Genomic DNA, 56506 nt, shown 5'->3' on the forward strand with positions numbered 1-56506 from the left:
CGCCCCCGGCCGCCCCCCGCCCCTGGTCCAAAACCCCAATCACCCAACTAACATCTTCCATAATGTGGATTCCCCAACGTCCTCGGCCCGCGACGGCAGGAAGCGACCGGACACGCGTGGGGCTCGTGAGTGGCAAGGACGGTTCTAACCGTCCTTACCACTCACGAGGCGGGAGGGGCACCCGATGAGGTCCTTCGTCCCGGATCTGGTCAAGATCCTCGTCTTCGCGGTCGTGACCGTGCTGCTCACCGCGATCCTCGGCGCCACCATCGCGAACACCAACTTCGGTGAGACCTCGGGCTACACGGCCAAGTTCACCGACGCGTCCGGCCTCAAGGAGGGCGACGACGTCCGCATCGTCGGCGTGAAGGTCGGCCAGGTCGGCAAGATCGAGGTCGAGGAGGGCGAGAAGAACTTCGCCAAGGTCCACTTCGACGTCCAGACCTCGCACCGGTTGCCCGCGTCGGTGACCGCGACCATCAAGTACCGCAACCTCGTCGGGCAGCGTTATCTCTCGCTCGGCACGGACATCGGGGACGAGAAGTCGTTGCCCCGCGGCGGAATCATCCCGCCCGAGCGCACCAAACCGGCCCTGAACCTGACCGTGCTCTTCAACGGGTTCAAACCGCTCTTCCGCGCTCTGAACCCCGAGGACGTCAACAAACTGTCCTACGAGATCATCCAGGTCTTCCAGGGCGAGGGCGGCACGATCACCAGCCTGCTCGCGCACACCGCGTCGGTCACGTCGGCCATCGCGGGCAAGGACAAGATCATCGGCGAGGTCATCGCGAACCTCAACACCGTGCTGGGCACCGTCGAGCGACGCTCGCCGCAGCTGGGCGAGCTGATCGACCAGACCCAGCGGCTGGTCACCGGGCTCGCCGAGCAGCGGCAGCCGATCGGGGAGGCGGTCAAGGCACTCGGCGACCTCACCGTCGCCACGACCGGCCTGCTCGCCGACGCGCGGCCCGCGATCAAGGACGACGTCGCGCAGCTCGGCGCGCTGTCGCAGAACCTCGGCGACTCGGAACAGTTGCTCGACCACCTTCTGCAGGTGCTGCCGGGCAACCTGCAGAAGTTCACCAGGACGCTGAGCTACGGCAGCTGGTTCAACTACTACCTGTGCGGGATCTCCGGCAGCATCGGCATCAAGTCGCTCGACATCGAACTGCCGATCACGCCGCTGCCCGGCACGCAGCGACCGGAGAGGTGCGGGCCGTGAAGCCGCTCAAGGAACGCAACCAGGCCGTGGTCGGCGGCGTGACGCTGATCCTGATCGTGCTGGTCACGGCGACGACGTACTTTTCCGACCGGATCCCGTTGTTCGGCAGCGGGACGACGTACTCCGCGTACTTCGGCGAGTCGGCCGGGCTGGCGCCGGACAACGAGGTGCAGGTCGCCGGGGTCAAGGTCGGCCAGGTCAGCTCGGTGGAGCTGGCGGGCAAGAAGGTGCTGGTGAAGTTCCGCGTCAAGGACGTGCGGGTCGGCGACGCGACCGCCGCGTCGATCGAGATCAAGACGCTGCTGGGGGAGAAGTTCCTCGCGCTGACCCCGAAGGGCAAGGGGAACCAGGACCCGAACACCACCATCGGGCTCGACCGCACGCGGACGCCGTTCGAGCTGCAGGACGCGTTCCAGGAGCTTTCGGGCACGGTCGGCGACATCGACACCGCGCAGCTGGCGACGAGTTTCACCGTCCTCTCCGACGCGCTCAAGGACAGCCCGCAGTACCTCAAGGACGCACTCGGCGGCCTTTCCTCCTTGTCCAAGACGGTGTCCTCGCGCGACGGTGAGCTGAAGACGTTGCTGGCCAACACGAGCAAGGTGTCCAAGACGCTGTCCGACCGCAACGCCCAGCTGAAACGGATCCTCGACGACGGCAATCTCCTGCTCGCCGAACTGCAGAACCGGAAGGACGCGATCAGCGCCTTGCTCAAGGGCACGCAACAGGTTTCCGCGCAGCTGTCCGGTCTCGTCGCCGACAACCGGCAGCAGCTGAAGCCGACGCTGGAGAAACTCGGCAAGGTCACCGACATCCTGCAGCGCAACCAGGACAACCTCAGCCGCAGCCTCGCGCTGATGGCGCCGTTCGCCCGCGTCGGGGCCAACGCGACCGGCAACGGGCGCTGGTTCGAGGGTTACCTGTGCGGCCTGCTGCCACCGACGATCATCGCGGGCGCGTTCCAGGTGAACCCGGAGGGCTGCACCCCGCCGATCGCCGCGCCGAACCAGGGGGTGGGCGGACGATGAGCACCCGTACTCGCACGCTGTACAACTGGGTCGCGTTCGCCTGCGTGCTCGTGCTGCTCCTGACCGCCGGGCTGTGGCTGGTGTTCAAGGAGCCGGGCGGGACCAGGATCAGCGCCTACTTCGGCCAGACCGTCGGGCTCTACGCGGGTTCGTCGGTCCGGGTGCTCGGGGTGAAGGTCGGCGAGATCACCGGCGTGACCCCGCAGGGCGAGGCGGTCCGGGTCGACATGCGGATCGACGGCGACACCCCGATCCCGGCCGACGCGGGCGCCGTCGTCGTGGCGCCGAGCCTGGTCAGCGACCGCTATGTCCAGCTGACCCCGGCCTACGAGAGCGGCCCCGAAATGGCCACGGGCACGGTGATCGCCAAGGAGAAGACGGCGACCCCCGCCGAGCTCGACGACCTCTACACCAGTCTCGACAAGCTCTCGACCAGCCTCGGCCCCAACGGCGCCAACAAGGACGGCGCGCTGTCCGACGTGCTCGACACCGCGGCGGCGAACCTCGCCGGCAACGGGAAGAACCTCAACACCACGGTCACGCGGCTGTCCGAACTGGCCAAGACCCTGGACAGCTCCAAAGGAGACCTGTTCACCACGATCCAGAACCTGAACTCCTTCACCGGCGCGCTGGCCGAAAGCGACAAGCAGCTCAACGAGTTCTATCGCCGGGCGGCGGACGTGAGCGGGTTCCTCGCCGCGGACTCCGCGGACGTGGGCGCCGCGCTGAGCTCCCTGGCGACGGCGATGGGCGACGTCGAGAAGTTCGTCGCGGAGAACAAGGATCTGCTCTCGTCCAATGTGGACAAACTGGCGGGGCTGACGAAGGTGCTCGTGGACCAGCGGGCCTCGCTCGCCGAGGTGATCGACATCGCGCCGACCGGGGCGACCAACTTCATCAACTCCTACGACGCCGCCTCCGGCACGATCGCGGTGCGCGACAACCTGAACGAGCTGACCCACCCCCCGATCCTGACCGTGTGCCGCCTGATCAGCGCCAGCACGCCGAAACCGATCCCGGACGCGCTGGGCAACATCTGCAAACAGCTCGCGCCCGTCCTCGACGGCACGCTGAAACTCCCGTCGGTCCCGCAGGTGCTGGCCTCGCTGCAGAGCGGTGAACTGCCGCCGTTGCCGCTCCCGCTGATCGATGTGATGACCAAAGGAATCCCCAAATGAGGCGGCAGCGGCAGAAGATCGCCGGGGTGATGGCGGGCGTCCTCGTGCTCGCCGGATGCAGTGACGGCGGGTTTTCGGGGCTGTACAACACCCCGTTGCCGGGTGGCGCGGATCTCGGCGACCATCCGTACCGGCTCTCCGCGCAGTTTTCCGACGTCCTGGACCTCGTGCCGCAGGCGAGCGTGAAGGTCAACGACGTCCCGGTGGGCCGCGTCGAGAAGATCGACCTGGCGCCGGACACGCGTTCGGCGTGGGTGAGCATGGTGGTCAACGGCGACATCGCGCTGCCCGCGAACGCGCGTGCCGAGCTGCGGCAGTCGAGCCTGCTGGGGGAGAAGTTCGTCGACCTGCACGCCCCGGAGAAACCCGAGGGATCACTGGCCGAGGGCGCGAAGATCCCGCTGGACCGCACGAACCGCAACCCCGAGGTCGAAGAGGTCCTCGGCGCGCTTTCCCTGCTGCTCAACGGCGGCGGGGTCGAGCAGATCCAGAAGATCAGCCACGAACTCAACGAGGCGCTCACCGGCAACGAGGCCGAGGTCCGCTCCCTGCTGTCCCAAGTGGACAAACTCGCCACCGAACTCGACGGACACAAGGGCGAGATCCTGCGTGCCATAGACGGTCTCGACAAACTGTCCAAAACCCTCGTCGGCGAGACACAGAACATCACGAACGCCCTCGACAACCTCTCGCCGGGGCTCAAGGTCGTGACCGAGCAACGGGATCAGCTCGTCGGCATGCTGCGGTCGCTGAACACCCTCGCCGGGGTCGCGACCGAGACGATCAACGCGAGCAAGGACACGCTGGTCGCGAACCTGCGCGCGTTGCAGCCCACGCTGAAGAAGCTGACCGAGGCAGGCCAGGATCTGCCGACGGCGCTGCGGATCCTGCTCACGTATCCGTTCCCGGACTACGCGGGCAACGTGATCAAGGGCGACTACGCGAACGTCGAAGCCAAGATCGACCTGAAGCTGGACACGTTCCTGGAGAACATGAACAACTCGTCGCAGCCGATCATCCAGCTGCCCGGCACCCAGGGCACCGGCGCTCCCGGCGCGATCCCGTTCAACAACGGCGCCGCGCCGCCGGTGCTGCCGCTGCCCGCCGGTGATCTCCCGCAGGCTCCGCCGTCGGCTCAAGGGGACGTGCTGGGCGGCGTGCTCGGCGGGATCCTCGGGCCGCTGCTGGGAGGTGGCAAGTGATCACGCGCAAGATCAGGATCCAGCTGGCGGTGTTCGTGGTCATCGCGGTGGTTTCGGTCGTCTACGCGGGCGGCAACTACGCCGGGCTGGACCGGCTCTTCGGCACCCGCGGCTACCTCGTCACCGCGCAGCTGGTGGACTCCGGCGGGATCTTCGTCAACGCCGAGGTGTCCTACCGCGGTGTCGCGGTCGGCAAGGTCGCGTCGATGACACTCACCGAACACGGAATCGACCTCGGTCTCGACATCGATTCGGACGCGCCGAAGATCCCCGCGGACACCAAGGCCGCGGTCGCGAACCGGTCGGCGGTGGGGGAGCAGTACGTCGATCTGCTGCCCATGCACGAGAACGGGCCGTATCTCACCGAGGGATCGGTCATCAAACGCGACAAGACCTCGATCCCGCTCGCCCCGGACACCGTGCTGTCCAATTTGGACAAACTGGTGTCGAGTGTGAAGCCGGAATCGTTGCGGACCGTCGTCGACGAGACCTACGAGGCGTTCGCGAACGCCGGCCCGGATCTGCGGCAGCTGCTGAACAGCACCGGTTCGCTCACCGCGACCGCGACGCAGTACCTGCCCGACACCCAGGGCCTGCTCGCCAACTCGCGGACCGTGCTGGACACCCAGCGGCGGCAGGCCGACAACATCACCCAGTTCTCCAGCGGACTCAAGACGATCGCCGCGCAGCTGAAGACGTCCGACCCGGATCTGCGGCGCGTGATCGACGAGGCACCGAAGCTGAGCCGCCAGATCAGCGACGTGCTCGCGGTGTCCGGGACCGACCTCGGGGTGCTGTTCGCGAACACGCTCACGACCGCCCAGATCACGTCCGCCCGCACCGACGCCATCGAGGAGCTCCTGGTCGCGTACCCGATCATCTCGGCGTTCTCGCGTTCGACGTCGCCGGACGGCACCGGTCACCTCGGCGTCGTGTTCAACTTCTTCGACCCGGTCTCGTGCACGAAGGGCTACGAGGGTACGAAGCAGCGTCCCGCCAACGACACGACCGAAGCGCCGGTGAACACCCAGGCCTACTGCGCCGAGCCGCCGGGAAGCCCCACGGGCGTGCGAGGCTCGCAGAACGCCCCGTACGCCGGGAAGCCACCCGCGGTCCCGGCGCGGCCGAAGCAGACCCCGCAGGCGGCGGAATCCGCCCAGCTGCCGGGCGTGCTGAGCCTGCTCTCCGGATCCGCCCCCGGCGGGCTCGGCGCGCTGCTGGGCGGGAAGTGATGCTCACCCGCGCCCTCACCGTCGTGGCCGCGCTGGCGGTGCTCGCGGCCGCCTGGTCCGGGTGGTCGTGGTGGCGCGCCGCGGGCGACGACGGCCTGGCCAGGGGCCGCGAGCGTGAGGCCGTCCTCGCCGCCGCGTCCGGCCAGCTGGAGGTGCTCAACACGATCGACTACCGCAGCGGCGCGAAGGACGTCGACCGCTGGCTCGGCGTCACCACCGGACGGCTCGGCAAGGACCTCACCGGCGACCGGCAGATCCAGATCGACCGGGCGAACGCGAGCAAGACCGTCGCCACGGCGAAGCTCAAGCAGGCCGCGGTCACCGAGCTCGACGCGGTGGCCGGGACGGCGCGCCTGATGGCCGTGCTGGACGTGCGGATCAGCACCGGCGGCGGGTCGGCCGCACCGAAGGTGAGCAGGCTGACCGTGGACTACCAGCGCGTCGAGGGCGGCTGGAAGGTCAGCGCGGTACAGGCGGCGGGCTCATGACCGGGCGCGTCCCGCGGATCCTGGTCGCGATCATCGTGGTGGCCGCCGGCTGCGCGGTGTGGTTCGGCCTCCAGGCGTCCTCGCTGGGTTCGGACGGCAACGCGGCGCTGGTGGACCAGTCCGCCACGGCCGAGGTCGCGGACCAGGTCGGCGCCGGGGTGAAGGCGGTGTTCTCCTACGACTACAGCAACCTCGCGCGCACCGAGCGGGCCGCCGCCGACGTGCTGACCGGCGAGGCGACCGGCCAGTACCGCGACCAGTTCGCGTCGGCGCGGAAGCGGGCCGAAGAAGAGAAGCTGGTACGCACGACGACGGTGCGGTCACTCGGCGTGCGGTCCCTGCGCGGCGACCAGGCCGAGGTGCTGCTGTTCCTCGACCAGCAGACGATGACCGCCGGTGGCGGCGCGCCGCAGTCGACGGTCTCGCAGCTTTCGGTCACCGCGCAGCGCGTCGACGGCCGGTGGAAGATCTCCCAGCTCATCCCGCTGTGATCACGAGAGGCGTTTCATGTCCGCGCCGGTGATCACGCCGCCGGAAACGGTGTAGGAACCGGAAAAAGTACGCAGTGAACCATCGGTCTGCCGGGCCGAAAGATCGACGTACACGGTGTCCCCGCTCACGCTCCGCACGGTGAGGGCGGTCCACGAAGTCGTCGCGTATCCACTGGACCAGGAGGCATAAGTGCCGCCTTTCGCCAGCCGTCGCCCACCGAGATTCCAGGCGGTGGGGAAATCACGCCGGTTGATCGCGTCGTAGAAGGCGATCACCGTTTGCGCCACGGGAACCGAGGGCACGGGATACACCGTCTGCGTCGTGGGCGGTGCGACGTAAACCGTCTGCGGCGGGGCGGCGACCGCGGGTGGCTGGATCACGATCGTGTTCGGCGCGACGGCGGGCATCGCCGTTCCCTGATTCGGTACCGCGCACGCGGCCAGCGTGCCCGCCGCCATCAGCGTCGCCGCCGCCCGCTTCTTCGCTCCCATTTTTTCTCCCCTTTTCCTCGTACTTTCGAGAATGCGGGAACGGCGGCGGGATCAATAGGGGATTTGGCCTCGTTACGATTGCTGAAAAACGCGCCGGAACCGTTATCGGATCTTGTGCGAGCGGGGCCAGGGCCACCCTCGTCTCACGCCGGATCGCCGCCGGGTTTAGCGTTAGGCATGACCACTGCACCTGTCGATGTCGAGAGCGCCCGCCGCGACTACGCGGCCCTCGTCGACCGTGGCCTCTCCCTGGACATCACCCGCGGCAAGCCGTCCCCTCGCCAGCTCGACCTCGCCGACGGGCTGCTCGCCCTCCCCGGAGACGTGCGCAAGGCCGAGGACGGCACGGACGTCCGCAACTACGGCGGCCTCAAGGGCCTGCCCGAGCTCCGCCGCATCTTCGCCGGGCCGCTGCAGGTCCCGGCCGAGCAGCTGCTGGCCGCGGGCAACTCCAGCCTGGAGCTCATGCACGACTCGATCGTGCAGGCCTTCCTCAGCAAGCTCCCCGGCGCCGAGCGCCGCTGGGCCGACGAGCCGAGCGTCAAGTTCCTGTGCCCCGTGCCGGGCTACGACCGGCACTTCGCGCTGGCGGAGCGCTTCGGGATCGAGCTGATCCAGGTGCCGCTCACCGAGACCGGCCCGAACATGGGCTTCGTCGAGCGTCTCGTCGCCGAGGACGCCGCGATCAAGGGCATCTGGTGCGTGCCGAAGTACAGCAACCCGACCGGCGTCACCTACAGCGACGACACCGTGCGCCGCCTGGCGACGATGGTCACGGCCGCCCCGGACTTCCGGATCTTCTGGGACAACGCCTACGCCGTGCACCACCTCACCGACGAAGAGGCGCACCTGGCGGACCTGCTCGCGCTGGCCACCGAGGCGGGCAACGCCGACCGCGTGTTCGTCTTCGGCTCCACCTCGAAGGTCACCTACGCGGGTGGCGGCGTCGGCTTCTTCGGCGCGTCCGAGGCGAACCTGGCCTGGTGGACCGGCCTCATCGGCAAGCGGACCATCGGCCCGGACAAGGTCAACCAGCTCCGCCACGCGCAGTTCCTGCGCGACGAGGACGGCGTCCGCGAGCATATGCGCAAGCACGCCGAGCTCATCGGGCCGAAGTTCGCGGCCGTCGACGAGATCCTCACCAAGGAACTGGGCGAATCGGGCCTCGCGTCCTGGACCAAGCCGACCGGCGGGTACTTCATCTCGCTGACCGTGCCGTCCGGGACCGCCAAGGAGGTCGTGCGGCTGGCCAAGGAGGCGGGTATCGCACTGACCCCGGCCGGCGCGACCCACCCGTACGGCGACGACCCCGAGGACGCCGTCATCCGCATCGCGCCGACGTACCCCGAGCTGGCCGAGGTGGAAGAGGCCATCCGCGGTCTCGCCGTCTGCATCCGCCTCGCCGCGGCGACGAAGAAGTAGGTCCGAGATCCAGACCGAGGGTTACGGGCGGTAGGCGAACGTGTCATTCGCGGGCGGCAGACCGTCCGCGAGGGGCACCGAGGCTCGCCCGATGCCCGATTTGTGCGCTTTGCGCCGGGGTCGTGAGTGGTAATGATCGTTCTAACGCTCTTTATCACTCACGACCCCATAAAGCGGGCGTTCAATCGAGGTGAACCGTCCCTTGTGGACACTTCGACTTGCCTCCCGATGATTCCGGGATCTTTTCCAATCCGGGCCACGAGTGGTTCCGAACGTCCGAGTGGGTGGGTGTGCACCGCAAAGACGAGAGGAACCACTCGTGTTCGGAAAGCCCTTCGTTCGTACCCTGATCTCCCGCAGCGCCGAGAACCGGACGGATCGCCGCCGGTTCCTGAAGGCCGCAGGCGCGGCGGGGCTCGGTGTCGTCGGCGCGACCTACCTCGGGGTTCAGGCCACTTCGTCCGCTTCGGCGACCGGCGAGGCCGCGGCCGAGGCGGGTGCCCCCAGCGACGCCGCCGTGCTCAACTTCGCGCTCAACCTGGAATACCTCGAAGCCGAGTTCTACTCCTTCGCCGTCCACGGCCGCGGGCTGCCGGACGACCTCACCGGTGGCGCCGGCACCCAGGGCGGCGTCACCGGCGGCAAGAAGGTGATGTTCCACGACAAGGCGCTGCACCAGTTCGCGAAGGAGATCGCGGGCGACGAGGTCGCGCACGTCAAATTCCTGCGCGGCGCGCTGGGCGAGGCCGCGGTGTCGCGGCCCGAGATCGACCTCGAGGACAGCTTCACCGCCGCCGCTCGCGCGGCCGGGCTGATCAGCGAGTACCAGCAGTTCGACCCCTTCGCCAACGAGAAGAACTTCCTGCTCGCGGCGTTCCTGTTCGAAGACGTCGGCGTGACGGCCTACAAGGGCGCGGCCCCGCTGATCACCAACAAGACGTTCCTCGACGCGGCCGCCGGCATCCTGGCCGCCGAGGCCTACCACGCCGCCACCATCCGGACCGCGCTGTTCGACCGGGAACTCGGCGACGCGGCCGCCAAGATCTCCAACGCGCGCGACGCCCTCGACGGTCCCGGCGACGACGACCAGGGCATCCTGCTCGGCAACCAGGCCAACATGGTGCCGGCCGACCACAACGGCATCTGCTTCGGCCGCGGCGCCGACCGGGTGCTGAACGTCGTCTACCTGAACCCGGGCGCGGTGAAGGAGGGCGGGTTCTTCCCCAAGGGCGTCAACGGCGACATCGTCGCCAGCGGCGGCGCGTAGACACCTCTGCCGTGTCGCCGTTTCCCGGTACGGTCGGGTGACGGCGACACGGACAGGGGGTTCGCGGTGAAGGCGGTGATCATCGGCGGCGGTATCTCCGGCACGGTGACCGCGATGGCGTTGCGACGGGCCGGGATCGAGGCGAGCGTCCACGAGGCGTATCCGTCCGGCGGCGAGGACGCGGGCGCGTTCCTGACGATCATGCACAACGGCATGGACGCCCTGCGTGCCATCGACGCCGACGGGCCGGTGATCGACAACTCCTTCGGCGCGGTGGGTCTGGAACTCGTGACGCCGGACGGGAAGACCGTCGAACGGCGTTCCTTCGACATCGACGGCCTCGCCGGACCACGCACGATGACGCGAGCGTCGCTTTATCGCGCGCTGCAGGAGGAGGCGATCTCGCGCGGGATCACCTTCGAACGCGGGAAACGGCTGGTTTCCGCGTCGCCCGGTGTCGCCCGCTTCGAGGACGGTTCCGTGGCCGAAGGCGACATCCTGATCGGCGCAGACGGCCTGCACTCGGTCGTCCGGACGATCATCGACCCGGACTGCCCGCCGCCGCGTTCGACCGGCCTCGACGTCGTCTACGGCTATACGACCGACCAGGACATCCCGCGGGCACCGTCCCTCTATCGGATGATCCAGAGCCTGCACGCCTTCTTCGGCTACACGAGCACTCCCGACGGCGCGACGTACTGGTTCGCGCGGCTCCCCACGGCCGAGGGGGTGCGCTCCGGCCTGACCCCGGCCGAATGGCGCGCGGCCGCTTTCGCAGCTTTCGACGGGGAACCGTTGCCCGCCGCGGAAATCATCCAGTCCACCGGAGACGACGTCTTCGGCGGCCACTCCTACGACGTTCCTTCGACGCCGGTGTGGTGGAACGCGTCGATGGTGCTCGTGGGCGACGCCGCGCACGCGCCCTCGCCCGCCGCGGGGCAGGGCGCGTCGATGGCGCTGGAGGACAGTGTCGTGCTGGCCCGGTGCTTGCGGGATCTTCCCGACGCGCCAACGGCTTTCGCGGCCTACGAGCGGCTGCGGCGGGCGCGGGTGGAGGAACTGGTGGCGCGCAGCGCGGCGGTGCCCTCGGGGACGAACTCCGACCAGGACCGGAACTGGCTCTACCGGCACCACATCGAATGGGACGCGCGCATCACCAGGGAATGAAGCGCAGGCCCCCTGCGACGCACGTGTGACTGCCCAGCCACGCACGTCCCAGCATCCTCGGTCTCACTGACTCACCGAGGAGGTTGGCATGCACAAGCAATGCGGTCACGAGGGGACTTGCGGCTGCCCCGCGCCAGGTGGCCAGAACCAGGCGTTCGCTCCCCACCCCTACCCCGTTCAGGGGACACCGCCCGAGCCGCCCGCGTGGGCGGCGCCGGTGCGCAAGCCCAAACGCGGCCGACGCGTCCTAGTGGTCACTTCCGCCTTCGTGGCCGCGATCGCCATCGCGGTCGCGACCGCGTTCGTCACCGCCTCCGTGACCGGCGACGACGCGCCGGCACCGGTGCTCGCCGGCCAGGCCGAACAGGCGCCGCGGCCGCAGGAGCCCGCTCCGCAGCCCGAGGCACCGGCGGCGAACGGGGTCAACACCGGCCCGCGTTCGCTCGGCGCGGGGAACCTGCGGGAGGGCGCGGTCTTCCTGCAGTCGAACGACGAGACCGCCAACGAGGTCGCCGCGTTCGCCCGCAAGGCCGACGGCACCCTGCGTGAGGTCGGCCGATACCCGACCGGCGGAGTGGGCACCGGCAGTTTCGAGGACAGCGCGGGGGGCATCGTGCTCGGGACCGCGTCCGGGGAAGCGGCGCCCATCCAGAACATCGACAAGGCGGAACTGCTGTTCGTCACCAACGCCGGCAGCGGCACGATCTCCGTTTTCCGGGTGCTGGAAAGCGGGCTCGAACTGGTCGGCCAGACGCCGTCCGGCGGTAAGCGGCCGGTGAGCGTGACGGTCAACAACGGCCTGCTCTACGTGCTCAACAGCGGCGAGGAGGACCGGCGGCTGCTCCTGGGACCGACCACGGCACTGGAGAACTGCAGCCACGGCGGTATCCCGACGGTGACCGGCTTCCGGGTCACCCCGGATGGCGCGCTCCAGCCGATCGAGGGCTCGACCCGTGAACTGAGCGGGCGTGGGCGGTCCGGCTGCTCGCAGGTCTCCTTCACACCGGACGGGCACACCCTCGTCGTCAGCGAGCGCATCGCCTCGCTGCCGGGAGCGAGCAAGGAGAACAAGGGTTCGCTGACCACGTTCGACGTCCACTACGACGGCACGCTCGGCCGCAAGCAGCTCAACGACCCCAGCGGTACGGGTCCCTTCGGGTTCAACTTCACGAGGGACGGCAAGCTGATCGTCAGTGAGCAGAACGGCGCACTGGCGAACCCCGGCGGCGGCCACGCCGCGGCGTACCAGTTCGACGGTGACGCCAAACTGAAGGCCGTCAACGGTTCGGTGCCGAACAAGCAGACCGACAGCTGCTGGGTCGTGGTCACCGACGACCAGAAGACCGTGTTCGTCTCCAGCCCGTTCGACGACGGCATCGTCTCCTCCTACAGCCTCGGCGCCGACGGGGCGCTGACCCTGCTGCAGCCGGTCGCGACCGCCGCGGACGGGAAGGACTCGAAGAACGACAACCTCCCCATGGGCGCCACGGACATGAGCCTGAGCCGGGATTCCCAGTTCCTTTACCAGCTCAACTCGTTCACCGGTTCCCTGTACGTGTTCAAGGTCGCCGGCAACGGGTTGCTCACCTTCGTCGAGAAGCACGACGTCTTCCAGCTCGCGGAGTTCGGCAAGGGCGGCGAAGCGGCGCCGTTCGGTCTCGCCGCGTACTGACCACGCGTATCCGAAATGAAAGCGGGGAAATCAATGAGGTACGGAATCATCGGCACAGGCTCCTATCTGCCCCGATCCGTGGTGACCAACGAGATGCTCGCACCGCGAACCGGGGTGACGGCCGAGTGGATCGCGGAGCGGACGGGGATCAGCGAGCGCCGCTTCGCCGCTTCCGGACAGGCGACCAGCGATCTGGCGGCCGAGGCGGCGAAACGCGCGCTGGAGGCGGCCGACCTTCCCGCCGAGCTGCTCGACTTCGTCGTGGTGGGAACGTCCACACCGGACTTCCCGCAGCCCGCGACCGCCGTCGTGGTGCAGTCCGCGGTGGGTGCGGACCGGGCCGCGGCCTTCGACGTCAACTCGGTGTGCACCAGTTTCGTCTACGCGCTCGACACGGCGCGCGGTCTGCTCACCGCCGACCCGAACGCCAGGTACGCGCTGGTCATCGGCGCGGACATCTACTCGCGGCAACTGGATTTCGGGGATCACCGCTCCGCGGTGCTGTTCGGGGACGGTGCGGGCGCCGTGGTGCTGGGCCCCACCGGCGAGGAGCACGGGATGCTCGCCTCGCGCCTGGTTTCCGACGGGCGGCTGCAGGGTCTCGTGAAGATCGAGGGCGGGGGCAGCCGGAACCCGCTGACGCCGGCGTCGCTCGCCGCGGGCGAAGGACTGTTCACCATGCGGGGCCGCGCGGTCCGTGAGTACGTCGAGACCGTGGTGCCCGATCTGCTGGGCACGCTGCTCAAGGAATCCGATCTCGGCATCGACGACATCGACCTCGTGGTACCGCATCAGGCGAACGCCGTGCTGCTGCGGAACACCTTCACCGCGGCGGGGCTGCCGCCGGACAAACTGCATCTGACCTGCCAGGTCTACGGCAATACCGCGGCGGCGTCGATCCCGGTCACGCTCGACGACGCGATCAGGACGCGCGGCATCGAACGTGACGCGCTGATCGTGCTGCTCGGGATCGGTGGCGGGATGAGCGCCGGGGCGTCCCTGCATCGCTGGGCCGGCAGCGGAACCAGGTTCGGTGCGCCGTGACGGGAACGCATCTGCTGTATCCGAAGCTGGCCGAAGACTACCCGGTCGCCGTACGCGCCAAGGGAAGCTACGTCTACGACGAGACCGGGAAGTCCTATTTGGATGGTTGCTCCGGGGCGATCGTGGTGAACATCGGGCACGGTGTTCCCGAGATCGCCGACGCCATCCGCGCGCAGCTCGAGGAAATCACCTTCGTGACCCGGCTCCAGTTCACGAATCCGCGAGCGGAGCGGCTCGCGGCGGAACTCACCCAGCTCGCGCCGGGTGATCTGGACCATGCCTTCTTCACCAACAGCGGTTCGGAGGCGATCGAGGCCGCGGTCCGGCTGGCCCTGCAGTACTGGCAGGAGGTCGGTGAGCCGCGGCGCACGGTGATGATCTCGCGGGACGGGAGTTACCACGGCGCCACCCTCGGTGCGATCGGGTTGTCCGGGCATCCGCAGCGGCGGCGCCCGGTGCGGGCCGTACTGCCCGACTGGCCGAAAGCGACCGCGGCGAACTGCGGCGCCTGTCCCTTCGGACTGACCAGGTCCACCTGCGCGCTCGACTGCGCGCGGTCCATCGAGGACGCGATCCTCGAGGCGGGCGCCGACCGGGTGGCCGCGGTGTTCGTCGAACCGGTGGTCGGCGCGTCGGGAGGGGCGGTGCCCAGCCCGGCGGGCTACCTCCGCGAAGTGGCGGAAATCTGCCGCCGGCACAACGTGTTGCTGGTGGCGGACGAGGTGATCACCGGTCTCGGCCGGACCGGGCACTGGTTCGGATGTGACGAAGAGGACGTGGAGCCCGACCTGCTGGTGCTCGGCAAAGGGGTCAGCGCCGGTTACGCGCCACTGGGGGCGGTACTGCTGAGCGACCGGATCCACGAAGCGATCCGGGCCGGAAGCGGGCAATTCCTCCTCGGTCACACCTACGCGGCGAATCCGCTGTCGGCCGCGGTGGGCCTCGCCGTGCTCGGCTACGTCCGCGAACACGATCTTCCCCGCAGGGCGAGGGAACTGGGGCCGGCGCTGGCCGAAGGACTGCGAGAAGCGTTACGCGCCAGAGGAATCGCCGCCGAGGTCCGCGGCAGGGGCCTGCTGCTCGCCGTGGACTTCTCCGAACCGGGAAAACCGCCGCTGATCACCGCCGCGGCGATCGTGCGGGCGGCGCGTGACGCCGGGCTGCTGCTCTATCCGGCGGGAACGACGCCGGTGCCCCAGGCGGTGGTGGTCGCGCCGCCGCTGACGATCACGCTCGGCGAACTGGACCGGCTCGTCGAACTGTTCTCCACCGCGCTCGACACCGTCGCCGGGTGCGAAACCACCCTCTTGGAAGGAGCTTCGCGATGAAGATGGGCTGGACTCTGTCGCAGCGCGCGCTGGCCGACCACTACGAGCAACTCGCCAGGGAGCACGTCGCCCCACGCTCCGAGTGGCATTACGAACGGGAACAGCTCGACCGGAGGGCGTGGCGGGCGCTGGCCGACGACGGGCTGTGGCGGATACCGGTCCCGGAGGAGCTCGGCGGTCATGGTCTGACCTGGTGGGATTTCTGCGCCGCGCTGGAGGGGATCGCGAGAGGCGGCAAGGATCTCGGCTTCTGCCTGTCCCTGATCGCGCACGCCGGTTTCCTGCGTTCGCTGGTGAACTTCGGCGGTGAATACCACCACACGGTCGCGCTGCCCCGGATGATGAGCGGCTCGGTCGGCTCGACCGCGCTGACCGAGATGCGCGGCGGCTCCGACGTCGGCCGTGTCTCCGCGACCGCCTATCCCACCGAACACGGCTACAAACTGGTCGGCAGCAAGGCGCACATCACGAACGCGCCCGTCGCGGACATGTTCTGGGTACTCGGCCGGATCGACAAGCTGCCTGCCAAACGGGACATCTCGGTGTTCGTCGTGGAACGCGGCCCCGCGATGCGCACCGGGGACCACGAGCACATGTTCGGCAACCGGACCAGCCCGACCGGTCCGATCTCGTTCTTCGGCCTGCCCATCACCGCGGGCCAGGTGCTCGGGAAACCCGGCGACGGACTCCGCTTGACCTACAACACGATCACGCTCGACAGGCTTCTCTACGGCGTGGTCGGCGCCGCGTATCTGGAAGGTCTCCTGCAGGACGCGATGGACTTTTCCGAGACACGTGAGGCGTTCGGGCATCCGATCGCGGACTACCAGTACGTCCAGCGGCGGATCACCAATGTCAAACTCGCCATCGAGTCCACCCGATGGGTGTCCTACGCCGCGCTCGCCAGCCTGCTCGACGAGCAGGACGAGGCCGTGCTGCTGTCGTCGACCGCCAAGCTGATCGGCTCGGAGGGGATGGCGGCGGCCGCGCTGGACGTCATGCAGATCTTCGGTCACGCGGGCTATGAGCTGAGCAGGCACTCGCGCAATGTCCAGGACGCGCTGGGCACGCTGATCGCCGGCGGAACCTCCGACATCCAGCGCAAGAACATCTTCACCCAGCTCGTGAAACTGCAGAAGGCCAAGAACATCCCCGTCGCCACCAAGACCGCTGCCTGAAAACCCCATCCGGAAAGGGAAAAAGTCATGCCCAAGGTGATCGTGGCCAATGTGGACAGTGATTCGATGTGCGGCAACGACATGCCGCCCGAGATCCACGCGCTCAGCTCGATGTGCTGCTGCCGCCTGCTCGTCATGGCCGAAGACGAAGACCTCGTGATCCTGCCGCATTCGGTCTCCGACGAGTTCATCGACTATGTGGCCGGCCTTCTCGATCGCAACCTCACGCGGAACAACGTCGTGGTGCCGCGTGACGGCGACTCCCGCCAGCTGATTCTCAACGACGCGTCGCTGAACGACGGTTTCGTCGCGGAGCAGATCCGGTCCAGGGCCGGCGACCTCGCCGACTGGCGGATGGAGGCGTACTTCCTCGACCGCCCGGTGATGGCGCTGGCCGACGAGCTCGGCCTGCCCTTGTTCGGCATCGACGAGGGAACGGATCTGGCCTGCCGGGACTTCCTGCGCTGCGGGGGAGCGGAGACGTTCAACAGCAAGGTGTTGTTCCGCCAGCTCGCCGGCACGGTCGACGCTCCGGTGCCCTCCGGCCGGGTGGCGAGCACCGAGCACGAGCTCGGCGTGGCCATCCGGACCCTGCTCGGCGAAACCGGGCGGGTGATCATCAAACAGGAGATGAACTCCGGCAGCGCGGGCAACACCGTCGTCACCGTGCACGACGAGACCCGGCTGACCGGTGCCTCGCGGGTCGTGCCGGTGCCGTCGGAGGGCTGCGACTTCGCCGTGCTGGCCGCGGAACTGTGGCCACTGGTGGCGCTGCAGCGCAACACCCGCGTCGTCGTCGAGGCATACCACCAGGCGGCGCAGGTCTACTACAGCGAGCTGTGGGTCCCCGGCCCCACGGAGGCGCCGAAGCTGCTCAATTTCGGTGAGATGCGGATGGAACCGACCTTCATCGGTTTCGAGATCCCCGGCCAGCGCATGCTGGCGGCGGACCTCGGCGACATGACCGCGCACAGCATGAACCTCGCCCGTGAGGCGGGTCGCCGCGGTTTCGTCGGCTACCTGAACATCGACTCGATCACGACCGTCGACGGGAAGCTGTTCTTCAACGAGGTCAACGGCCGGATGGGCTGCTGCACCAACATCGACTACCTGGCCAGGGTCCTCGTCGGCGAGAACTACACCCGGGAACGGGTCGTGCTGACCTACAACTGGGTCGAAGCGAGGGATTTCACCGCGGTGCTCAAGGCACTCGACGCGGGCGGGCTCTCGTTCGACAAGACCACCCGCACCGGCGTGATCGTCGCCATCGAGGACGTGGCCCGGTGCGGCGTCCTGGACTACATGGTCGTCGGTGAGGACCTCGCCCACGCCCACGACCTCGAGCAGCGCGCGCTGGCGGCCTTCGAAGCGGCCTGAACTCCCTTGGCACTGAAGAAAATGAGGTGATAGGAATGATGGACCAGACTGTGTTCGAACGCCATGAGTCGAAGGTGCGCAGCTACTGCCGCAGCTTTCCGGCCGTGTTCGAACGCGCGAGCGGCCACTACCTCTGGGACACCGAAGGTCGCCGGTACGTCGATCTGCTGTCCGGCGCGGGATCGCTCAACTACGGGCACAACCCGGCCAGGATCGTCGAGCGGGTGACCGAGTATCTCGCCGGCGGCGGTCCGGTGCAGTCGCTCGATCTGCACACCACCGCGAAAGCGGAGTTCCTGCGGCGATTCTCCGCGGAGGTGCTGGCGCCCAAGGGGTTCGGGGACTACGTGATGCAGTTCCCCGGCCCGGCGGGAACCCTCGCGGTCGAGGCCGCGCTGAAGCTGGCCAGGAAGGTGACCGGACGGGCGAACGTGATCGCGTTCAGGGGCGGTTTCCACGGCGCCTCACTGGGTTCGCTGGCGGCGACCACGTCGCCCCTGCTGCGCAGGGCGGCGGGGACGATCCTGCCGAGCGTGACACTCGTCGACTACGACAACGGGCCGGGCCATCCGGACACGGCCGCGGAGTTGCTGCATATGCTGCGGCCGACGTCGCGGGTGGCCCCACCGGCCGCGATCCTGCTGGAGACGGTGCAGGGTGAGGGCGGGCTCAACGTGGCGTCGAGGGCCTGGCTGGCCGGGATCCGCCGGGTCGCGGACGCCGTCGGCGCGCTCGTCATCGTCGACGACATCCAGGCGGGCTGCGGACGTACGGGGACCTTCTTCAGCTTCGAGCATGTCCCGGAGCTCCGGCCGGATCTGGTCTGTCTGTCGAAATCCTTGAGCGGGATGGGTTTGCCGATGGCGATGCTGTTGGTCAGGCGCGACCGAGACCAGTGGGAACCCGGCGAGCACAACGGCACCTTCCGTGGTCAGAACCTCGCGTTCGTGGCCGGGACGGCGGCACTCGACTACTGGGCCGATCCGGCCTTCGTCGCGCACGTGCCGGAACTGGGCGTCGCGATCAGGGAGTCGCTGCGCGACCTGGTCGCGCGACTGCCGGAGGGGATGGCGACGACGGCGGGCCGGGGCACGATGAGCGGCCTGCGGTTCGCCAGCGCCCAGCTGGCCGAGCAGGTGCGGGCCGCGTTGTTCCGGGCGTCGATCATCGCGGAGACCTCCGGGGACGGCCGGGTGCTCAAACTGCTGCCGCCGCTCACGATGTCGTTGTCCGAATGGGCCGAGACGGCCGGACGGATCTCCGACACCGTGGTCGAAACCGCGCTGGTCGGGATGGCGGCATGACCGCCCGGGAGCCCTTGGCCGCCACCCCGGCGGGCTTGGAGACCTTGCGTGAACTGACCGAAGTCACGCTGACCGCGCTCGGCGAGGGACGGCGGCGGCGCGGCGGGCCGGTGCCGCCGGGCGGTCCGGCGCGGGTCGAAGCGGCGGTGCGCGCACGGGTGTCGTCGATCCTGCCCCGAGAGGGGGTCGGCGCCACCCGCGCGCTCTCGACGATCGTGCGCGCGGTCGCCGCCGGCGCGGCGGATCCGGCCGATCCGTTGTGTGCCGCGCATCTGCACGGCGCGCCACTGGCGGTCGCCGCGGCCGCGGACCTCGCCGCGAGCGTGCTCAATCCGTCGCTGGACTCCTGGGATCAGGCACCGGCCGCCGCCGAGATCGAACGGTTGGTGACCGACGAGATCGCCGGATTGGTCTATCCCGGCCACGGTGACGCCGACGCGGTGGTCACCACGGGTGCGACGGAGTCGAACCTCGTCGCGCTGCTGCTGGCCAGGGAGGAGCTCGGACGGGTGCGGGTGGTGTGTTCGGCCGAGGCACATCACAGCGTCGGCAGGGCGGCGTGGATGCTGGGACTTCCGCCGGCGATCCCGGTTCCGGCCATCGAGGGGCGGCTCAGCCTCGATGCGCTCGAATCGGTGCTGTCGGAGGTCCCCGGCCCGCATTTCGTGGTGGCGACGGCGGGGACGACCGATCGCGGCGTGATCGACTCGATCGGGCCGATGGCGGACATCACCGAACGGCACCAGGGCCATCTCCACGTCGACGCCGCTTACGGCGGCGGCCTGCTGTTCAGCTCGCGCAGGGACCGGCTGGCCGGCCTCGAACGGGCCGGTTCGGTGGCTTTGGACCTGCACAAGTTCGGCTGGCAGCCGCTGCCGGCCGGATTGCTCGCGGTGCGTTCGAAGCAGCAGCTTTCCCCGCTCTCGCTGGTCGCCGACTACCTGAACGCGAACGACGACCAGGAAGCCGGTTTCCCGGACCTCCTCGGCCGGTCGATCCGGACGTCGCGCCGTCCGGACGCGCTCAAGCTCGCCGTGACCTTCCAGGCGCTGGGCTGGGAGGGGCTGGCGGCGCTGACCGATCGGTGCTGTGACGCGGCCGCGTCACTGGCCGGGCTGATCTCGGCCAGGCCGGGGCTCCGCCTTCAGGCATGGCCGGAGATCAGCACCGTCCTGTTCCGTCCGGTCGCCGCCGACACGTTGCCGGTGGCCGAAGGCAACGACCTGGTCGCGGGCATCCGCCGGGAGCTGCTCATCGCGGGTACCGCGGTACTCGGCCGGGCCACCGTGGACGGCCTGGTCTGGCTGAAACTGACCCTTCTCAATCCCGAAGTCACCGAACACCACCTCGGCCATCTGCTGGACCTGGTCGAGACCACCACCGCCGTGCCCGCGGCGGCCTGACCCTTCGCAAAGGACGGATCCCATGAAGCCCCTTCCCGACACCGTGCGCGCCGACTACCGCCACGAGGTCACCGACCAGGACACCGCCGACCGCTGGCGCAACGACCTTCCCGTGCTCGCGACCCCCGTTCTGCTGTGGCTGGGGGAGATCACCGCCATGCGGGCGCTCGAGGGCTATCTCGAGGACGACGAAATGACCGTCGGCCTCAGCCACGACTCCAGCCATCTCGCCCCCACCCCGGCTGGCCGCGAGGTCCAGCTCACCGCGGTCCTGCGCGAGCGCACCGGCAGCAAGCTCGTCTTCGACGTCTACGGCCGTGACGACCGGGAGGAGATCCTGAGCGGTACCCACACCCGGGCGGTCGTGCGCCGGTCGCGGTTCCTCGCCCGGCTCGCGGGGAAGGACCACGCGTCACCCACCTGACCGTGACGGCACAAAGGAAATCCCCGCCGGACCTATCCGGCGGGGATTTCCTTGTGCCCTCACGGCCAGGTGTTCCTGTGGCCGCGGGTCTGTGTCCGTGTCGGTCCGGACGACACACGTGATCAGGAGGACGACACACGTGATCAGGAGGACGACACACGTGATCAGGAGGACGACACCGAGTCCTGTCCTCCTGGTCACGCGTGTCGTCCGTCTGATCACGCGTGTCGTCCGTTCCGGCACGTGAGCTCGGGGGTCGTGAGTGGTAAGGGTCGTTCTATTGAGAGGTAAGTCAAACGTGGCGTGGCGTGATGAAGTTGGTGGCGAGAGCATGCTCACCACTGAGACCTGGCGCGCTCTTGACTGTTCACAAGGGACACATTCAGCGGCAAAATGCCCGATTTGGCCACTTTGCGTGGGGGTCGTGAGTGATTTGGGTGGTTCTAACCCTCATTATCACTCACGACCCCGTCCAGAAACGGACATAAAGGTATCAATCGGGTGCCCGATCGACGCGATATGTCCCTTGTGGACACTCACGACCCGGTGCCCCGCGCGCTCTCGAGCGGGGCCACCCCGAAGCCGGCGGAGAACCGCTTGCACCAGATCACGACCGACCGGACCGAGGCGAGATCGGTGCCGGCGGCGACCGGGTAGACGTGATCGCCCCGGTTGCCTTTCAGCTTGCCCAGGCTGGTGAAGCCGGTGCCGAACGCCGCCTCCTCGGACGACGCCGGCTTGTCGGAAAGGTAGACGTGGAGATCCGGGCCGTCACTGGTGTCCAGGCCAACGAACTGGACGAGATGGCCACCGTCCGGCAGCCGCACCAACTGCGCGCGACCGGAGGACTCGTGTTCCAGCGACCGGAAACCGCCCGCGGCGACGAGCACGGCCGGGGCCGCCTCCCGCGCGGCCGGTCCGGCGGTCGCGGTGACGAGCCGGTCGGAGACCGTGGTCGAGGTGACCACCCGCCACGGCTGGAACAGATACAGGCCGGTGGCCAGCACCACGGCGCCGGTCAGCGCGCCGGGAACGAGGAAATACCGTTTCTTCATGGCGAATCCTTCGAGGTAGCAGGGAAACGAAAAGGCAGTGCCTGCCAGGACTCGGGGTCGACTGGCAGGCACTGGTTCATCCGGGCACTTCGACCCGCTGCCGGATATCCGGTTCCAGCGGTTCCTGGCCGCTCCACCGGGACCGCCTGCGCACCAGGGTGAGCAGTGGTCCGGTCAACGCCGTGGTGATCAGCGCCATGAGCACCATCAGCGAATACAGCCTGGTGTCGAGCACCCCGAGCTGGAGTCCCACTTGCAGTACGACGAGCTCGGTCACGCCGCGGGCGTTCATCAGCGACGCGACGGACGCCGCTTCGCCGGGACGCAGCCCGCAAAGCCGCGCGCCGGCGTACGCCCCGCCCACCTTGCCCCCGATCGCGACCAGGAGGATCAGGCCCAGTTCCCCGAGGCCGTCGAGGTGCAAACCGGAGACGTCGACGTCGAGCGCCGCCGTGACGAAGAAGATCGGCAGCAGGAACGTCCGGCAGAGCCTGCCGATCTCCTCCACCCGCCGCTTCACCGCGGGTTCTTCCTTGTGCGGCAGGGCCGCGCCGAACAGGAAGGCGCCGAAGACGAAGTGCATGCCCAGCCACTCGGTCGCCGCCGCGGACAGGAACAGCACGGCGAGGATCGAGCCGAACCCGCCGCGTCCGGTGAACCGCGACAACGCCCGCGCGAGCACCGGCCGTACCGCGAACACCAGGATCAGCACGTAGGGCACCACCAGCAGCATCTGCCACGGTGAACTCCCGCCACCGATCGCGACGATGACGGCCAGCATCACCCACGCGACGACGTCGACCATCGCCGCGCACGCCACCGCGAGCCCGCCGACCGTCGAGCCGCTGAGCCCGCGATCGGTGACGATCCTGGCCAGCACGGGTAACGCGGTGATCGACATCGCGGTGCCGAGGAAGAGCACGAACATCAACGGTTCGGCGGACTGGTGCGTCTTCGCCAGCCAGACGGCGAGCCCGGCGCCGAGGGCGAAGGGCAGCAGGGTCGAACCCAGCGCGATGCCCACCGCCGCCCGGCCCTTGTTCCGCAGCAGCCGGTGATTCCATTCGTGGCCGATGGTGAACATGAACAGCACGAGCCCGACCGTCGCGATCGCGTGCAGGGCGTCCTTCACCTCGCCGGGTAACACCACGTCGGCCACGTCGCCGCCGCGCAGGACGGCGGCGAGCACCACGCCCGCGGCGATCTCGCCGACGACCGCGGGCTGGCCGATCCGGCCCATCAGCCGTCCGGCGAGTTTCGCGGCGAGCACGATGACGGCGATGTCGATCAGCATCATCAGACTGGTCATGAGTCACAGCCGGTGTTGTAGGCCAGCATTCCGGCGGCATGGTCGAGTTTGCGTCTCAGGTCGCCCGCGTAGGACTGGGCCTGCTGGAGATGCGCGGTCACGGTCGGCCGGTCCGCGAGCAGGAACCGCAGCTGCTCGACGTACCGGCTGACCTTGCCCGTCAGCACCGACAGATCGGTCAGGCTGAGAACCAGGTCGCCACAGTCGGGTGTGGGCACCGTCGGCGGTGCCGTCAGGTGGGCAACCCCACGGCTGACCTGACGGCCGGACGCTCCGTTCATCGGAATCACCTCATGACTTGCGATAGGTGTCGTATCGGAACTGCCGTCCGCCGACGGCGACAACGGCGCCGGGCCGCAGCACGCTGCGCACCCCGCTGGGCAAGCGGACCCAGGTACCCGTCCCGGGGGCACGCAGGTACGTACCGTTCACCGAATCGACGTCGGTGACGCCGACTTCCCAGCCGTCGAGGCTGATCCGCGCGTGCACGTCACAGACGGCCGGATCGTGCAGCTTCAGCGCGGTCGCCGTCCCGCTGCGCACCTCCTCGGCCTGTTCCGGTGCGCGACCGAGGAGAAACTCCTTGTCCAGGGCGAAGGACGTCCCGTCGTCGAGCATCAGCACACCCAGCGACGGCCGTTCGCTGTGGGCGGGTGCCTTACCCGCCTGGGTGAGGCCGATCCCGCAGATCCCGCAGTAACTCAAGGACGGGTCGTTGAAATGGCCCTTCCGGCATCGCACCCCGGAGACTCCCGGCGGTCCGGGAGGCGTTTCCTCCGCCACCGCCGGTTCCTCGGCGGAAGGTTCCGCCACGGTCGGGCCGCCGACCCAGAACGCGTCCGCGCGCACGACCCCGGTGCCGAGTGCGGACCAGGTGTCGGCGTCCGCGCCGGCCTCGCCCAGAACGGCCTGGAGGGAGGAAACCGGGTCCGGAACCACCTTGTCCACCAGCGTCACCGCGTCCCGGCCGTCGAGGCGCATCTCGTCCGCTTCCGTCCGGATCGTGAGGGTGGCCGGACCGTGCACGAGCACGGCCACCCCACCCTCCACCGAACCGTAGGCACAGAGACCGGGCAGTTTCCCCTCGGCGGTGGCGAGCAGCCGGATCAGCGATTCCCCCAGCCGCCGTCCGGGCTGGTCCTGCTCCGCCGCCGTACCCGCCGCGGCGAGCAATTCGGCGGTCAGTTCGTCGTCGGTCACGTCGAAAAGCAGCACCAAACCGGGGTAACGGACCAGGATTCCGTTGCCCGGAGCGAGTTTCATGGCTTGCTCGTTCATCACATCAACCTCCCGCCGCGAAAGCGCCACCGGATGAAAGGAACCCGCATCGGGCCGTTCGCGACCAGCCACACGCCGAGCCAGACGACCACGAAATGGAGGACGAAGGCGTTCAGGGGCACCGGCCCCGGCAGCCAGGGCAACACGCCGCTCACGGCGAGAAAACCGACCAGCAGCCCTTCCGGAACCAGCGTGAGCAGACCGAACATCGTCGGCCAATCCTTCTCCCAGCGCCATTGCATGAGGAGGTGGTAGAGCAGTTCCCAGCCGATCCCGAGCACCGCGACCGCGGCCAGTACGACGAAGGCGGACTGGTAGACCTCGGGACGAGGGGCGTCGACCGGGAGCACGGGCACGAGCAGCGCGGTGAGCACGCCGCCGACCAGTGCCAGCAGGAATAGTCGCGTCTGGATGCGACCGCAGAGCGTCGGTACCACGAGCTTTCCCCTTCCGAGTCAGATTTCGCGGCCGGTCGCCCAGCGCAGCCAGCCGGAGAACGAGGAGATCGGGCCCATCCGGCGGCAATGGCCGCGCCGTGCCACGTCGTCGACGACCTCTTGGGCGGCGATCTGCAGCCCGAGGAAGGTGTCCACACCGGGGAACGGCCCACCCAGCGTCGCGGCGCCGGTCGCGTAGAGCTTGCCCATCCCGCTGTCCGCACCGCGCACCGCGAAGGCCCGGTCGACATCGAGCCTGCCGAGGCCGTTCATCCGCGCCCCGCCGCGCTGCAGGAGATCACCCAGTACCTGGTGTTCGGTCACGTCGGCGTTCAGCCCCGTGCAGTCGATGACGAAGTCCGCGCGGATCGAAAGCCCGCCGTCCGCCACCCGGAGCCGTGCTTCGAGTCCGTCCCCGTCCGGTTTCAGGTCCTCGAAGGTGCCGTTGAGCACCCGGTACCAGCCCTGCGAACGCGCGAGGCGCATCTGCCGCTGCCATTCCCGCCGCCAAGCCGTCGTGGTCCCCCCGATCTCCCGGTAGACCTCGGAACGGGCGTCGGCGTCGAGCCGCCTCATCTCGGCCTTGAGCTGCCCGCCCCAGACCGACTTCGGGTAGTTGAATCCCTGATAGGCGAAGCCGTCCTGGCCGCGGCGCCGGGCCCAAGCGTGCTTCCCGTGCTTGCCCGCGACGTAAGTCCGGAGGACGTGCACGATCTGCGTCCGCGTACCGTGTTCGACGCGCTCCCGGATGAGCCGCTCCACGACCCGCGAGGCGACGATCCCTCCGCCGCGGACGAGGACGGTCCGCGGCTTCAGCCGCAAGGCCTGATAAACGTGTTCGTGGTCTTCGTAGGCGTTGACGACGTGGTGGAAGTCGTTCATCCGCTCGCGGAACTCCTGCAGTTCCGGGAGGAACTGCAGACCGGTGTAACCGACGGCGAGATGGACGTCCCGGCACCGCACCGCGCGGAAAACGGGTTCGGCGGCCCGCCGGTCGGCGTGTACGACGAAATACCCTCCGCCCACGCGCCGCCGGACCAGCTCGACGTCACCGCGTTCGAGCATGTCCCAGTACCGGATACGACGTGCCTCCCGGTCGATCGACTCGAGTACCGCGCGCAGCCGCGGGGTGTAGAAGTCGGCGAAAACCGGCTCCACCAGAACCTGCATCAGCGGTTTGATCGTGCGTTTGCGGATCGCTTCGGAAACCGCGTAGGACGGGAATCCCCAGATGTTGTCCGGACGGGACGCCGCGTCGGACCGGATCCTGTTGTCCAGCGCGATCTGGGACGCCGTGGCCAGATGTTCGTAGGTCTGCCACGGATGGCTCAGATTGGACACCACCTGGATGTCCGAGGTCGGCAGGCCACCCGCGATACGCAGGTAGTCGGTCATGACGAAGGAGCCGATTCCGCCGCCGACGGTCACAAAAGGCTTGTCCTGCAGAGGAATGCCCGCATCCGTCACCATGCTGTCCGTCCACTGGTCGCTGGAGTGCAGCAGCGGTGGCAGGCCAACGGTTCCCTTCGGTCCTTGAGGGACATCGATTACTTCTGTCACGTCGCTCACCGTCCTGGTCGTTCGTCGTGGAGCGCCGGTACTCACCGGCAAAGGCCGCACGTTCACGATCGGGTATCGGGCGTCGCGCCACCGTTGTCCCAACGTGACACCGGGCCGCGTCTGCCGACGCGGCCCGGTGCCGGGGGAGGGGCGGATTCCGCCTCAGGCGGCCTCTTGCCAGAGAAGCCTGCCGAGTGCCTCGGGCGGTTCCAGGCCGAGCTCGTCACGAAGGATCAGCCGGTAGTCACGGTAATGACTCATCGCGTCGTGGCGGTTGCCTTGCGCGAGATAGACCCGGATGAGCGCTTCGTGTGCGCTGTCGCGCAACGAATCGGCTTGGATGACGGCCAGTGCCGCCTGGATGGCGGCACCGTGCATTTCACGGCAGACGAGCAGAGCGGACAGCCGCTCCAACGCGTCCAGCCGCAGACGGCGATAGCTGAGCTGATGATCGGCGAGCCACTCGTCGTCCCAGCCCGGCAGCATGTCCTCGGCGAAATTCGTCCACTGCAGCCGGTCGAGAAGCGCCGATTCCTCACCTGGACGGGTGTTGAGCAAAGAGATCGCCATCGCACGTGTGCTTTCGACGTCCACCCGCAGCGTCGGTGACAGCCGCAGATCGGTTTTCGTCGACAGCACCAGATCCGGCCAGGCCCGCTGGAGCCGGTACAAGGTGGTACGCAGATTCGCGTGTGCGCGTGCGGTGGGGCTGTCCGGCCAAAGCGCGTGCGCGATCGTGGTCCGGGCGGCCTGCTTGCCAAGGCAGACCAGCACGGCCAGCAGCCGCTGCGCACTGGGCCCCACCGTCACTCGCTCACCGTGCACCACGAGCCGGAAGTCGCCGAGAAGGTTGAGTTCGCACTGCGCCGTCATCGCAGGTTTGGCCGCGGTGAGGTGAACCACCCTCGCGGTTTTCAGGTCGGTGCCCCGCGGTGAATCGCGAAGCCAGGTCGGATCGGTCAAGACGCGGACAGGTACTCGATCGGAATTGGTCAACATTTCTGTACCCCCAACAGGCAAGTTGGCTGCCGATTCGGTAAACGTGCACCACTGACTGTGTCGATGGACTCGGCTCCCCACGGGCCCCGTGCATCACACCTCGCCGGTCACACTCCGGCGGGGGTCTTCGACATCTTCGCCTCGGCGATGCCACCGATCACGGTGGCCGCCGCCGCGATCCCGACGCAGACGAGCAGCGCGCCCCGGATCCCCGCCGGCTCGAGCAGCGAGGCCACCGCGAGTCCGGCGACACCGAATCCGACGCCGCCGGCCGCGTACAGGCCGGAGAACCCGGTCGCCCAGACCCGTTCCGGCAGCAGCGCCTGCATCCCGGCCGCCCGTGCGGTGAGCGCGGGCGTGCCCGCCAGACCGGAGACGATCATGAGGCCGATGATCAGCGCGGCCGTCGGCGACACCACCGCCGCCGCGACGATCGCGGTCACGGCGAGCACCAGCACGAAGCTCTGGGTGCGGTAGGCGCCCGGCCATTTGCGGCTGCCGTAGACGATGCCGCCGACCAGACCGGCGCCGGCGAACACCGCGAGGACCGGACCGGCGATCCCGGCGTGGGTGCCGACATGTTCGAGCAGCGAAGGAAGCCCGGTGTAGGCGGCACCGACACAGAGCATCACGGCACCCTCCTGCAGCAAGGCGGGCCAGCTGAGCCGCCAGACCCGGACGTCGGCGGGTTTGGCCTCGTCCCCGGACTTCACCACCGGGCCCGGATCCTGCAAAGTACCGGCGCCGAGCACGCCGACCAGCGCGATCGCCGCGATCACCACGATCGGCCACACCTGGCCCGCCGCCAGCGCGACCAGGCCGACCACGGCCGGGCCGATCGCCCACAACAGCGTCGTCAGCGTGGCTTCCAGGCTGAGCGCGGCGTGGTGCGCGACCGGATCGACCTTGCGTACCAGCAAGGCGCGCAGCCCGCCGTGCGCGCCGGAGGCCACGCCGCCGGCGATCGCGGCGAGCGCGATCATGACCGCGGCGGGCAGGAGCCCGGGGTTGGCCAGTGCCGGTATCCCGAGCAGGAGCAGCGCCGCGGCCTGGATACCGAGCACCAGGCGTACTTCGGGCCCCGCCGGGCGCCGGTCGAAGCGCCGTCCCATCACCCCCGCGGCCACGGCCTCCGCGAACGCGAACGCGCCCGCCATCAAGGCGCCGACGGCATACGAACCACTCGCCAGATGCCCGAGATACACCAGCGCGAGCGGTGACATCGCGATCGGCAGCCGCTGGCACAGCACGACGAAGAGCCAACCGCGCATGCCGGGAGTCTTCGCCACCTTCAGGTACGCGCGGAAACCAGCGTCTTCGGCCGGTTCGCGGGTGGGTGCTTCTTCTGCGGTCGTCATCGAGCTCCCCTTTCGATTCCGCCTCGAGGGCGGCACAACTTCGAGCTTGCGAAGTTTCAGAGGGGGCGAGACCGCTATCCGTTACAAGTACTTTCGGGGCAATTATCCAACACGTTCAGCTAGCGCCAGTCACTTCGGGTGACAGGTAGCGTTCCAGCGTCGCCCGGACGCGACTGCGTGCTCGGTGCAGGATCACCCGTTGGTGGCCCGCGTCCACGCTCAGCAGCTCGCAGACCTCGTCACTGGTCCAGCCTTCGACGTCGCGCAGGGTGATGACGACCCGCTGGTTGTCGGACAGACCCTCGATGGCACGGGCGACGACGTCCTGCAGTTCCCCGGCGAGCAGCGTGTGTTCGGGGATGGTCGACCAGTCGTGGAGCGGACTGGCCCAATGGCCGACGTACGGACCGGACCGCAGGAAGCGTTCCGGCTCCACCGCCGGGGCGTCCGGGCCGTCGGAGCCGTCGGCGACGCTCGAAAACGGGAGAGACCGGTTCTCCGCGGCTGATCTCCGGCGCGCGACGTTGATCAGGATCCGGCAGATCCAGGTGCGCAAGGTGGACCTGCCCTCGAAGCCGTCGAGCGCGCGGAGTACCGCGATCCACGTCTCCTGCACGGCTTCTTCCGCGACCTCCCGCGACGGGGAATACAGGAGGGCAAGCCGGAGCAAAGTGGGATGGTAGGCGTTCACGAGTTCCAGGAAGGCCATGTCGTCGCCACGTCGCAGCGCCTCGAGGTCCACTTCGATCACTGATTGTCTCGTTCGGCAAGCCACTTCCGGTAAATGTCGACTAGACCAGCCTCAGCCTCCTTGCTCAGTCCCTCGCTCGGCAGGCTGCCCGAAACCCGGATCGACGCCTTGATCTGAGCAAGATAGTTTTCACAGCTCTCGCAGACCATCAGGTGATTGTTCAACCGCGCCATGTCTTCCGGGTCGAGTGCCTCTTCGAGGTAATCGGTGACCCGTTCGACCAGTTCCGCGCATGACATCTCGTCCACGCCGACAGTCTGGCAGATCGGCCGTCCCGGCGAGCGCGGTCGGCCGCGTGGCCGACCGGGTACGAGGGGTGGGGGCCCGTGCTGATCCCGGGTGAGCGAATTGATCATTCCGCTGTGAAGTCCCATCATCCCCCCGTACGGATGCGTGCCCCGAGCGGTGCTCTCAGCGAGAGCATGGGAAGCCGCACGGAACGTATCCCCCTCATCCTTCAGCGAACACTACTAGAGAGTTCGCGTGCCTCCAAGCCTGACGGCGAAACTGCCGCAGGCCTGCTTTAACACGGGATTGCGCCGCATTTCAACGGCCGACCGGGGCAATTTGACCGAAAGAATTAACCGATGTCGAATCCCTGGCGAATGCACGAGCATCGTGCGATACCGCCCGGTCGCACCCGCGTTGCCGTCGATTCACCATTCCGCGGGCAGGACCCGATATCCCGGCGGACGCCAAGGCGATCGAAAACACGGCGCCGGGAATCATTTCCGGGGAATCCGGATCGTGAGACGGCGATCGTTTCGCCACCTGCCGGGAAGCGCGGGCTGACCGAATCCGTGAGAAACCGAAGGCCCCTTCCTTTCGCTCGACGCGAGAAAGGAAGGGGCCTTCGGGTACCGAGGGGCTACTTCTTGTACAGGGCCTCGATGTCGGTCGCGTAGTTCTTGTTCACGATGTTGCGCTTCAGCTTCAGGCTCGGTGTGATCTCCCCGCCCGCCTCGGTGAAGTCCTTCGCGAGGATCGTGAACTTCTTGATCGCCTCGGCCTGCGACACCGCGCTGTTGGCCTGATCGACGGCCGTCTGGATCTCGGCGCGCAGTTCGGCGTCGTCGGCCAGATCGGACACGGAGGCGCCGGCGGGCTTGCCGTGCTGCGACTTCCACGACGGGAAGTACTCCTCGTCGATGGTGATCAGCGCGCCGATGAACGGCCGCTGGTCGCCGACGACCATCGCCTGGCTGACCAGCGGGCTGGCCTTGATGGTGTCTTCGAGCCCGGACGGGGCGACGTTCTTGCCGCCCGCCGTGACGATGATCTCCTTCTTGCGCCCGGTGATCTTGAGGAACCCGTCGTCGTCCAGTTCGCCGAGGTCGCCGGTGTGGAACCAGCCGTCCTCCAAGGCTTCGGCGGTCGCTTCGGCGTTGTTGAAGTAGCCGCCGAACACGACGTCACCCTTCAGCAGGATCTCGCCGTCGTCGGCGATCCGGACCGAAGTGCCGGCGACCGGGCGGCCCACCGTGCCGACGCGGAAGCCGGTCTGGGTGCCGACACAGGCTGCGGCGGAGGTCTCGGTCAGGCCGTAGCCCTCGAACACCGGGACGCCGATGCCGCGGAAGAAATGCGCCAGCCGCACGCCGAGCGGGGCACCGCCGGACACCGCGGCGACGCACCGGCCGCCGAGTGCCGCGCGGAGCTTGCTGAACACGAGCTTGTCGAACAGCGCGTGCTTGATCTTCAGGCCCAGCCCGGCGCCGCCGGTGTCCTGTGCCTGGCTGTACGCGACCGCGGTGGCTTCGGCGGCGTCGAAGATCTTGCCCTTGCCGTCGCCGTGCGCCTTCTGCTTCGCGCCGTTGTAGACCTTCTCGAACACGCGCGGCACGGCGACGACGAAGGTCGGCCGGAAGGTGCCGAGGTCGGCGACGAGGTTCTTGACGTCCGACGTGTGCCCGAGCGTCACCCGCGCGCTGAGCGCGGTCACCGCGATGGCGCGGGCGAGGACGTGCGCGAGCGGCAGGAACACCAGCAGCGAGTTGCCCTGCTCCATCAGCTGCGGGAACGCGGCGATGTCGGCGCGGATCTCGGCGAGGAGGTTCCGGTGGGTCAGCTCGACCCCCTTGGGGCGGCCGGTGGTGCCCGAGGTGTACACGATCGTGGCCAGGTCGCCCGCCTTCACCGTGCGGCGGCGCTCGTGCAGGTCGTCGTCGCTCAGGTCGGCACCCTGCGTGGTGAGCTGGTCGACGGCGCCGGCCTCGATCTGCCAGGTGTGCTCCAGCGCGTCGAGACGGCCCTTGACGGTTTCCAGCGTCGCGACGTGGTCGTCGGTCTCGACGAAGACGGCCTTCGCGGCCGAGTCCGAGAGGATCCAGTGGACCTGCTCGGCCGACGACGTGTCGTAGATCGGGACGGTGACCGCGCCGGCGGCCCAGATCGCGAAGTCGATCAGGGTCCATTCGTAGCGGGTCTTGGACATGAGCCCGACCCGGTCGCCCGGAGCGATGCCCGCCTTGGCCATTCCCTTGGCCACGGCCAGAACCTGGGCGGCGAAGTCTTTGGCGGTGACGTCCAACCAGGTACCGTCGACCTGGCGGCGGAAACTCACCACATCGGAGAACCGCTCGGCGTTCGCCCAGACGACGTCGGCGAGATTCTCGTCGTCGGTCACCGGATTGGCGGCGGGGGCGCTGTATTCGCGCACGAGGAACCTCCGTGTTCGCGTGCAAGTGGTGTGACCGGTGTTACCCGCCAGTCAACTTAGCGTGCCGTGCACCTTAAGACCATGCTGACGAATCGGCCATACCCAGGGCATGACATTCTGCCGCTGTGAACCAGGCGCCGCCAGCTCTCGACATCGTCGACGAGACCTTCCTCGTGGTCCCGCCCTCCACCGTGGCCGCCGCTTTCGCCGATCCGCGATCTTGGTCACGTTATTGGCCGGACCTCGTCCTGGAGGTCTACACCGACCGCGGGGACCAAGGATTGCGCTGGACCGTGCGCGGTGCCTTGATCGGTACGATGGAGGTCTGGCTCGAGCCGGTGCTCGACGGCACCTTGCTGCACTACTTCCTGCGCGCCACCCCCGCCGGTCCCGACGGGGAGCCGATCGGCCTGGCACCGCGGGAACTGCGCCGCGAGTTCGACCGCCGCGCCCGCGCCGCCAAGGCGATCGCGCTCGGGCTGAAAGAGGTCCTGGAGGACGGGCGCGAGCCCGGGGTCGGTCCCCGGGCCGAGTAGGGGAGAGCATGCGGGTTCACGTGGTGTCGGACGTGCACGGCAACGCCGACGCGCTCAAACGCGCGGGCGACGGCGCCGACGCGTTGATCGTCCTCGGCGACCTGCTGGACTTCGTCGACTACCGCGAGCACGACAAGGGCATCATGGGCGCGCTGTTCGGCGCCGAGAAGGTCGGCGAGTTCGCGCGCCTGCGGCGTGAAGGCACTCGTGACGAGACCGTTGCCTTCTCGCGATCGTTGTGGGCCACTTTGGCCGATCCCGCCGCCGCCGTCGGCGAGGCGATCCACGACCAGTACGGCGTCTTGTTCGGCGCGCTGACCGCGCCGACGTTCGCGACCCCCGGCAACGTCGACGACCCCTCGCTGTGGCCCGAGTTCGCCGGCGACGGCATCACCGTCCTCGACGGCGGGGTCGCCGAGTTCGGCGGCCTGCGGTTCGGGTTCATCGGCGGCGCGCTCCTCCCGCCGAACGTGGTCCCGCGCCGCAACGGCTTCTGGCGGCCGTACCTGCGCACCCGCGAGGAGTACGACGCCGCGGTCGCCGGCCTGGAGAACGTCGACGTCCTGTGCACCCACATCCCGCCCGCCGTCCCGGAACTCACCTACGACGTGATCGCGCGGCGGTCCGAGATCGGCTCGGCGGCGCTGGTGGACCTCATCCGCGAGCAGCGGCCGCGCTGGTCGGTCTTCGGGCACGTCCACCAGCCGCTGACCCCCAGGACGAGGCTCGGCAGGACCGAATGCCGTAACGTCGGTCACTTCAAGGAGACCGCGCAGCCGTACGTGCTTCGCTGGTGACGCTCGGCTCCGGCTAGGCTGCGTTCATGGCCGAGCAGTCCACGCAATCCATCGAGGTCGACGCCGAGCCCGAGCGGGTCATGGCCGTCATCGCCGACTTCCCCGCGTACCCGGAATGGGCCAAGGCCGTCCGGGAGACCGAGGTGCTCGGCGAGGACGCCGACGGCCGCGCCAAGCAGGTGAAACTCACCCTCGACGCCGGACCCATCAAGGACGTCTACACCCTCGAGTACGACTGGGACGCCGACGGCAACGGAGTCAGCTGGCACCTGGTCAAGGGGCAGATGCAGAAGGCCCAGAACGGCCGCTACGCGCTCGAAGCGCTGGGCACCGGACGCACCAAGGTGACGTATACGCTGTCCGTCGAGCTGGCGCTGCCGATGATCGGGCTGCTGCGCCGCAAGGCCGAGAAGATGGTCATGGACACCGCGCTCAAGGAGCTCAAGAAGCGCGCTGAAGCATCCTGAGTCGAAGGGTAGGCATGCGGATCCTGCTGTTCACCGGCAAAGGGGGTGTCGGCAAGACCACGCTGGCCGCGGCGACGGCGGCGGCACTGGCCGGGCGGGGCAGGAAGACGCTCGTGGTCTCGACCGACCCGGCGCATTCCCTCGGTGACGCCTTCGGCCGCCCGCTCGCCGGCGAACCGTCCGAAGTGGACACGCTCTTGCACGCCGCCCAGATCGACACCCGCGGCCTCGTCGACAGCACCTGGCGCGAGCTCCGGCGGGAACTGCAGACCGCGCTCGCGGGCGTGGGCCTCGACTCGCTCGACGCCGAAGAACTCACCGTGGTGCCCGGCGTCGACGAACTCCTCGCCCTCACCGAGGTCCAGCGCCTCGCCGAGCACGGGCCCTGGGAGACGGTCGTCGTCGACTGTGGACCGACCGCGGAAACGCTGCGCCTGCTGGCCTTGCCCGAAGCCGTCTCCGGCTACCTGTCGAGGATGTTCAAACCCGGTGCGCGGCGGACGGCGGCCGCGGTGCGGCGGCTCGGCGCGCATCTGGAGTCGCTGCGCACGCTGCTGACCGACCCGGCCACCACCACCGTGCGGCTCGTGCTGACGCCGGAGCGCGTCGTCGTCGCCGAAGCCCGCCGCACGCTCAGTTCCCTTGCCCTGCGCGGAATCCTGGTCGACGGCCTGATCGTCAACCGGCTGATGCCCGCGCCCGGGTTCTGGCGCGGCGCCGCTGCCACGTGGCTGCGGACCCGGCGCACCCAGCAGAACGCCGTCCTCGCCGAACTCGCCGACGCGGGTTTCGGGCCGGGACAGGTGAAGCCCGTCGAGCACCGCGCTGTCGAGCCGGTGGGGCTCGAGGCGCTGCAGGAAATCGCGTACGAGCTCTATCAAGGGCTGGATCCCTTGGCAGGGAACGAAAAAGGTGTCACCCCGCTGCTGCAGGTGTCCGAATCGGACGGTGGCTACGAGCTGCGTGTCGCGGTGCCGCTGCACCGCGATTCCGAAGTGGACCTGGCCAGAGTGGACGATGATCTCGCCGTCACCGTGGACGGTTTCCGGCGGCTGATCGCGCTGCCGGAGATGCTGCGACCGTGCCGGATCACCGGTGCGGAATCCGACGCGCACGGCCTGGTCGTGAGCCTGGCCGGGAACCGGGGACCCGGGTGAGCGAGAACAACGAATACACCGGATCGAAGCCGCTCGAACTGGCCGAAGAGATCCGCCTCCTGGTCGAATTGGTCGTCGAGCACGCCGCGCCGTGGCTGGAGGGCCTGATCTCCGCCGGGCACGGCTGCACCGACCACGACGCCGACGGGTGGTGCCCGCTCTGCGCGATCGTCGGGATCTTCCGAGGGGAACGGCCCGAGTTCGTGGCCCGCCTGATGGAGCAGGCCGCGCAGCTCGTCGCGTTGCTGCGGGCGGTGCTCGCCGACCGGTGGGAGCCCGAGGCGGGTGTCCACATGCCGGGGTTCCAGCCTGCGCGGAAGGAGCCCGCGGCCGAAGATGTGCCGATGGGAGCTTCGCGGGTCCAGCACATCACGGTGACCAGGCGCGACGCTTGGCAGCCGGACCGGGAGAACTGAGTTGCTGACGGTAGGGGTGGACGTCGGGGGCACGAGCGTGCGCGCCGGCGTGGTGGACGAGCACGGCTCGCTGATGGACACGGCCAGGGTCGGGACGCCCAGCGGGGAGGACGCGCTCGAAGACGCCATCGCCGGGGTCGTCGAAGACCTCCGCAACCGGCACGACGTGTCCGGTGTCGGGCTCGCGGTCGCCGGGTTCGTCGCGAAGGACCGGCGGACGGTGATGTTCGCGCCGCATCTGTCCTGGCGGGCCGCGCCGGTCGCCGAACGCATCGAAAAGCGGGTCGGCCTCCCGGTGACCCTGGAGCACGACGTCAACGCCGCCGCGGTCGGCGAATACCGCTTCGGGGCCGCCCGAGGCGCTCATGTCGCCGCGCTGATCGCCCTCGGTACCGGGATCGGCGCGGGACTGCTGCTCGACGGCAAGATCTACCGGGGCGCGTACGGCGTCGCGCCGGAACTCGGGCACCTCACCGTCGTCCCCGGCGGCAGGCCCTGCCCGTGCGGGAAATACGGCTGCTGGGAGCGGTACTGCAGCGGGACGGCGCTGGCCGCGACGGCGGTGGAACTGCTCGCGCGGCATCCCGGCCGCTCGACCGTGCTGGCGCGCGAGACCAGGGGAGACCCCGGCTCGGTCACCGGCCGCCGCGTCGCCGGGGCCGCCCGCGACGGCGACCCGATCGCCCAGCGCGCGATGACCGAGCTGGCGAAGTGGCTGGCCGAGGGGCTGGCGCTGGTCGCCGACGTCTTCGACCCCGAGCTGATCGTGATCGGCGGCGGCGTGTCCGAATCGGCTCCGCTGTTCCTCGACGAGGCCCGTGAACACTACGCGGACAAGATCACCGGAGCCGGGCACCGTCCGCTGGCGCGGATCAGGGCCGCGCATCACGGCGACGATTCCGCGATCGTCGGCGCCGCCGCGCTCGCCGTCGACGCGGCGAAGGCTCCCGGTGCCGAGATCGGTGTGACACGCTGAAGCGGTGACCCGGCAGGACGGCAACGGCTTCGTGAAGTGCGACTTCGGGCATCTTCACTGGGGTTTGCACGGCGCGGCCGGGTTGCTGCTGTCCGATCCCGCGCGCGGTGTCCTGCTGCAGCGGCGGGCCTGGTGGGTCCACCATGGACGCACGTGGGCGCTGCCCGGGGGCGCCGTCGAGGCGGGGGAGAGCCCGCGTGAGGCCGCCACCCGTGAGGCGCACGAGGAGGCCGACATCCCGCCCGCGCGGGTCCGCGCGCTGGCCGCGTCGCACGTCGGCCACGGGAACTGGCGCTACACCACGGTCCTGGCCGTGCCGATCGGCCCGCTTTCGGCCAGGGTGAAGAGCGCGGAGAGCGCGGAACTGCGATGGGTACGCGCGGGCGAGGTCGCGGACTTCCGGTTGCATCGCGACTTCGCGGCAGCGTGGCCGGGATTGAGGGAACACGTGGATCGCGGGCTGGTACTGGTGGTCGACGGCGCGAACGTCGTCGGATCGCGGCCGGACGGCTGGTGGCGGGACCGGCGCGGCGCCGCGGAACGGTTGCGGGACAAGCTCGCGACCCTGTCCGAGACCGGGCTCGCCGATCCGGCACTGCCCGGTGGCGGCGGATGGTCCTGGTGGCCGAAGGTCGTCCTGGTCGTCGAGGGCAAGGCGCGGGGAGTCGCGGCGGTGCCGGGTGTCGAGGTCGTCGAGGCCGAGTCCGACGGGGACTCCCAGATCGTGGCTGTCGCACGGGAGGCCCGGGAGGCCGGTCCGGAGGACCACGTCGTCGTGGTGACCGCCGATCGGGAGCTGCGTTCCCGCGTCGAGGCTCTGGGGGCTTCGACCTTCGGCCCCGGCACGCTTCTGGGCCACCTCGACTCCCGCGTTTAGTCCTCTGAATGCGGTAGTTGCACGCGCAAGCACCGCATTCAGAGGACTAAACGCGGGAGGGTCAGGGGCGCGCGATCGTCCCGTCCCGCATCTCCGCGATGAGCGAAGCGACGACGGCGCGAAGGCTGCCGTTGTACTGCTTCGCGACCGCGCGCTGACGCAGGTAGCTGGGCCCGTACTCCAGGATGGTCTCCACGGAGCGCAGTTCGTCGGCGCAGTCCAGGCGCCGGGCCACCGGTTCGAGCCGGTCCAGCAGGTCGTAGGTGTCGTCGGTGACGAGCCGCTCGTTGCCCGCCGCGTCGAGGATGACGATCGCGTCGACGCCGTAGCGCGCGGCGCGCCACTTGTTCTCCTGGACGTGCCACGGCGGCAGCGTCGGCAGGATCTCGCCGTCGTCGAGGCGCGCGCTGAAGTCGTCGACCAGGCATTGGGTCAGCGCGGAGATCGCCCCGACCTCCTCCAGCGTCGGCAACCCGTCGCACACCCGCATCTCGATCGTCCCGAAATGCGGCGCGGGCCGGATGTCCCAGCGGATCTCGGAGAAGTGGTCGATCACGCCCGTGGTGAACATGTCGTCGACGTAGCTCTCCAGCTCGGTCCACTTCCGGAACTGGAACGGCAGCCCGGCGGTCGGCAGCTGCTGGAACATCAGCGCGCGGTTCGACGCGTACCCGGTGTCCTCCGCGCCCCAGTACGGCGAAGACGCCGAAAGCGCTTGCAGATGCGGCGCGTACTTGAGCAGCGCGTCCAGGATCGGCAGGGCCTTGTCCCGGTGGTCGACGCCGACGTGCACGTGGACGCCGTAGATCAGCATCTGCCGTCCCCACCACTGGGTCCGGTCGATGAGCTTGGCGTAGCGCTCCTTGTCGGTGACCTTCTGCTGGTACCACGTCGAGAACGGATGCGAACCGGCGGAGAACAGCTCGACGCCCAGCGGGTCCAGCACCGAATGCACCACGTCGAGAGAGGTGTTCAGATCGGCCTTGACCTCGGCGATCGTGTCGCAGATCCCGCTGATCACCTCGATGGTGTTCAGCAGCAGTTCCTGTTTGATCTTCGGATGCTCCTCCTCGCCGTCGGGACGGACGGCGTCGAGCACCTGCTCCGCGACCGACGAGAGCTCGCCGGTCCGCCGGTCGACGAGGGCGAGTTCCCATTCCGCGCCGACCGTCGACCGGCGCGAGGGAGTGAAGTCGATCTTCATCTTCCGAATTGTCCGGTAGATCAGACCTGGGCGCCGTTGTTCGGATCCGCGCCGGGCGGCGGCCCCTGGCGCACCCGCAGGAGGAGAAGGGCGATCGCGGTCGCGAGGGCGAGGATCCCGAGCGGCGTGCCCAGCCGGGTGCCCATGCCGATCAGGGTGGGCGCGATCAGCAGCAGCAGGCCGAGCAGGAAGAACAGCAGGACGATGAACGCGCCCTTGCGCGGACGCGGCAGGGGAGGCGGCTCGGGCGGTACGAAATGACCCTCGTCGTCGCTCGACCCGGCGGGGTCGTCCTCGAAGAGGGTCTTGTCCCAGCTGGTGCCGCCGCCGCGCCAGCCAGGCTCGGGTTCGGCGTCCGACGGCTCGGGCCGCGGCGCCTTCTCGGCGGGCTTCTCCGGCGTTTTCTCCAGGTCGTCTTCCGGGAACAGGCCGACGCCCTCCGCACGGAGGTCGGCCACGATCTCGGCGAACGTCGCGTCGACGTCCTCCGGCCCGTCCTTGCCTCTGCTCATCCGGCGTCCACCTGTCCCGCCCGGCGCACGGACCGGGCGAAGTCCACCGTACGCGTGAAGATCAGGCCTGCGTCGTGGTCTTGGGTGGCGACGTGGAAGCTGTTCTCCAGCACCACCTCGGTCACGTCGTCGCTGCCGATCCCGTCCAGGATCACCCGGGAGTTGACCGGCTCGACGATATGGTCGACGGCCGAGTGGAGCAGGAGCACCGGCTGGGTCACCTTGCGCAGATCCGCGCGGGTGAGTTTCCACAGTTTCGCCAGGCTCGCCGCGGCGCGCACGGGCGTCCGCGAGTAGGCCAGCTCGGTCACGCCCGGCTTCGCGATGTCGTTGGCCACGCCCGGGACCGAGGGCAGGATCCTCGACAGGACGGGCAGCAGCTTGGCGTCCCAGCGCAGCGTCATGACCGACGGGTTCACCAGCACGATGCCGTCGATCCGGTCGCCGAACTCCTCGGCGAGCCGCAGCGTCAGCGTCCCGCCCATCGACATCCCGGCGACGAACACCGTCTCGCAGGTCGCGAAGAGCGCCAGCAGCTCCTCGCGGACCGCGCCGTACCAGTCCTCCCAGCCTGTCCGGTTCATGTCCTGCCACCGCGTGCCGTGCCCGGGAAGGAGCGGGCAGCGCACCGTGTAGCCGGCTTCGGCCAGATGGTCTCCCCAGGGCCGCATACTCGCGGGAGTGCCGGTGAATCCATGGCACAGCAGGAACCCTGCTTCGGTCGAACCGGTGTGAGCGAACGGTTCCGCGCCGGCGAGGACGGCCATGCGATCGCCTTCCGTGAGAGCTGGGTAGGTCTACTATGTTCGCACGACCGGAGCGGCTTGTGGGCCCCCGGCCACCGGCGGAATCGGGCCGGATCGGATGTGAGATCCGTCGCTGGGTGCGGGTAACCGGGTGGACTTCGTTGTGCCTGAGGTGCGCGATTCGTAGTCTTGACCATCGGGCGCGGGGGCTGAGCTGCTAGGAGGAGTTTTCGCAGTGCTGTACTGGCTCATGAAACACGTGTTTATCGGGCCACTGCTCAAGGCGCTGTGGCCCACCAAAGTCGTCGGCGCGGAGAACATCCCCGACGACGGCGGCGCGATCCTCGCGGGCAACCACCTCGCGGTGGCCGACTCCTTCTTCATGCCGCTGCGCGTCAAGCGCAAGGTGACCTTTCCGGCCAAATCGGAGTACTTCACCGAAAAGGGCTTCAAGGGCCTGCTGAAGAAGTGGTTCTTCACCGGCGTCGGCCAGTTCCCGATCGACCGCTCCGGCGGCAACGCCGCGCAGGCCGCGCTCGACACCGCGACCCGGCTGGTCCGTGAAGGGCACCTTCTCGGCATCTACCCCGAAGGCACCCGTTCCCCGGACGGCCGCCTGTACAAGGGCAAGACCGGCGTCGCGCGGATCGCGCTCGAATCCGGCGGCGTCGTGGTCCCGGTCGCCATGATCGGCACCGACAAGGTCAACCCGATCGGCTCGAAGATGTGGTGGCCGCGCCGCCTCGAGATCCGCTTCGGCAAGCCGCTCGACTTCTCGCGCTACGAAGGCCTCGCCGGCGACCGCTTCATCGAGCGGTCCATCACCGACGAGATCATGTACGCGCTCATGGAGCTCTCCGGCCAGGAGTACGTCGACATCTACGCCGCCAAGGCGAAGGAACTGCTCGCCGCCGAGGAGGCGGGAGTCCGCCCGAAGGTGCCCGCGCAGCCGTCCGCCCAGGACGTCGCCCGTATCCCGGACACCAAGGTCGGCTGAGACCCCACTAGGGTTCTCCGGTGCGCTTTTTCTACGACACCGAATTCATTGAGGACGGCGTGACCATCGATCTGGTGTCGATCGGTGTCGTGGACGAAAGAGGCCGCGAGTTCTACGCGGTCTCGACCGATTTCGATCCCGGCAAGGCCGGCCCCTGGGTCCGCGACAACGTGCTCCCGAAACTCCCGTCGCCCGCCGACCCGGCGTGGCGCAGCCGCGAGAAGATCCGCACGGATCTGCTCGAGTTCTTCGGCAAACCGCCCGGCGGGATCGAACTGTGGGCCTGGTTCGCCGCCTACGACCACGTCGCGCTCGCGCAGCTGTGGGGGCCGATGCCCGCGCTGCCGCGCCAGCTGCCGCGCTTCACGCGTGACCTGCGGCAACGCTGGGAGGACGCGGGCAAGCCGAAGCTGCCGTCGGCCCCGGACGACCAGCACGACGCGCTGGCGGACGCGCGGCACAACTACCAGCGTTGGCAGATCATCGAGTCCTACTGGCACCGGTAAGGAGTCAGGGCGGCGGTGGCGTGGTGGGGCGCGTCTCGTGAGTGGCAAGGACGGTTAGAACCGTCCTTGCCACTCACGAGGCAGGGGGGTCAGCGGCGTGAGTCGACGGCTTCGGCGAGGGTGTCCAGCAGCTCGGCCGTCGTCTCCCACCCGAGGCAAGCGTCCGTGATCGACTGCCCGTAGGTCAGCGAAGCGGCCGAGCCGAGCGTCAGGTCCTGCCGCCCCTCCACCAGGAAACTCTCCAGCATCAGCCCCGCGATGCCCCGCTCACCGGCCCCGATCCGCCCAGCGAGCTCGCGGACGACCGTAGCCTGCCGCACGTGGTCTTTCGCGCTGTTGCCGTGGCTCGCGTCGATGATCACGCGTTCCGGCAGCCCCGACTTCGCCAGCCGCGCCAGCGTGTCGGCCACCGTCGCGGGGTCGTAGTTCGGGCCGGCGGAGCTGCCGCGCAGGATGACGTGGCAGTCCTCGTTGCCCGCGGTGGTGATGAGCGCGGCGAGCCCGTCGGGGTTGATCCCGGCGAAGACGTGGCTCGCGCCGGCCGCGCGGGTGGCGTCGACGGCCACCTGGACGTCGCCCTCGGTCGAGTTCTTGATCCCGACCGGCATCGACAGCGCGCTGCACAGCTGCCGGTGCACCTGGCTCGCCGCGGTCCGCGCGCCGATGGAACCCCAGGTCACGGTGTCGGAGATGAACTGCGGGGTGATCGGGTCGAGGAATTCGCAGCCCACCGGCAGGCCGAGCGCGGAGATGTCGAGCAGCAGTTTGCGCGCCATCCGGAGGCCCTGGTTGACCTCGTAGGTGCCGTCGAGGCCGGGGTCGTTGATCAGGCCCTTCCAGCCCAGCGTCGTCCGCGGCTTCTCGAAGTAGACGCGCATGACGATGTGCAGGTCGCGGCGGTGTTCTTCGGCCTTGGCGGCGAGACGGCGGGCGTAGTCGAGCGCGGCGTCCGCGTCGTGCACCGAGCAGGGCCCGACGACGACGAGGAGCCGGTCGTCCCGGCCGTCGAGGATGTCGACGGCCGAGGCCCGCCCGGCTAGGACGGTATCGGCGATCTCCGCCGTCATCGGATGTTCGTGCCGCAGCATCGCGGGCGACAGCAGCGGGTCGATGGCCGCCGTGCGGTGCCCGTCGAGGGCGATCAGGGTGTCAGCGGAGGGAGACATCGCGGGTCTGGTTCCTTTCGAAAGGGATACCGACCCGCGGGAACTCGCCGAGCCGGTGTGAATTCCGGCTCGGGGTGGAGGTCAGCGCAGGTTCACGCCGCCGTGCCCACCCGGGGCCGGCTTCGTAAACCAGAAATAGCGCTGCACGGGGCCAAGCTAGCACATCCCGGATATGGACCGATTCCCGAGGTGGTCCGCCCTGCACCGATCCAGAGAACTCCCGCTACGCTGGCGGCGGGACATGTGACTGTCATCTCTACGGAACACAAGACGGAGGCTTCTCATGCGTGTCGGTGTGCTGACCGGCGGTGGCGACTGCCCGGGGCTCAACGCGGTGATCCGCGCTGTGGTGCGCAAGGGCATCGAGGTGCACGGCTGGGACATCGTCGGGTTCCGCAACGGCTGGAACGGTCCCCTCACCGGGGACAGCCGCCCGCTCGGCCTGAACGACGTCGAGGACATCCTGACCCGCGGCGGCACGATCCTGCGCTCGTCGCGGACCAACCCGTACAAGGTCGACGGCGGGGTCGACAAGATCAAGGCCGTACTCGCCGAGCAGCAGGTCGACGCGCTGATCGCGATCGGCGGCGAGGACACCCTCGGTGTCGCGAAGCGGCTCACGGACGACGGCGTCGGCGTCGTCGGGGTGCCCAAGACGATCGACAACGACCTCGGCGCCACCGACTACACCTTCGGCTTCGACACGGCCGTCTCGATCGCCACCGAGGCCATCGACCGGTTGCACACCACGGCCGAGTCGCACCACCGCGCCCTGGTCGTCGAGGTCATGGGGCGGCACGCGGGCTGGATCGCGCTGCACTCCGGCCTCGCCGGCGGCGCGAGCGTGATCCTGGTGCCGGAGCGGCACTTCAGCGTCGATCAGGTCGTATCGTGGGTCGAGCGCCGCTTCGAAAAGGAGTACGCGCCGATCATCGTGGTCGCCGAGGGCGCGCTGCCCGAGGGTGGCGAGGAGAAGCTGCTGACCGGTGAGAAGGACGCCTTCGGGCACGTCCGGCTCGGCGGCATCGGCACCTGGCTGGCCGACGAGATCGCCGCCCGTACCGGCAAGGAGTCCCGTGCGGTCGTGCTCGGGCACGTCCAGCGCGGCGGCACCCCGACGGCGTACGACCGCGTGCTCGCCACCCGGTTCGGCCTCAACGCCGTCGACGCCGTGGCCGACGGCGACTTCGGCGTGATGGTGGCGCTGCGCGGCACGGACATCGTCCGCGTCAAGCTCTCCGAGGCGACCGCCGAGCTGAAGACCGTCCCGGTCGAGCGGTACGAAGAGGCCGAGGTCTTCTTCGGCTGAGCCGTGTTTCAGGAGAAGGCCCCTTACTGCGTGCTGACCTCGGGTAAGGGGCCTTCGCTTGTGTTGCGGCCCCGCCATCGCGGCGAGTTGAATCGTCCACCTGGGGGATCTGGGTGGAAGGGCGGCGGTTCTCATGGGATCCAGCAGGCGCGAGTTCCTGAGGTGGCTGGCCGCCGGCGGGACCGGGGTGGCGCTCGGCGGGCTGCTGCCCGGTATGGCCACCGCGGAGACGGGCGCGATCGTCGTCATCACCCAGGTCACGCTCATCGACGGCACGGGTTCGGCCCCTCGGCGTGACGTCTCGGTAGTGCTCGTCGGCGACCGGATCGCCTGGGTCGGCTCCGGTCCGGTCCCGGAAACCACCGGCGCGCGGGTGATCGACGGCCGCGGCAAGTACCTCGTCCCGGGACTGTGGGACATGCACACCCACGGCTCGGACCTCGAGGAAATCGTCCCGCCGCTGCATCTGGTCCACGGCGTCACGGGCGTCCGGGAGATGTGGGGATACGCGGAGAACCGCGCCACGAAGGGCAAGATCGACCGCGGTGAGCTGCTCGGCCCGCGCGTCGTGCTGGCGAGCGGGATCGTCGACGGGCCGGTCACGCTCCTGGGCCCGCCCGTGTTCCAGGTGTCGACGGCGGCCGAAGCGCGGGCCGTCGTCCGCGCGGAGAAGGCCGCGGGCGCGGAGTTCGTCAAGACCTACTCCTACCTCGCACCCGACGTCGTGCGCGCGGTGGCGGACGAAACCCGAGCCCAGGGCCTGCGGTTCTCCGGGCACTGGCCGTACAAGCTGTCCCACCTCGAGGCCAGCGACCTCGGCCAGCACAGCCTTGAGCATTTCTTCGGGGTCTCCATCCACTGCTCGTCCCGGCGCGACGAGATCCTCGCCAGGCTGAAGACGACGCCCTACGACCCCGCGGCGCCTCGGGACTTCTTCAACCTGGCGCGGCGGCTGGAGTTCGAGTCGGTCACCACCTACGACCGCGGTGCGGCGCGGGCGTATTTCGAGCGGCTGCGGTGCAACGGCACTTGGCACTCGCCGACGCTGACGATCAACCGGGTGGTCACGCAGCCCGCCGAAACCCACCAGGCGGACCCGCGGCTGAAATACGTACCCGCCGATGTGCGCGAGAGCTGGGTCATGGGCATCGAACGCTTCGCGCCGAAGACCCCGGCGGACATCGCCCTCCAGGAGCGGTACTACCAGGAGACGCTGCGGCTGGTCGGCGTCGCGCACGAAGCGGGGGTCGGGCTCATCGGCGGCACCGACTGCCTCAATCCGTACACCTTCCCCGGCAGCGGGCTGCACGAGGAACTCGCCTTCCTGGTCGAGGCCGGGCTCTCGCCGGTGCGGGCGCTGAAGACCGTCACGGCCGACGCGGCGAGGTTCCTCGGCAGGGAAGCGACGTCGGGCACGGTCGCGGTGGGGAAGGAGGCGGATCTCGTGCTGCTGGACGCGAACCCGGCCGCCGACATCCGCAACGTCGCGAAGATCGACACGGTGATCACCCGCGGCCGGATCCTCGACAAGCCGGCGCGGCGGCGGATGCTCGACGCCGTCGAGGCCGCCGCGAACCGGCCGGTTCCGCCTGCGAGCGCCCGGACGCGCTCCCTCGCGCGCACCGGTTGCTGTTGCTGAGCTGCTCCGGTCTCGTGAGTGGCAAGGACGGTTCTAACCGTCCTTGCCACTCACGAGACCCAGGCGGATCAGATACGGGCGAGGGTGTCCAGGAGCGCGCCCGCACGGGCGATGTCCTCGGTGAGCGGCCGGTCCTCGACGCTCGGGTCGAGCACGGCCGCAGCGGTCTCGTAGGCGTCGCGCGCGGGCAGGGAGACGAGTTCGGCCTTGCGCATCCGCAGCGCCCGGACGGCCGCGACCAGTTCGCACGCCAGCACCTGCTGGTACGCCGACCCTGCCGCGGTCGCCGCCCGCGCGGCCTGCGTGGAGAAGCTCGCGTGGTCCTCGATCCCGCGTGAGACGACGGCCGTGCCCAGCGTCGCCGGGAGCGCGGCCTGCCGCAGTTCGGTGAGCGCGTCGTGTGCGACGTACTCCAGGATCATCACGCCCGAACTGCCCGACGGCCCGGCCGCCAGGAACGGCCGCAGCCCGGTGAACTCCGGTTCCACCAGATCACCCAGCCGGGCCACCGACAGCTCGGCGACCTGGTGGACGGTCGCGCGCACCTGGTCGAGCGCGGTCGAGACGTACGCGGTGTGGAAATGCGCGTGGTGATAGGCGTCCTGGTGCACCGTCGAGATCATCGGGTTCTCGGTACTGGCGTTGATCTCCACCGCGAGGACGTCGCGCAGGTAGTGGATCGCGTCCAGCGCGGGCCCCTGCACCTGCGGGAAAGCACGGAGCCCGAACGGGTCCTGGATACGCCTGCCCGGTTTGGGCGTGCCCTCCATCCCGAGCAGCCGCCGCATCTCCGCCGCGCACGCGACCTGCCCGGCGTGCGGCCGCGCCTCGTGCACGGGGGTCGCGTACGCCTCCGGGTTCCCGTCGAGCGCGATGTAGGTCAGCGCCGCGACGACGTGACTCGCCCGGGTCAGTGTGTCGAGCCGCATCGCCGCGAGGGTCGCCTCGGCCAGCGTCGCGGCGTTGCTGCTCATGAACGCGAGCGCGTCACCCGCCTGGACCGGCACCGGTGGCACCCCGCCGGTCAGCCACGGCCGTTCGCCGGTGAGGGCGAGCGCGGTCTCCGCGAGCGGCGCGAGGTCGCCGGTGCCGATCGCGCCGAGCCGGTGCACGAGCGGCAGCGCCCCGGTCCGCACCGCGTCGGCCAGCGCCCCGATCAGCACGGGGCTGAGCCCGGCGCGGCCCGCCAGCAGCTGGTTGAGCCGGATGAGCATCATCGCCCTGGTCTGGCCGGGCGACATGACGTCGCCGCTGCCGCCCGCGTGACTGCGCAGCAGCCGCAGCCCGTGATCCGGCGACTCGCCCTCGCCGACCGGGTCCTCCTTGTTGGCGCCGACGCCGGTGGTGCGGCCGTAGACGATCCTGCGGGTGCTCAGTTCTTCGGCGAGCTTCCACGCGCTTTCCGCGCCTCGCAGCGCGGCGATCGAAACGTCGATTCCCAGCGGGCCCTCGGTGCTCGCGGCGGTCACGACGTCCGCGCAGCGCAGGGTCCGGCCGTCCACCCGGATCACGGCGGCCTCCTTTCAAGACCGCCCCACTATGCGCTCTCAGTCCGACGGCGGCTGCCAGGGCGGGCGGTTTCCCCAGTCCCATTTCGGCATGGGCTCGGGAACGGTGACCTCGCGGCCGGGCTGGGAGAACATCACCGCGAGCCTGCTGCCCCATTCGACGTACGCGGCGAACGCGGAGCGGAACTCGGGATCGGCCGGGAGCCCGGCTTCGTCGGCGGCGTCGAAGAGCAGGTTCACCCAGCGCCGGCGCTGCTCCTCGGTGATGGCCCGGCCCAGATGCCGTCCGACCATGTGCCGGTGCCCGCCGTGTTCGCCGCTGTAGGTCTCCGGCCCGCCGAACACCTCGGCCAGCCAGACCGCCACATGCTCGGGGTGGCCGGGATCCATGTGGCGGAAGACCGGCTCCAGCAACGGATCCTTCAGCACGTGGCCGTAGAAGACGGTGGTCAGCCGTCGCAGGGCGTCCAGCCCGCCCGCCCATTCGTACAGTGTCGGCGTCTCTGTCACGTAAGGTCCTCCCAGCGGCGATGATCTCCCGGTCCGGCAAGGCAACCACCCCGGATCGCCGGGGACAACCGCTTACTTTCCGGTGCGTGCCAAGGGGGAGCGGCGATGAAGCGGTACCACTGCGCGGTCGAGCTCGCGGTCGACGTCATCGGCGGCAAATGGAAGCCCGTGATCCTGGCGCACCTGAAGGAGGGCGTGCACCGGTACGGCGAGCTCCGGCGCCGCATGCCGGGCGTCAGCGAGAAGATGCTGACCCAGCACCTGCGGGAACTGGAGGCGGACGGCCTCGTGCTGCGGGAGAGCCGCGAGGGCCGGGTGCCGCACGTCGAGTACCGGCTGAGCGAGGAAGGGGAGCGGTTACGCCCCGCACTGCAGGCGCTTTACGACTGGGGGACGCGGCGCGCGGCCGACCGCGGCATCTCGTTCGAGCCGTTACCTATTCACTGACTGTCGTCGTCGAGGTGCCGTTCGAGCGCGTCGATGCGGTCCTCCCAGAACCGGCGGTACGGCGCGAGCCAGGCGTCGACCTCCGCGAGCGGTTCCGGGCGGAGCCGGTAGCACCGGCGCTGGGCGGCGACGCGGACGGTGACCAGACCGGCCTCGCGTAGGACACGCAGATGCTTCGATACGGCCGGTTGGCTCAGTTCGAGGACCTCGACCAGCTCGTTGACCGACTTTTCGCCGCCGCGCAAGAGGTCGAGGATGGTCCTCCGCCGCGGTTCGGCGAGGATCTCGAAAGTCTGCATCATCCGGGAAATGTGCCCCGCGCGGCATATTTCCGTCAAGGAATGTTCGAAAATGTCCATCCGAAAGTCTTGGTCTGAACCATTGACGGAGTGGTCTAGTCCACTTAGCTTGTGCGTGTCCCGCCGCAGTCCTCTCGTCACCGCTGGTGACCGTGAAGGGAGAACGCATGCCCCGTTCGAAAAGGTTCACCGCGATCTTGGGTGCCGCGGCCGTCGCGCTCGGCGCGCTGGCCGTCGCCGCGCCCGCGCAGCAGGCCTCGGCCGCACCGGAAACGGCGGACGCCTCGGTCGGCAAGGTGCTCGGGTACTTCGCCGAATGGGGCGTCTACCAGCGGAACTACCATGTGAAGAACATCGACACGTCGGGTTCGGCGAGCAAGCTGACGCATATCAACTACTCGTTCGGCAACGTGACCGACGGTGGCTGCGCGATCGGTGACGCCGAAGCGGCGACCAGCAAGTTCTACGACGCGGCGGGCAGTGTGGACGGTGTCGCCGACAGCTGGGACACCGGCGCGCTGCGCGGGAACTTCAACCAGCTGAAGAAGCTCAAGGCCAAGTACCCGGACCTCAAGGTGCTGTGGTCGTTCGGCGGCTGGACCTGGTCCGGCGGATTCGGCGAGGCCGCCAAGAACCCCGCCAAGTTCGCGGAGTCCTGCTACAACCTCGTCAACGACCCGCGCTGGGCCGGTGTCTTCGACGGCATCGACATCGACTGGGAGTACCCGAACGCCTGCGGTCTCTCCTGTGACACCAGCGGACCGGCCGCGATCAAGAACCTCGCGCAGGCCCTGCGGGAGAAGTTCGGCTCGAAGCTGGTCACCGCCGCGATCACCGCGGACGGCACCGACGGCGGCAAGATCGACGCCGCGGACTACGGCGGCGCGGCGCAGTACTTCGACTGGTACAACGTCATGACCTACGACTACTTCGGCGCATGGGCCGCGCAGGGCCCGACGGCCCCGCACTCGCCGCTGACCGGCTACGAGGGCATCCCGACCGCCGGTTTCCACTCCGACGCGGCGATCCAGAAGCTGAAGGGCAAGGGCGTCCCGGCGAACAAGCTGCTGCTGGGCATCGGCTTCTACGGCCGCGGCTGGACCGGCGTCACCCAGGAGGCCCCTGGCGGCACCGCGACCGGCCCGGCGGCGGGCACCGAACCGGGCATCCAGGACTACAAGGTCCTGAAGACCACCTGCCCGGCCACCGGCACCGTCGCGGGCACCGCGTACGCCAAATGCGGCAGCGACTGGTGGAGCTACGACACCCCGGCGACCATCGGCGGCAAGGTCGCCTACGCCAAGGATCAGGGTCTCGGCGGCGCGTTCTTCTGGGAGCTGTCCGGTGACACGGCCGACGGCGAGCTGATCACCGCGCTGGCCAAGTAAGCCCTCTCCGGCAGAAGCGCGTGAAGGCCCCCTTCACGCGCTTCTGTCGGTGGTGAGGATTACGGTCACCGCATGGGTTTCGAGGGTTTCGGCGAGTACGCCATCGACTTCTACGACGGTCTCGAGGCGGACAACTCCAAGTCCTATTGGGACGCGAACCTCGCCACCTACAAGGCCGACGTCCGCGCGCCGATGGAGGCGCTGCTCGCCGAACTCGTCCCGGAGTTCGGCGACGGCTTCGGCGAGGGCAAGGTCTTCCGCCCGTATCGCGACGTCCGGTTCGCCAAGGACAAGACGCCGTACAAGACCCACTGCGGCGCGGTGATCGAGCAGGGCCGCGGCGGCGGCGCGTACTACGTCGAGGTCGGCCCGGCCGGGCTGCGCGTCGGTGGCGGCTGCTTCCACTTCGAGTCCGATCAGCTCGCCCGCTTCCGCAAGGCCGTCGACACGGAACTCCGGGGCGCCGAGCTCGCCAAGATCCTCGCGAAGCTGGAGAAGGCGGGCTGGGAGGTCAAGGGGGACAGGCTCAAGTCGAAGCCGCGCGGCTTCGCCGAGGACCATCCCCGCATCGACCTGCTGAAGTACCGCTCGGTGTACGCCGTCCGTGGCTGGGAGCCGGACGACATCCTGCACGAACGCGGCGCCCTCGACCGGGTGCGGAAGGCGTGGCGGCAGGTCCGCGCGTTCAACGAATGGGCGCGGGACCGCGTCGGCCCGAGCGAGAAGCCGCGCCGATAACCGCCGAACCAGGTTCGGTGGTTCCTCTCTCGCCCAGGTCAACTGACACTTTTCTTGAACTTTCGGTATCGGTACAGACGTAGCCGCGATGAGGGACTACGCTGTGCGAACGTGAGCCGACGCGCGAAGATCGTTTGTACCCTGGGCCCCGCGACCGCTACGCCGGAGAAGATGCGGCAACTCGTCGACGCCGGGATGGACGTCGCGAGGATGAACTTCAGCCACGGGACGCACAGCGACCACAAGCAGGTCTACGACCTCATCCGCACCGCCGCCGCCGAATCGGGCCGCGCGGTGGGCATCCTCGCCGACCTCCAGGGGCCGAAGATCCGTCTCGGCACCTTCGCGGGCGGGCCGGTCGAGTGGCACAACGGCGACATCGTGCGCATCACCGTCGAGGACGTGGCGGGCACGCACGACCGCGTCTCGACCACCTACAAGGGACTCGCCGACGACGCGAAGCCCGGCGACCGTCTCCTCGTGGACGACGGCAAGGTCGGCCTCGTGGTCAAGCAGGTCGAGGGCCCGGACGTCGTCTGCGAGGTCACCGAAGGCGGCCCCGTCAGCAACAACAAGGGCGTCTCCCTGCCGGGGATGGACGTGTCCGTGCCGGCGCTGTCCGAAAAGGACATCGAAGACCTCGAGTTCGCGCTGGAACTCGGCGTGGACTTCATCGCGCTGTCGTTCGTCCGCTCGCCCGCCGACATCGACCTGGTCCACCAGGTGATGGACCGCGTCGGCAAGGGACGCCTCCCGGTGGTCGCGAAGATCGAGAAGCCCGAAGCGGTCTACAACCTCGAAGCCATCGTGCTCGCCTTCGACGCGGTGATGATCGCCCGCGGTGACCTCGGGGTCGAGCTCCCGCTGGAGCAGGTCCCGCTGGTGCAGAAGCGCACCATCCAGATCGCCCGCGAGAACGCGAAGCCCGTCATCGTCGCGACGCAGATGCTCGAGTCGATGATCAACAGCTCCCGCCCGACCCGCGCCGAGGCCTCGGACGTCGCGAACGCGGTGCTCGACGGCGCGGACGCGCTCATGCTCTCGGGCGAGACCAGCGTCGGCCGCTACGCCATCGACGTGGTCAAGACCATGGGCCGGATCATCGAAGCGGTCGAGACCGACTCGCCGGTCGTCCCGCCGCTGTCGCACGTCCCGCGCACCAAGCGCGGCGTCATCTCCTACGCGGCCCGTGACATCGGGGAGCGGCTGAACGCGAAGGCCCTGGTCGCCTTCACCCAGTCCGGTGACACCGTCCGCCGGCTCGCGCGGCTGCACACGCGCCTGCCGCTGCTGGCGTTCACGCCGGAGGAGAGCGTCCGCAGCCAGCTCGCGATGACCTGGGGCACCACGACGCGGATCGTGCCGAAGGTGGGCTCCACCGACCAGATGATCCAGCAGGTCGACCACGCGATGCTCGAAATGGGCAAGTACGCCAAGGGCGACCTGGTGGTCATCGTGGCCGGTTCCCCGCCCGGGACCGTCGGCTCGACCAACCTCATCCGGGTGCACCGGCTCGGCGAAGACGACCACGCCTGACCCGTTTGACGCAAGTCCGTGAAGGCCTCCTTGAGGGACTCTGGGTCCCTCAAGGAGGCCTTCACGGCATCCGAGGTGTCCCGAAGGCGGCGCGACCCCGGGGGGAAGCTCGCTGTTGCCGCGTCCGTGTGGCGAAGGGGCCTTTTCGTCACATGCCATGCGGTGAAGGGCCCCTTCAGCCCGTGGCGGGTGCTGTGAACGGACCTCGGACGCGTGCCCAAGACCGCGACACGCGTGCTTGAAGGCGGAACTCGCCGAGGCCGGGTTCCCTACCGTGTCTTCCGGCTGGAAACACGCGTGATCCGCCTCCGATCACGGGTGATCGGTCTGCCGGTACCGACCGAGGTGTCCCGAAGGTGGCCTTCGCGACAAACGTCCCGCCTCACGGAGGCTCCGGGCACCCGCACGGCCTAAAGTTCAGGACATGACTGAGATGGCCAGGGAAGCCGCGGCCGGTTTCGACAACGCCGGCGGGATGGGCGGACAGCCCGTGCTCGACCGGCTGGTCGCGCTGCTGGACTTGGAGAAGATCGAGGAGAACATCTTCCGCGGCGTCTCGCCTGCCCACTCGCCGGTGCGGGTGTTCGGCGGGCAGGTCGCGGGGCAGGCGCTGGTCGCCGCCGGCCGCACGGTCCCCGAGGAGCGGAAGGTCCACTCGCTGCACGCGTACTTCATCCGCGGCGGCGACCCGAGTGTCCCGATCGTCTACGAGGTCGACCGCATCCGCGACGGCCGCTCGTTCACCACCCGCCGCGTCGTCGGCATCCAGCACGGCAAGGCGATCTTCTCCCTGTCGGCCTCGTTCCAGAAGGACGAGGGCGGTATCGAGCACTCCGAGGCCATGCCGGACGTCCCGGCCCCCGAGTCGCTCCCGACGCTGCAGGAACGGGCCGAGGGCTACTTCATGGGCCATCTCGACCGCCCGCGCCCGATCGATCTGCGGTACGTCAACGATCCGCCGTGGGTGACCAGGAAGTCGGGCGACCGGCCCGCCAGGAACCAGGTCTGGATGCGGGCCGACGGCAAACTCCCGGACGAGCAGCTGCTGCACGTCTGCGTCCTGACCTACGCCTCCGACATGACGCTCCTGGACTCGGTCCTCGCGCGCCACGGCGTCTACTGGGATCTCGACAAGGTGCTCGGCGCGAGCCTCGACCACGCGCTCTGGTTCCACCGCCCGTTCCGGGCCGACGAATGGTTCCTCTACGACAGCGCGTCGCCGACGGCGTCGGGTGCCCGCGGGCTGGCGACCGGCCGGTTCTTCGCCGCGGACGGAACGCATATCGCCACCGTCGTACAGGAAGGTCTTCTCCGGGTCGTGTGACGTTCCGCAGTCGGGATCCAGTCTTGTCCACCCTTTAGAGGGAATGGCGAAACGCATTAACATCTGGAGCCAGAGTATTACCGAATGGGTGCGGGCATAAAAGGGAGGGCCGGAACCGATCGGGGGACGGCTCCGGCCCCGCACCGGGGGTGTATCCGGCTTCGACGGGTATCCTTCCGGAACCCCATCGGTGCAGCTCGCGGCCCCGCGCCCGGGTCGCGAGCGGGTCCGCTGCCGCCGGTGAGGGCGGGCGTACCGCGTTGCACAATGCCCAACCTACAACGGCAATCTGCAATTTGCAGGATGAAAATCGACGCGTGGGTGAAAATGGTCGTGTGACCATCTCACCGAATGTGTCTCGGGCTGGTTAGATGTGCTTCGTGCGGGGTCAGAAGAACACTGTTCTCCTCGCCGTGTCGCGATCGGTGTTGCTCGGACAGCTTGTGGAGGTGCCGTGATGACGAGGGGTCAGGGACCCACCGTGCGCCGCCGGCGGCTGGCGAGCGAGCTGAGGCGGTTGCGCGAGGCGGCCGACCTCACCATCGACGAGGTGAGCGAGAAGCTCGAATGCTCCGCGTCGAAGGTCAGCCGCATCGAGACGGGGCACGTCGGTGTCACCCCGCGCGACGCGCGCGACATGCTGGAGCTGTACGGCATCGCCGGCGACGAGCAGGAAGCCCTCGTCCAGCTGGCCAGGGAAGCCCGTAAACGCGGCTGGTGGCACGCGTACAACGAGGTGTTCACCGGCACTTTCGTCGGTTTGGAGGCGGACGCGAGTTCGCTGCGGGCGTTCCAGGCGCTGCTGGTGCCGGGCCTGCTGCAGACCGAGCGCTACGCCAAGGCCGTGATCAGGGCGATGCGGCCCGACGCCGAGGACGCCGAGATCAGGCGCCGGGTGGCGGCGAGGATGGCGCGGCAGGAGCTGCTGACCGATCCCTCGCCCCCGGAGTACTGGGCCGTCATCGACGAAGCGGTCCTGCACCGCGTGGTCGACGGGCCCGAGGTGATGGCGGAACAGCTGTACCGGATGGTCACGATGGCGGCGAGGGCGAACGTCACCGTCCAGATCGTGCCGTTCGGCGCGGGTGCCCATCCCGGGATGGAGGGTCCGTTCCTCATCATGGGCTTCCCCGAACTGGCCGACACCGACGTGGTCTACGTCGACAGCACCTCCAGCGGGCTCTACCTGGAGGAACCCCCGGACGTCCGGCGATACGCGTTGATGTTCGACCATCTGCGTGCCGCCGCGTTGAAGCCGGACGACTCGGTCGAGGTGATCGCCGAGGCCGCCGGCAGGTTCGCCGAACAGGCGGCCCTCCCGGAGAAGTCCCTGGAAACGAAGTAAGGAGTGGGGAGCATGACGCCCAACGATGACCTTTCCCAGGCCCGGTGGTTCAAGAGCAGCCACAGCGGTGGCGGCAACGACTGTGTCGAGGTCGCCTTCACCGGTTCCGGTGCCGCGCTGAGGGACTCCAAGGACCCTGAGGGAGGTGCCTTCCGCCTCTCGCCGGAGGCTTGGCGCGGGCTGCTCGGTGCGGTGCGCGCGAGTGGCCCCGATCACGGCTAGACACCCTCGAACTCGACCCCTTACGCCCCCCGAGCAGGGAATGGGCCGGCGTAAGGGGTCGAATCACGTCCGGGTGTAGGTGATCACCCGATGCCTCAGGGCACCCCTCAGGACGAATCTCGTCACTACCAACAAGGCAGTGAGTTCCTAAGGGGAAAAGATGAACACGAACGACGCCCTTCTCACCGGTGTACTGGCCGAGGTCGAGTACCGGCGGGAAGAGCTGCAGCGAGCGGGCCGCAGCATGTGGGTCGAGCGGGCCCGCCGCGCGAGCAAGCGGATCCGCGCGAACCGCGCCGAAGTCCAGGTGCCCGCCCAGGAGCGCCGCGAGGCCCGGCACGTGCCCGCCCGCAGCGGCGACATCACCCGGTAGAGGTCGAGTGCGATGAAGCTCTCGGCGAAAACACAGGCGAAGTTGTCGGTCCGGTAGGCAAGAATGCACCTCGTGCCCCGTCTTGGCTCCGGAATCCCGATCGTCGCCCGCACACAGGAGATGCGGCAGCTCCGCGCCGCCTTCGCCCGTGCAGAACGGGCCGAGGCCGGCGCGGTGCTGCTCTCCGGTGACGCCGGTGTCGGCAAGACCCGCCTGCTGACCGCGCTCGGCGAGTACGCCGCGGGCGCGGGCGCCCTGGTGCTCACCGGGCGCTGTATCGACGTCCATGAGGGCGGTCTTCCTTATCTTCCGTTCGCCGAGGCGCTCGCGCCGCTGGCGACGACGTCCGACCCCGCGGTCACCGCCGCGGTCCGGGCCCGGCCGGCGCTGGGCAGGCTGCTCCCGCAGATGCAGCAGGCGGAGGACTACCCCGCCATCGAAGACGGTCAGCTCACCGCGAGCGAACGGGCGTCGACGCAACGCCTCGGTCCCGAACGGGACCTCGGCCAGCTCCAGCTGTTCGACGCGGTACTGGGGGTGCTGACCGTCATCGCGCAGCGCCGGCCCGTGGTGATCCTGCTGGAGGACCTGCACTGGGCCGACGGCTCCACCCGGAACCTGCTGTCCTTCCTGCTGACGAGGCTTCGCACCCAGCGGCTGCTGGTGGTGGCGAGCTATCGCGAGGAGGACGTGCACCGGCGGCATCCGCTCCGGGCGCTGCTGTCCGAGGTGGTGCGGCTGGGCGCGGTCGAACGCGTCGAGGTCAAGCCGTTCGGCGCCGAGGACGCGCGCGCCTTCGTCGAGGCGTTGGCCGACGAGCCGATCGGCCAGGACATGATCGCCGACATCGTCGCCCGGTCCGAGGGAAATCCGTTCTTCGTCGAGGAGCTGCTCGCGTCCGCGAAGGACTGCCGTGAGCTTCCCGCCGGGCTGGCCGAAGTGCTCCTCGCCCGGGTGGAGCAGCTTTCCCAGATCACGCGCCGGGTGCTGCGCGTGGTCTCGGTCGCCAAGGACGCGGTGGCGCACGCCGCGCTCGCCGAGATCTCCGGGCTGGACGAGCTCGAACTCGACGAGGCGCTGCGCGAGGCCGTGCAGCATCACGTACTGGTGATCGAGAACGGTTTCTACACCTTCCGCCACGCGTTGCTGCAGGAAGCGGTGTACGGCGACCTGCTGCCGGGGGAGC

General features: G+C 69.0%; 57 protein-coding genes (1 of these 57 cut by a window edge). 38 read left to right on the forward strand and 19 right to left on the reverse strand.

Annotated features, from left to right (window positions below):
- Window positions 1-184 precede the first annotated feature (184 nt).
- The 7 genes from ACFWIW_RS11360 to ACFWIW_RS11390 are packed head-to-tail and all read left to right on the forward strand — an operon-like array spanning window position 185 to window position 6841.
- Window positions 185-1222 carry an MCE family protein gene (locus tag ACFWIW_RS11360; RefSeq protein WP_378368342.1) on the forward strand — a complete coding sequence of 346 codons (1038 nt, stop codon included), beginning with the start codon at window positions 185-187 and terminating at the stop codon, window positions 1220-1222.
- Window positions 1219-2250: an MCE family protein gene (locus ACFWIW_RS11365; RefSeq protein WP_378368343.1), complete on the forward strand. Its 1032-nt coding sequence runs from the start codon at window positions 1219-1221 to the stop codon at window positions 2248-2250. Before ACFWIW_RS11360 ends, ACFWIW_RS11365 begins: the two co-directional genes overlap by 4 nt.
- Complete coding sequence (locus ACFWIW_RS11370; RefSeq protein WP_378368344.1) at window positions 2247-3428, forward strand: MCE family protein; 1182 nt, start codon at window positions 2247-2249, stop codon at window positions 3426-3428. Before ACFWIW_RS11365 ends, ACFWIW_RS11370 begins: the two co-directional genes overlap by 4 nt.
- A complete protein-coding gene (locus ACFWIW_RS11375; RefSeq protein ID WP_378368345.1) occupies window positions 3425-4630 on the forward strand; it encodes an MCE family protein in 1206 nt (401 codons plus the stop codon). The genes ACFWIW_RS11370 and ACFWIW_RS11375 overlap by 4 nt, the downstream gene beginning before the upstream one ends.
- Window positions 4627-5862 carry an MCE family protein gene (locus ACFWIW_RS11380; protein WP_378368346.1) on the forward strand — a complete coding sequence of 412 codons (1236 nt, stop codon included), beginning with the start codon at window positions 4627-4629 and terminating at the stop codon, window positions 5860-5862. Before ACFWIW_RS11375 ends, ACFWIW_RS11380 begins: the two co-directional genes overlap by 4 nt.
- Window positions 5862-6350, forward strand: coding sequence for a hypothetical protein (locus ACFWIW_RS11385; RefSeq protein WP_378368347.1), 489 nt, complete (start codon window positions 5862-5864; stop codon window positions 6348-6350). Before ACFWIW_RS11380 ends, ACFWIW_RS11385 begins: the two co-directional genes overlap by 1 nt.
- The gene (locus tag ACFWIW_RS11390; RefSeq protein ID WP_378368348.1) at window positions 6347-6841 is read left to right on the forward strand and encodes a hypothetical protein; all 495 of its coding nucleotides are present in this window, start codon (window positions 6347-6349) and stop codon (window positions 6839-6841) included. The genes ACFWIW_RS11385 and ACFWIW_RS11390 overlap by 4 nt, the downstream gene beginning before the upstream one ends.
- Here the strand turns inward: ACFWIW_RS11390 and ACFWIW_RS11395 are convergent, their stop codons facing one another.
- Complete coding sequence (locus tag ACFWIW_RS11395) at window positions 6842-7333, reverse strand: hypothetical protein (RefSeq protein ID WP_378368349.1); 492 nt, start codon at window positions 7331-7333, stop codon at window positions 6842-6844.
- A 177-nt stretch (window positions 7334-7510) separates the two neighbouring features.
- On the opposite strand from ACFWIW_RS11395, the gene ACFWIW_RS11400 reads away from it, so the two are divergent.
- The 11 genes from ACFWIW_RS11400 to ACFWIW_RS11450 all read left to right on the forward strand — a co-directional run bounded on the left by ACFWIW_RS11400 (window position 7511) and on the right by ACFWIW_RS11450 (window position 20919).
- Entirely contained in the window at window positions 7511-8755 is a 1245-nt protein-coding gene (locus tag ACFWIW_RS11400) for an aminotransferase class I/II-fold pyridoxal phosphate-dependent enzyme (RefSeq protein ID WP_378368350.1), read from the forward strand.
- Between the two features lie 319 nt (window positions 8756-9074).
- Window positions 9075-10022, forward strand: coding sequence for a ferritin-like domain-containing protein (locus ACFWIW_RS11405; RefSeq protein ID WP_378368351.1), 948 nt, complete (start codon window positions 9075-9077; stop codon window positions 10020-10022).
- Between the two features lie 66 nt (window positions 10023-10088).
- Complete coding sequence (locus ACFWIW_RS11410) at window positions 10089-11189, forward strand: FAD-dependent oxidoreductase (RefSeq protein WP_378368352.1); 1101 nt, start codon at window positions 10089-10091, stop codon at window positions 11187-11189.
- A 250-nt stretch (window positions 11190-11439) separates the two neighbouring features.
- Window positions 11440-12861 (forward strand): lactonase family protein, encoded by a 1422-nt coding sequence (locus ACFWIW_RS11415; protein ID WP_378368353.1) that lies wholly within the window; start codon window positions 11440-11442, stop codon window positions 12859-12861.
- 33 nt (window positions 12862-12894) lie between these two features.
- A complete protein-coding gene (locus ACFWIW_RS11420) occupies window positions 12895-13905 on the forward strand; it encodes a 3-oxoacyl-ACP synthase III family protein (RefSeq protein ID WP_378368354.1) in 1011 nt (336 codons plus the stop codon).
- The gene (locus ACFWIW_RS11425) at window positions 13902-15233 is read left to right on the forward strand and encodes an aspartate aminotransferase family protein (protein ID WP_378368355.1); all 1332 of its coding nucleotides are present in this window, start codon (window positions 13902-13904) and stop codon (window positions 15231-15233) included. The genes ACFWIW_RS11420 and ACFWIW_RS11425 overlap by 4 nt, the downstream gene beginning before the upstream one ends.
- 2 nt (window positions 15234-15235) lie before the next feature.
- Window positions 15236-16411, forward strand: coding sequence for an acyl-CoA dehydrogenase family protein (locus ACFWIW_RS11430; protein WP_378368356.1), 1176 nt, complete (start codon window positions 15236-15238; stop codon window positions 16409-16411).
- Between the two features lie 27 nt (window positions 16412-16438).
- Window positions 16439-17788: a peptide ligase PGM1-related protein gene (locus tag ACFWIW_RS11435; protein WP_378368357.1), complete on the forward strand. Its 1350-nt coding sequence runs from the start codon at window positions 16439-16441 to the stop codon at window positions 17786-17788.
- Between the two features lie 35 nt (window positions 17789-17823).
- Entirely contained in the window at window positions 17824-19092 is a 1269-nt protein-coding gene (locus ACFWIW_RS11440) for a diaminobutyrate--2-oxoglutarate transaminase (RefSeq protein ID WP_378368358.1), read from the forward strand.
- Window positions 19089-20495, forward strand: coding sequence for a pyridoxal phosphate-dependent decarboxylase family protein (locus tag ACFWIW_RS11445; RefSeq protein WP_378368359.1), 1407 nt, complete (start codon window positions 19089-19091; stop codon window positions 20493-20495). Before ACFWIW_RS11440 ends, ACFWIW_RS11445 begins: the two co-directional genes overlap by 4 nt.
- Window positions 20496-20517: 22 nt before the next feature.
- Complete coding sequence (locus ACFWIW_RS11450; RefSeq protein ID WP_378368360.1) at window positions 20518-20919, forward strand: thioesterase family protein; 402 nt, start codon at window positions 20518-20520, stop codon at window positions 20917-20919.
- A 536-nt stretch (window positions 20920-21455) separates the two neighbouring features.
- Here ACFWIW_RS11450 and ACFWIW_RS11455 read toward each other — a convergent pair.
- The 11 genes from ACFWIW_RS11455 to ACFWIW_RS11505 form a co-directional block, all read right to left on the reverse strand.
- Entirely contained in the window at window positions 21456-21974 is a 519-nt protein-coding gene (locus tag ACFWIW_RS11455; protein WP_378368361.1) for a DM13 domain-containing protein, read from the reverse strand.
- Between the two features lie 76 nt (window positions 21975-22050).
- A complete protein-coding gene (locus ACFWIW_RS11460) occupies window positions 22051-23283 on the reverse strand; it encodes a cation:proton antiporter (RefSeq protein WP_378368362.1) in 1233 nt (410 codons plus the stop codon).
- Window positions 23280-23564, reverse strand: a complete 285-nt coding sequence (locus tag ACFWIW_RS11465) for a hypothetical protein (protein WP_378368363.1) — start codon at window positions 23562-23564, stop codon at window positions 23280-23282. Before ACFWIW_RS11465 ends, ACFWIW_RS11460 begins: the two co-directional genes overlap by 4 nt.
- A 10-nt stretch (window positions 23565-23574) precedes the next feature.
- A complete protein-coding gene (locus ACFWIW_RS11470) occupies window positions 23575-24561 on the reverse strand; it encodes an FHA domain-containing protein (RefSeq protein ID WP_378368364.1) in 987 nt (328 codons plus the stop codon).
- Window positions 24561-24998: a hypothetical protein gene (locus ACFWIW_RS11475; protein ID WP_378368365.1), complete on the reverse strand. Its 438-nt coding sequence runs from the start codon at window positions 24996-24998 to the stop codon at window positions 24561-24563. Before ACFWIW_RS11475 ends, ACFWIW_RS11470 begins: the two co-directional genes overlap by 1 nt.
- An 18-nt stretch (window positions 24999-25016) precedes the next feature.
- Window positions 25017-26558, reverse strand: a complete 1542-nt coding sequence (locus ACFWIW_RS11480; protein ID WP_378368366.1) for a hypothetical protein — start codon at window positions 26556-26558, stop codon at window positions 25017-25019.
- Between the two features lie 162 nt (window positions 26559-26720).
- Window positions 26721-27431, reverse strand: a complete 711-nt coding sequence (locus ACFWIW_RS11485) for a BTAD domain-containing putative transcriptional regulator (RefSeq protein WP_378368367.1) — start codon at window positions 27429-27431, stop codon at window positions 26721-26723.
- Between the two features lie 233 nt (window positions 27432-27664).
- On the reverse strand, window positions 27665-28915 hold the full coding sequence (locus ACFWIW_RS11490; RefSeq protein WP_378368368.1) for an MFS transporter: 1251 nt from the start codon (window positions 28913-28915) through the stop codon (window positions 27665-27667).
- Between the two features lie 115 nt (window positions 28916-29030).
- Window positions 29031-29666, reverse strand: a complete 636-nt coding sequence (locus tag ACFWIW_RS11495) for an RNA polymerase sigma factor (RefSeq protein WP_378368369.1) — start codon at window positions 29664-29666, stop codon at window positions 29031-29033.
- Window positions 29663-29905, reverse strand: a complete 243-nt coding sequence (locus ACFWIW_RS11500; RefSeq protein ID WP_378368538.1) for an anti-sigma factor family protein — start codon at window positions 29903-29905, stop codon at window positions 29663-29665. Before ACFWIW_RS11500 ends, ACFWIW_RS11495 begins: the two co-directional genes overlap by 4 nt.
- 629 nt (window positions 29906-30534) lie before the next feature.
- Complete coding sequence (locus ACFWIW_RS11505; RefSeq protein WP_378368370.1) at window positions 30535-32325, reverse strand: AMP-dependent synthetase/ligase; 1791 nt, start codon at window positions 32323-32325, stop codon at window positions 30535-30537.
- A gap of 125 nt (window positions 32326-32450) precedes the next feature.
- On the opposite strand from ACFWIW_RS11505, the gene ACFWIW_RS11510 reads away from it, so the two are divergent.
- From ACFWIW_RS11510 to ACFWIW_RS11540, 7 genes are read left to right on the forward strand one after another with little or no spacing between them, the layout of a single operon-like run.
- The gene (locus tag ACFWIW_RS11510; RefSeq protein WP_072028015.1) at window positions 32451-32861 is read left to right on the forward strand and encodes a polyketide cyclase / dehydrase and lipid transport; all 411 of its coding nucleotides are present in this window, start codon (window positions 32451-32453) and stop codon (window positions 32859-32861) included.
- A gap of 8 nt (window positions 32862-32869) precedes the next feature.
- Window positions 32870-33658, forward strand: coding sequence for a metallophosphoesterase (locus ACFWIW_RS11515; RefSeq protein ID WP_378368371.1), 789 nt, complete (start codon window positions 32870-32872; stop codon window positions 33656-33658).
- 26 nt (window positions 33659-33684) lie between these two features.
- Window positions 33685-34125 carry an SRPBCC family protein gene (locus ACFWIW_RS11520; protein WP_378368372.1) on the forward strand — a complete coding sequence of 147 codons (441 nt, stop codon included), beginning with the start codon at window positions 33685-33687 and terminating at the stop codon, window positions 34123-34125.
- A gap of 14 nt (window positions 34126-34139) precedes the next feature.
- Window positions 34140-35282, forward strand: a complete 1143-nt coding sequence (locus ACFWIW_RS11525; RefSeq protein WP_378368373.1) for an ArsA family ATPase — start codon at window positions 34140-34142, stop codon at window positions 35280-35282.
- Entirely contained in the window at window positions 35279-35698 is a 420-nt protein-coding gene (locus tag ACFWIW_RS11530; RefSeq protein WP_063275077.1) for a hypothetical protein, read from the forward strand. Before ACFWIW_RS11525 ends, ACFWIW_RS11530 begins: the two co-directional genes overlap by 4 nt.
- A 16-nt stretch (window positions 35699-35714) precedes the next feature.
- Window positions 35715-36674, forward strand: a complete 960-nt coding sequence (locus ACFWIW_RS11535; RefSeq protein ID WP_038516178.1) for an ROK family protein — start codon at window positions 35715-35717, stop codon at window positions 36672-36674.
- Between the two features lie 4 nt (window positions 36675-36678).
- Window positions 36679-37551 (forward strand): NUDIX domain-containing protein, encoded by an 873-nt coding sequence (locus tag ACFWIW_RS11540; protein WP_378368374.1) that lies wholly within the window; start codon window positions 36679-36681, stop codon window positions 37549-37551.
- Window positions 37552-37612: 61 nt separating this feature from the next.
- On the opposite strand, the gene ACFWIW_RS11545 is transcribed toward ACFWIW_RS11540, so the two are convergent.
- The 3 genes from ACFWIW_RS11545 to ACFWIW_RS11555 are packed head-to-tail and all read right to left on the reverse strand — an operon-like array spanning window position 37613 to window position 40034.
- A complete protein-coding gene (locus ACFWIW_RS11545) occupies window positions 37613-38755 on the reverse strand; it encodes a glutamate--cysteine ligase (protein ID WP_378368375.1) in 1143 nt (380 codons plus the stop codon).
- A 20-nt stretch (window positions 38756-38775) separates the two neighbouring features.
- On the reverse strand, window positions 38776-39267 hold the full coding sequence (locus ACFWIW_RS11550) for a hypothetical protein (RefSeq protein WP_378368376.1): 492 nt from the start codon (window positions 39265-39267) through the stop codon (window positions 38776-38778).
- Window positions 39264-40034, reverse strand: a complete 771-nt coding sequence (locus ACFWIW_RS11555; protein WP_378368377.1) for an alpha/beta hydrolase — start codon at window positions 40032-40034, stop codon at window positions 39264-39266. The genes ACFWIW_RS11550 and ACFWIW_RS11555 overlap by 4 nt, the downstream gene beginning before the upstream one ends.
- A gap of 214 nt (window positions 40035-40248) precedes the next feature.
- Here ACFWIW_RS11555 and ACFWIW_RS11560 point away from each other — a divergent pair, with 214 nt between their 5' ends.
- Both ACFWIW_RS11560 and ACFWIW_RS11565 read left to right on the forward strand, forming a co-directional pair.
- Complete coding sequence (locus tag ACFWIW_RS11560; RefSeq protein WP_016332794.1) at window positions 40249-41010, forward strand: 1-acyl-sn-glycerol-3-phosphate acyltransferase; 762 nt, start codon at window positions 40249-40251, stop codon at window positions 41008-41010.
- Between the two features lie 20 nt (window positions 41011-41030).
- Entirely contained in the window at window positions 41031-41516 is a 486-nt protein-coding gene (locus tag ACFWIW_RS11565) for a polyadenylate-specific 3'-exoribonuclease AS (protein ID WP_016332795.1), read from the forward strand.
- An 89-nt stretch (window positions 41517-41605) separates the two neighbouring features.
- Here ACFWIW_RS11565 and ACFWIW_RS11570 read toward each other — a convergent pair whose 3' ends face one another.
- The gene (locus tag ACFWIW_RS11570; protein WP_378368378.1) at window positions 41606-42682 is read right to left on the reverse strand and encodes a 3-deoxy-7-phosphoheptulonate synthase; all 1077 of its coding nucleotides are present in this window, start codon (window positions 42680-42682) and stop codon (window positions 41606-41608) included.
- Between the two features lie 283 nt (window positions 42683-42965).
- Here ACFWIW_RS11570 and ACFWIW_RS11575 point away from each other — a divergent pair, with 283 nt between their 5' ends.
- Window positions 42966-43991 carry a 6-phosphofructokinase gene (locus ACFWIW_RS11575; protein ID WP_034322513.1) on the forward strand — a complete coding sequence of 342 codons (1026 nt, stop codon included), beginning with the start codon at window positions 42966-42968 and terminating at the stop codon, window positions 43989-43991.
- Window positions 43992-44124: 133 nt separating this feature from the next.
- On the forward strand, window positions 44125-45630 hold the full coding sequence (locus tag ACFWIW_RS11580) for an amidohydrolase family protein (protein ID WP_378368379.1): 1506 nt from the start codon (window positions 44125-44127) through the stop codon (window positions 45628-45630).
- Window positions 45631-45698: 68 nt separating this feature from the next.
- On the opposite strand, the gene ACFWIW_RS11585 is transcribed toward ACFWIW_RS11580, so the two are convergent.
- Window positions 45699-47141 carry an aromatic amino acid ammonia-lyase gene (locus ACFWIW_RS11585; protein ID WP_240597925.1) on the reverse strand — a complete coding sequence of 481 codons (1443 nt, stop codon included), beginning with the start codon at window positions 47139-47141 and terminating at the stop codon, window positions 45699-45701.
- A 36-nt stretch (window positions 47142-47177) separates the two neighbouring features.
- A complete protein-coding gene (locus tag ACFWIW_RS11590; protein WP_051972594.1) occupies window positions 47178-47648 on the reverse strand; it encodes a group II truncated hemoglobin in 471 nt (156 codons plus the stop codon).
- Between the two features lie 105 nt (window positions 47649-47753).
- Between ACFWIW_RS11590 and ACFWIW_RS11595 the strand changes: the two genes are divergently transcribed.
- On the forward strand, window positions 47754-48095 hold the full coding sequence (locus ACFWIW_RS11595) for a winged helix-turn-helix transcriptional regulator (RefSeq protein ID WP_378368380.1): 342 nt from the start codon (window positions 47754-47756) through the stop codon (window positions 48093-48095).
- On the opposite strand, the gene ACFWIW_RS11600 is transcribed toward ACFWIW_RS11595, so the two are convergent.
- The gene (locus tag ACFWIW_RS11600; protein WP_378368381.1) at window positions 48089-48397 is read right to left on the reverse strand and encodes an ArsR/SmtB family transcription factor; all 309 of its coding nucleotides are present in this window, start codon (window positions 48395-48397) and stop codon (window positions 48089-48091) included. The genes ACFWIW_RS11595 and ACFWIW_RS11600 overlap by 7 nt on opposite strands.
- 164 nt (window positions 48398-48561) lie before the next feature.
- Between ACFWIW_RS11600 and ACFWIW_RS11605 the strand changes: the two genes are divergently transcribed.
- The 8 genes from ACFWIW_RS11605 to ACFWIW_RS11640 form a co-directional block, all read left to right on the forward strand.
- Window positions 48562-49782 (forward strand): glycoside hydrolase family 18 protein, encoded by a 1221-nt coding sequence (locus tag ACFWIW_RS11605; RefSeq protein ID WP_378368382.1) that lies wholly within the window; start codon window positions 48562-48564, stop codon window positions 49780-49782.
- A 72-nt stretch (window positions 49783-49854) separates the two neighbouring features.
- Window positions 49855-50520, forward strand: a complete 666-nt coding sequence (locus ACFWIW_RS11610) for a DUF2461 domain-containing protein (protein ID WP_378368383.1) — start codon at window positions 49855-49857, stop codon at window positions 50518-50520.
- A gap of 111 nt (window positions 50521-50631) precedes the next feature.
- Window positions 50632-52056 carry a pyruvate kinase gene (gene pyk, locus ACFWIW_RS11615; RefSeq protein WP_007033718.1) on the forward strand — a complete coding sequence of 475 codons (1425 nt, stop codon included), beginning with the start codon at window positions 50632-50634 and terminating at the stop codon, window positions 52054-52056.
- Window positions 52057-52480: 424 nt separating this feature from the next.
- Window positions 52481-53380: an acyl-CoA thioesterase II gene (tesB, locus tag ACFWIW_RS11620; RefSeq protein WP_378368384.1), complete on the forward strand. Its 900-nt coding sequence runs from the start codon at window positions 52481-52483 to the stop codon at window positions 53378-53380.
- Between the two features lie 457 nt (window positions 53381-53837).
- Window positions 53838-54725, forward strand: coding sequence for a helix-turn-helix domain-containing protein (locus tag ACFWIW_RS11625; RefSeq protein WP_378368385.1), 888 nt, complete (start codon window positions 53838-53840; stop codon window positions 54723-54725).
- A 12-nt stretch (window positions 54726-54737) separates the two neighbouring features.
- Window positions 54738-54947: a DUF397 domain-containing protein gene (locus ACFWIW_RS11630; protein WP_378368386.1), complete on the forward strand. Its 210-nt coding sequence runs from the start codon at window positions 54738-54740 to the stop codon at window positions 54945-54947.
- 160 nt (window positions 54948-55107) lie between these two features.
- Entirely contained in the window at window positions 55108-55320 is a 213-nt protein-coding gene (locus ACFWIW_RS11635; protein ID WP_378368387.1) for a hypothetical protein, read from the forward strand.
- Window positions 55321-55383: 63 nt separating this feature from the next.
- Window positions 55384-56506, forward strand: partial view of an AAA family ATPase gene (locus ACFWIW_RS11640; protein ID WP_378368388.1) — the beginning only. 1904 nt of this gene lie beyond the right edge of the window; 1123 of the gene's 3027 nt are visible here — the first part of the coding sequence; its start codon is at window positions 55384-55386; the stop codon falls past the right edge of the window.

It is taken from the genome of Amycolatopsis sp. NPDC058340 (genome assembly GCF_042723975.1).
In the GTDB taxonomy this organism is placed as follows: Bacteria; Actinomycetota; Actinomycetes; order Mycobacteriales; family Pseudonocardiaceae; genus Amycolatopsis.

Coding starts and splice junctions, on each gene's coding strand:
- ACFWIW_RS11360 (WP_378368342.1), top strand. CDS start 185: ATGAGGTCCTTCGTCCCGGATCTGGTCAAGATCCTCGTCTTCGCGGTC.
- ACFWIW_RS11370 (WP_378368344.1), top strand. CDS start 2,247: ATGAGCACCCGTACTCGCACGCTGTACAACTGGGTCGCGTTCGCCTGC.
- ACFWIW_RS11375 (WP_378368345.1), top strand. CDS start 3,425: ATGAGGCGGCAGCGGCAGAAGATCGCCGGGGTGATGGCGGGCGTCCTC.
- ACFWIW_RS11385 (WP_378368347.1), top strand. CDS start 5,862: ATGCTCACCCGCGCCCTCACCGTCGTGGCCGCGCTGGCGGTGCTCGCG.
- ACFWIW_RS11390 (WP_378368348.1), top strand. CDS start 6,347: ATGACCGGGCGCGTCCCGCGGATCCTGGTCGCGATCATCGTGGTGGCC.
- ACFWIW_RS11395 (WP_378368349.1), bottom strand. CDS start 7,333: ATGGGAGCGAAGAAGCGGGCGGCGGCGACGCTGATGGCGGCGGGCACG.
- ACFWIW_RS11400 (WP_378368350.1), top strand. CDS start 7,511: ATGACCACTGCACCTGTCGATGTCGAGAGCGCCCGCCGCGACTACGCG.
- ACFWIW_RS11420 (WP_378368354.1), top strand. CDS start 12,895: ATGAGGTACGGAATCATCGGCACAGGCTCCTATCTGCCCCGATCCGTG.
- ACFWIW_RS11430 (WP_378368356.1), top strand. CDS start 15,236: ATGGGCTGGACTCTGTCGCAGCGCGCGCTGGCCGACCACTACGAGCAA.
- ACFWIW_RS11435 (WP_378368357.1), top strand. CDS start 16,439: ATGCCCAAGGTGATCGTGGCCAATGTGGACAGTGATTCGATGTGCGGC.
- ACFWIW_RS11440 (WP_378368358.1), top strand. CDS start 17,824: ATGATGGACCAGACTGTGTTCGAACGCCATGAGTCGAAGGTGCGCAGC.
- ACFWIW_RS11445 (WP_378368359.1), top strand. CDS start 19,089: ATGACCGCCCGGGAGCCCTTGGCCGCCACCCCGGCGGGCTTGGAGACC.
- ACFWIW_RS11450 (WP_378368360.1), top strand. CDS start 20,518: ATGAAGCCCCTTCCCGACACCGTGCGCGCCGACTACCGCCACGAGGTC.
- ACFWIW_RS11455 (WP_378368361.1), bottom strand. CDS start 21,974: ATGAAGAAACGGTATTTCCTCGTTCCCGGCGCGCTGACCGGCGCCGTG.
- ACFWIW_RS11460 (WP_378368362.1), bottom strand. CDS start 23,283: ATGACCAGTCTGATGATGCTGATCGACATCGCCGTCATCGTGCTCGCC.
- ACFWIW_RS11465 (WP_378368363.1), bottom strand. CDS start 23,564: ATGAACGGAGCGTCCGGCCGTCAGGTCAGCCGTGGGGTTGCCCACCTG.
- ACFWIW_RS11470 (WP_378368364.1), bottom strand. CDS start 24,561: ATGAACGAGCAAGCCATGAAACTCGCTCCGGGCAACGGAATCCTGGTC.
- ACFWIW_RS11485 (WP_378368367.1), bottom strand. CDS start 27,431: ATGACGGCGCAGTGCGAACTCAACCTTCTCGGCGACTTCCGGCTCGTG.
- ACFWIW_RS11490 (WP_378368368.1), bottom strand. CDS start 28,915: ATGACGACCGCAGAAGAAGCACCCACCCGCGAACCGGCCGAAGACGCT.
- ACFWIW_RS11500 (WP_378368538.1), bottom strand. CDS start 29,905: ATGTCATGCGCGGAACTGGTCGAACGGGTCACCGATTACCTCGAAGAG.
- ACFWIW_RS11515 (WP_378368371.1), top strand. CDS start 32,870: ATGCGGGTTCACGTGGTGTCGGACGTGCACGGCAACGCCGACGCGCTC.
- ACFWIW_RS11520 (WP_378368372.1), top strand. CDS start 33,685: ATGGCCGAGCAGTCCACGCAATCCATCGAGGTCGACGCCGAGCCCGAG.
- ACFWIW_RS11525 (WP_378368373.1), top strand. CDS start 34,140: ATGCGGATCCTGCTGTTCACCGGCAAAGGGGGTGTCGGCAAGACCACG.
- ACFWIW_RS11545 (WP_378368375.1), bottom strand. CDS start 38,755: ATGAAGATCGACTTCACTCCCTCGCGCCGGTCGACGGTCGGCGCGGAA.
- ACFWIW_RS11550 (WP_378368376.1), bottom strand. CDS start 39,267: ATGAGCAGAGGCAAGGACGGGCCGGAGGACGTCGACGCGACGTTCGCC.
- ACFWIW_RS11555 (WP_378368377.1), bottom strand. CDS start 40,034: ATGGCCGTCCTCGCCGGCGCGGAACCGTTCGCTCACACCGGTTCGACC.
- ACFWIW_RS11570 (WP_378368378.1), bottom strand. CDS start 42,682: ATGTCTCCCTCCGCTGACACCCTGATCGCCCTCGACGGGCACCGCACG.
- ACFWIW_RS11575 (WP_034322513.1), top strand. CDS start 42,966: ATGCGTGTCGGTGTGCTGACCGGCGGTGGCGACTGCCCGGGGCTCAAC.
- ACFWIW_RS11580 (WP_378368379.1), top strand. CDS start 44,125: ATGGGATCCAGCAGGCGCGAGTTCCTGAGGTGGCTGGCCGCCGGCGGG.
- ACFWIW_RS11595 (WP_378368380.1), top strand. CDS start 47,754: ATGAAGCGGTACCACTGCGCGGTCGAGCTCGCGGTCGACGTCATCGGC.
- ACFWIW_RS11600 (WP_378368381.1), bottom strand. CDS start 48,397: ATGATGCAGACTTTCGAGATCCTCGCCGAACCGCGGCGGAGGACCATC.
- ACFWIW_RS11605 (WP_378368382.1), top strand. CDS start 48,562: ATGCCCCGTTCGAAAAGGTTCACCGCGATCTTGGGTGCCGCGGCCGTC.
- ACFWIW_RS11610 (WP_378368383.1), top strand. CDS start 49,855: ATGGGTTTCGAGGGTTTCGGCGAGTACGCCATCGACTTCTACGACGGT.
- tesB (WP_378368384.1), top strand. CDS start 52,481: ATGACTGAGATGGCCAGGGAAGCCGCGGCCGGTTTCGACAACGCCGGC.
- ACFWIW_RS11625 (WP_378368385.1), top strand. CDS start 53,838: ATGACGAGGGGTCAGGGACCCACCGTGCGCCGCCGGCGGCTGGCGAGC.
- ACFWIW_RS11630 (WP_378368386.1), top strand. CDS start 54,738: ATGACGCCCAACGATGACCTTTCCCAGGCCCGGTGGTTCAAGAGCAGC.
- ACFWIW_RS11635 (WP_378368387.1), top strand. CDS start 55,108: ATGAACACGAACGACGCCCTTCTCACCGGTGTACTGGCCGAGGTCGAG.